We start from the raw sequence: 57,093 nt of genomic DNA on the forward strand, positions 1-57,093 counted from the left end.
AAAGTTTTCTGGCGAATTCAATTATACCTTATCTTCATGCTGTTTGTTTTTCATACCACAAAGATCAACACGCCCTAGATAACCTGAACGCTGGTTAAATTATATTGCGTAAAAGTTACTTTTAACCAGCGCGTATTTACACAGTAATGTGCGCTGGTTTATTTATTAAACCAGCAACCAAGTTGCGGTGCCTAAAAAGGCAAATATACCTACTATATCGGTTACTGTAGTGAGTATTACACTGCCAGCAAGTGCAGGGTCTATTTTCATACGTTTAAGTATTATAGGAATACACGCACCCGCCACACCCGCAACAACTAAGTTCATAAACATTGCAAACGCCAGTACCGCGCCAAGCATTAAGTCCCATTGCCATAGGGCTATAACACTGGCAATTAAAACAGCCCATAAAATACCGTTTAATGCACCAATGGCTAGCTCTTTTATCATTACAAAACGTTGGTTAGTTTGGTTAATATGACCCACTGCTATACCACGAATAACCAAGGTTAATGACTGGCTACCGGCCACCCCACCCATTGAGGGGACAATGCCGTTAAGCACGGCTAAAATAGGCAGTATTGCTAAAGTGCCTTCAAAAAAGCTGGCAACAAAAGCGGCTGCCAGAGCCGTTAATAAGTTAACACCTAGCCAAACAGAGCGTTTTTTTGAGCTTTTTAAAACCGGTGCGAAGGTATCTTCTTCATCATCAAGACCCGCTAAACCTAATAAGTGATGCTCTGCGTCTTCACGAATTACATCAACAATGTCATCGATAGTAACACGGCCAAGTAGCTGGGCGTTGTCGTCAACTACTGGGGCTGATATCCAGTTATGACGTTCAAATAACTGCGCCACTTCGCTTTCATCCATCGAAATAGGAATAGACTCACAGTCTTCATCCATCAGGTCGTGAACAATTTTTTCGGGCGAATTGGTTAGTAAGGTACTTAACGATAAAGCGCCTAAAAAACAGTTATGCTTATCGACAACGTAAAGGTCGTCGGTACCCTCAGGGAGTTCGCCGCGCAGACGAATGTAACGCAGTACCACATCTAGGGTTACATCAGGGCGAATGGTTACTGTATCTGTGTTCATCAGCGCGCCAGCAGAGCGTTCCTGATAGGAGAGTGCTTGCGTAGCACGTTCTCTATCTTGAATGTCCATGGCGCTAACCACGTCTTTATAAACCGTGTCAGGCAGGCTTCGCAGTACTTCACCTAAGTCATCGTGGCCCATGTCTTCAGTGGCAGCAGCAATGTGCTTAGGTTCCATTTGGGCAATAATGCCTAAACGTACATCTTCAGAGAGTTCTTCAAGGACATCACCTTGTACATCTGGATCAACTAATTGCCAGAGCAGGCGACGAACTTTATGTGGTGATGATTCTAGTAAAAGTGCGGTATCACAAGGAGCTGTTTTTGCCAGCATGCGCCTAACTTGAACAAACTGACCACTATTGAGTGACTTGGTCACTTGTTGTAATTGTTGTAGTGGATAGTCTTGTTCGAAAGTTTCGGGCATTGGCGTCCTTAATTTATTTTTATAACGTTAGGGAAGAAGTTAGTCATTAACTTCGTTCAGTTTATCTTACTTTTTTAGCCAAACTAGCTTAAGGTTTCACTAACCCTATATTTTAGCTCGTTTACTTGGTTTAAATAAAGTGCCTACTATTCTTGTTCGTTAAAGCGCTGCGCTATTAATTGGCCAACGGCATGTAAAGCATGCTCTGCATCGGGTCCTTCGCACACTACTTTTACTTCTTTACCTTGGCTGCTTTCTAGTAACATTAAAGCCAGTACGCTATCGCCAGCGGCTTCTTTTTCATCTTGAAATAAGGTAATAGATGCGTCAAATTGTACCGCTAATTGTGCTAATACGGTAGCAGCTCTAGCATGCAGGCCTAGCTTGTTTTTTATTAAAAATGTATTTTCTAAGCGCATAAGATACTCTACTTAAGCTGAACAGATGATTATTTAAATTGAATTATTTTTCTTGCTCGCGATGGCGAATTTTTACATTAGGGTGAGACATAGCAAAGCTTTCACCAATTGTTTGCGCTAAATAAACTGAGCGGTGCTGACCACCAGTACAGCCAATAGCAATGGTTAAATAACTGCGATTATTACGCTCTAGGTGTGGTAACCACGTTTGTACAAAGGTTTGAATTTGCCAAGTGAATTTTTGCACAATACTATGACTAGCTAAATAATCTTTTACAGGTTGATCTAATCCAGTTAAAGGCTTGAGCTCCGGTTCCCAGTGTGGGTTTGGTAAAAAACGCGCATCAAAAACATAATCAGCACCTTTGGGAATACCATGCTTAAAGCCAAACGACTCAAAGGTAATGATAAGCTGTTTGTCTTTTTTACCGAGTATGGTTTCACGCATAGATTCAGCAAGTTGATGCACACTTAAATCGGTTGTATCAATGACATGATCAGCCCGCGTTACGAGTACATCGAGTAATTCTTTTTCTTTTTTTATTGCTAAATCTAGCGGTAGCGAATCAATCGAAAGCGGGTGCAAACGACGTGTTTCTGAATAACGGCGGATTAATGTTTGATCGTCGCTATCTAAATAAAATAACGTTGGTTTAGCAAAGTCGGGTAAGTACTCAAGAATATCGTTAAACTGCTGCTGGTCTTTAGGCAGGTTACGCACGTCTATACTAACGGCTATTTTATCGTAGTTATCAGAGACACTGCGCACTAATGAAGGCAGCAAATTTACCGGAATATTATCTACACAATAGTAACCTAAATCTTCTACAACACGTAAAGCAACTGACTTACCAGAACCTGATCGGCCACTTATAATAATTAATTCCATTTACCACCCCTTTATTAGTAACTAGGATTGATCCAAAATAACTTGGTATAACGCTTCATCAGACTTTGCCGCACGCAATTGCTTACAAAACTCTTTATCGTTTAGTTTATCAGCTATTGTGGCTAGTGTTTTCAAGTGCTGCTGGTTATCGCCATCGGGCACTATAAGCGCAACAAAAATATCAACTGGACGATTATCAATTGCATCAAAATTAATAGCGGTTTCGCTTATTAAAATTAAGGCAAGAGGCTCTTGTGCCCCGCTCATACGGCCATGTGGAATTGCTATTCCTCGGCCAATACCGGTACTACCTAGCTTTTCTCTTGCCAATAAAGCAGTGAGAATATCTTGCTGAGGTAAATACGGCATTTTTTTATGCGCGAGTTCACTGATGAATTCTAAAATTCTTTTTTTACTATTAAAAAGGACCACAGCTTTGCTGCAGTCCTGGCATATAAGTGAGCTTAATTTCATAGTGTTAGTGTCGAGCAAACTTCTCTTTGTGTTTAATTACTTGACGATCGAGTTTGTCAATCAACGAGTCAATGGCAGCGTACATATCTTGGTGTTCGGTCGATGCAAATAGCTCAGCGCCACTTACAAAAATTGTTGCTTCAACTTTTTGACTTAATTTTTCTACATCGAGAATAACATGCACATTAGTTATGTGATCTGAGTGTCTTTGCAGCTTTGCAAATTTATTATTTACATAGTCTCTTAATGAGTCTGTAATGTCTACATGACGACCAGTTAAGTTTAGTTGCATCAGCATTTTCCTCTTTGTTGTACGTCTTAAATCAAGCTTTTACGTTGATTCGACGGGGGAATAGCCAGAGATTCGCGATATTTTGCAATTGTCCGTCTAGCTACTTTAATTCCTTGCTCAGCCAATATATCTGCAATCTTGCTATCACTCAATGGTTTGGCTAAGTTTTCTGCAGCTATCAACTTTTTAATCAGGGCACGTATGGCAGTTGATGAACATTCGCCACCATTTTCGGTGCTTACATGGCTTGAAAAAAAGTACTTAAGCTCAAAAATGCCACGTGGAGTGTGCATATATTTTTGCGTAGTGACCCGTGAAATAGTCGACTCGTGCATTTCAACTATTTCGGCAACATCGTTTAATACCATAGGTTTCATGGCTTCTGGGCCATGTTCAAAAAACGCTTGTTGCTGCTTAACAATACAATTAGTTACTTTCAGGAGTGTTTCGTTTCTACTTTCTAGGCTTTTAATAAACCATTTAGCTTCTTGTAAGTGCGAGCGAATAAATTGGCTGTCACCGCTGGATTTTACTGTACGAGACATAGCCGCATATTGGCTGTTAACACGTATTTTTGGCATGCTATCTGGGTTTAGCTCTACCACCCAGCGGCCTTTTATTTTTTTAACAGACACGTCAGGTATAACGTATTCAGACTCTTCTCTGACAATAGTATCCGCAGGCTTAGGGTTAAGCGTATGAATAAGTGTCATTATTTCTTTAAGCTCTTCTTCTTTGAGCTTAGTTTTTTTCATTAACGTACGATAGTCGCGAGCAGCGAGTAAATCGATATGATCAGTTAACACCATTTTTGTTTCGTTAATATAAGGGGTGTCTTTATCAAATTGATTTAATTGAATGCATAAGCATTCTTGCAAGCTGCGAGCTGCAATACCAACAGGATCAAATAATTGAATGCGCTTTAGCACTGCTTCTATTTCATCTAGTTCTACTTCGTGTTCGTCGTCAGTTTCTTGGTTAAAGCTTGCTAAAAGGTCTTCGCAACTGAGGGTTAAAATACCAGAGTCATCTACGGCTTCAACGATAGCTATGGCAATAGCTTCGTCGGTAGGGCTAAAAGGGGTGAGCTGTAATTGCCACATTAAGTATTCATGCAGGGTTTCGGTTGATGCACCTTGATAAATAGATTCATCTTCAGGCATTGGCCCTGATGAAGAGGCAGGCGCTGCGCTCATATATTCATCCCATGATACATCCATGGCCATGTCGTCGCTTATGGTGTCTTTATTTAGTGCTTCACCGCTATCTTGCTCATACTCGCTTGGGGTGTCGTCAGCAGAGGCGCTAACAGTAATGTCATCTGCTTTTTGCTCGTTTTTACCTGCTGATTCTTCCGTGTAATCTTGTTCATCAACTTCAAGTAATGGGTTGCTATCAAGTGCTTCTTGTATTTCTTGCTGGAGATCCAAGGTACTAAGCTGCAATAAGCGAATAGCCTGTTGCAGTTGCGGAGTCATTGTAAGTTGCTGGCCCATGCGCAGCTGTAATGATTGCCTCATTTATCTCTAACAATCCTTATAAATTGATATGATTAATCTTAGCAGATGCTTATAGTAATAACATAAATATTACAGTTTGAACTGCTCGCCTAAATAAACATCACGTACTGTTTTATCGTTTAATACAAATTCAGGAGTACCAGATGCAATTAGCTCCCCATGAGAAACAATGTAGGCTTTTTCACAAACATCAAGGGTTTCCCTTACATTGTGGTCGGTAATTAGTACGCCAATACCACGATTTTTAAGGTGTTCTATAATTTTTTTAATATCGAGTACTGAAATAGGATCCACGCCAGCAAAGGGCTCATCAAGCAATATAAATTTAGGATCTGCAGCTAAAGCACGTGCTATTTCTACGCGGCGACGTTCACCACCAGATAGCGCCATACCTAAGCTGTCGCGAATATGTTGCAGGCTAAATTCGTCCAATAAACTATTTAGGGTTTCTTCCCTGGCTTGTTTATTTAGTTGCTTACGCGTTTCTAAAATAGCCATTAAATTTTGATACACAGTGAGCTTTCTAAAAATAGAAGATTCTTGTGGTAAATAACCAATGCCTAAACGAGCACGGCTGTGCATAGGAAGTAAGGTAATATCGTTATCATCAATTAATATTTTACCTTTGTCGCTAGGTACTAAGCCTACAATCATGTAAAAGGTAGTGGTTTTACCTGCGCCATTTGGGCCAAGTAAACCAACAATGCTGCCAGCTTTTACTTCAAGTCCTACATTTTTAACAACTTCACGGCCTTTATAGCTTTTTGCTAATAGCTCTGCTTTTAATGTACTCATGGCTGACCTTTATTGAGTTTTTGTTCTTTTTTTACGTCTACAGGCACTAAAATAGTGTGTACCCGATCAGTTGAGTTTTCATCTTTTTCAGCACTTATAAGCTGTTGCTCTATATCATAGGTGATGCTTTTAGCCGTAATTTTTTGCCCAGCTTGAGAAATGTTTGCATCTCCTACCAGGGTTAAAAAACGTTTCGCTACATCGTAACGTACTTCGTTAGCGCTGGCGCTCATGACAGTACCATCTGCTTGCTTTTCTTCAAAATATGCAGGGCTGCCCGTGGCAATTAATAGTTGTTTATTATCGCCAAGTTCGTCGCGCTTATGTACTTCTAAACGATCGGCGGTGATACGACGATTACCGTGAATTATCTCGACGTTTTTCTCAAAAATACCAACGTTTTCTTTTAGTTGGCCTTCTTGGCGGTCAGCACTAATAGAAATTTGATTAGCTAATGGGGAAGTACTTTGCTCTGCCGCATTACTATTAAATACAAGTATAAGCGATGGAATAATAAGTATTTTTGCAAGGTTATTGGTCATAATATAGTGTTCGCGTATGGTTAATTAGTTTTATCACCTCGGTTGTTAAATTGGCTTCAAGGCCTTTACCGGTGATCTTTAAATTCGGTCCAGTTATAATAACGGGCTGTTCGCTACGCATAGTGAGTAGCATTATATCTACTTGAATATTGTCGGCGGTAATTTTGTCTATCATTGCGCCATCAATTAAGTTTTGGGCAGTTACATTACCCTCTAAAATTAATTGTCTTTCATCGTAAAGTGTTGCTTCATCAGCATTGATACGCCACGTTTTTTGTCTGTCGTCGTACAATATGAAAGTAGGTTTTTCGAATAAGGTAAATCCTAGCTGCTCGTAAAGCTCCGTTTTAACCGCAGTTACTTTATGGCTAATTTCACCGTTTTCGTCAAAAGCTGTTTGTTTTAGCTCAATGGCGGTGTAATCGGGTTTAGCTATTACTTCTGAGTCGGCTTTAGCAACCGTATTTACCTGAGTAAAATAAGGGTACCAAAGCCAAACCATACAGGTGATGAATAAAACGCTTAAGACTATGCGCGCTATATTCATGAACTGGTGCCTTGGCTAGTTAATGGTTTATTGTTTTCAAGCATAAGTAAGTCGGTTAGCTCTCTTACTGCACCAAAACCACCCGGCATTTGCGTAGTGTAATGTGCTAAGCGTTTAATTAGTGGGTGCGCGTCGTTTACTGCGACTGCAAAGCCAACTAACTCCATAACAGGCATATCAGGGCCATCATCACCAATATAAGCAATTTGCTCATCGCTCAAATTAAGCTTGTTTTTAAGTTCTTGGTAGGCAATAAGCTTGTTTTCTTGACCTTGATAAATATGCTGCACGGTTAAGCTGGTCATACGTTGTTGTACTATTTGCGAGTGCCTGCCGGTAATAACCGCTACTTCAAAGCCGCTGTTAATAAGTGCTTTAATACCAAAGCCATCTTTTGTATTAAATGCTTTTAGCTCTTCACCTTGGTTGCCAAGATAAATTCGGCCATCAGAAAATACGCCATCAATGTCGCATATAAGTAGTTTTACTTTTTTTGCGCGCGCTTTAGCGTCATCACTTAGCGCTTGATAGAGTTCTTCAAATTGCATTTATAATACTCCTGCTTTAAGTAGGTCTTGCATATTGAGTGCCCCAATAGGCTGATTATGCTCATTAATAATAATTAAGCCATTAATGCGTTTATGTTCCATGATATTAAGCGCTTGCGCAGCAAGCATATCTTGGGTTGCCGTGGTACACGATTTAGTCATTACTGCATCTATTGACGTGGTATGAATATCAACGCGTTGCTCTAAAATACGGCGTAAATCACCATCGGTAAATAACCCAGCGAGTTGCTGATTATCGTCAACTATGGCGGTCATACCTAAGCCTTTAGCTGTCATTTCAATCAGCGCATCTTTAATAGTTTGCGAAGTAGTTATAATAGGCGTATTTACACCGCTGTGCATAACATCTTTTAAGGTGAGCAGTAATCGCTTCCCTAAACTGCCACCGGGATGCGATAGTGCAAAGTCATCGGCAGTAAATCCGCGTGCTTCTAACAGTGCTACCGCCATTGCATCGCCCATAGCGAGTGTTGCCGTGGTACTGGCTGTTGGTGCTAAGCCTAATGAGCAGGCTTCTTTTTCTACTTTAATGCATACATGCACGTTAGCAAGTGTGGCCATGGTTGATTGTGTATTTCCTGTCATGGAAATAATTTTTGCACCAAGGCGTTTTAACACTGGAATAATATTAAGTACTTCACTGGTTTCGCCTGAGTTAGAAATAAGCATAACGACATCGTTTTTAGTGATCATGCCCAAATCGCCGTGGCTGGCTTCGCCTGGGTGCACAAAAAAAGCAGGGCTACCAGTGCTTGCTAAAGTTGCCGCAATTTTATGGCCAATATGCCCAGACTTACCCATACCAATAATTATAATACGGCCGCTGCAGTCATACATAAGCTGACATGCCTGATGAAAATTATCATCTACATATTGTTTTATATCAAAAAGTGCTTGGCGCTCGATATCAAGAACACGTAGCCCTTGCTCGATAAAACTTAGCTTGGTCATAGACAACTCTTACCCTATTTGACTAAAGATGTAACCTTGGTAAATCAAAAATGCGCTTAGCAGTAAACCACCTTCTACTCTATTGATACGCTGAGCGCCTCTAAAGTTCAATGACATAACAATAAGTGCCAAGGTTGCTGCAATCATAATCAGTACATCACGATTAGCAATAGAAGGGTCGATTATCGATGGATTGATAATACCGGCAAGTGGTAACACGGCTAAAATATTAAAAATATTTGAGCCCACAATATTACCCAGTGCTAGGTCATCTTCATTTTTAAGCACACCTGCAACAGACGCTGCCAGTTCTGGTAAACTGGTGCCAATAGCAATAATAGTTAAGCCAATTACCAAGTCACTTAAGCCAAAGAATTTTGCAATATCGACAGCTGAGCCAACTAAAAAGTGAGAACTAACAGGAAGTAATATCAAGCCCACAATGAGCCAAAAAACTGCCTTTTTAGTGGAAACGTTATCGGGTACTTCATCGCAGGCTTCGTTTACAAATGGATCGTTATTATTTTTAGCTCTTAGGGAGATAATAATAAGTCCAAAAATAAATACAACAAAACCAATAAGTAGGGCAATTGCTTCTGGGTATGAAAAATAGTTATCTGAAAAAATATACCAAGTAGCTAACGAAATAATTAATACCAAAGGTATTTCACGTTTTAAGGTGCTTGATGAAACAGACAACGGGCGCAATAAAGCGGTAATACCCAGTACTAATAAAATATTGGTTATGTTTGAGCCAACGGCATTGCCTATGGCAGTATCGGTTTTACCGGCTAAAGCGGCAGAAGCCGAAACCATCATTTCAGGCGCTGATGAACCCATTGCAACAACGGTTAACCCTACAATTAAAGTAGGCACACCAAAGTTTTTCGCCAGTGCTGCGGCGCCATAAACGAACTTGTCAGCGCTCCAAACTAGGCCAGCAAGACCAAAAATTAAAATAACAAATGAGGTAACCATTGTATTGAACCAGTTATTGAAAATACATATTGCGCGAATAGTAACAAAAGCCAATCTGAAAGTATAAATAAAACAGTGGCGAAGAGAGCGGTTAATCACTTATTTTATAAATATTTAGGGTATGCTATGCAAAGGTTTAAGCCAAGGTTAAGGTGGTTTGAGCGAGCCTTATAACTGTTTTGGCAATTACATTACAAAATCTTACGAATTGTTTTTTCCATCTTGGTCGAAAAAGCCTTAAAATAGGAATACGAGTGAATATTGTTATGGAGAGCGACTTGTCGCAATCAATAGTAGAAGTCAAGGATGTTTGCTTTTCAAGGGGCGATAGAATCATATATAAAAATATGAGTTTTAGTGTTCCTAAAGGTAAAATCACTGCCATTATGGGGCCAAGCGGCATTGGTAAAACTACCATGTTGCGTTTAATTGGCGGTCAGCTAAAGCCTGACTCTGGTGATATTTTATTTGAAGGCAGTAGCATTCCAAAAATGTCACGTAAAGCCCTATATGAAGCGCGTACCAAAATGAGTATGCTTTTTCAAAGTGGTGCATTATTTACTGACATGTCGGTATTCGATAATATAGCTTTTCCGATTCGAGAGCACACTAAGCTAAGTGAAGACCTTATTCGTTTAGTGGTATTAATGAAGTTACAAGCTGTGGGTTTACGAGGCGCTAAAGATTTAATGCCGTCGGAGTTGTCAGGTGGTATGGCTCGCCGTGCAGCTTTAGCCCGCTCTATAGCACTTGACCCTGAATTAATTATGTATGACGAACCATTTGCAGGCCAAGACCCTATTTCTATGGGAGTACTGGTAAAGCTTATAAAATCACTTAATGAAGTGCTTGGTTTATCGTCTTTAATTGTGACCCATGATGTGAACGAAGTCATGAGCATTGCCGATCACGTTATAATAATTGCCGATCAAGGTGTTATTGGCAGTGGATCGCCAGAACAAATGCGTCAACACGAATCTCCTTTGGTACAGCAGTTTTTAAAAGGCTTATCGGATGGTCCTGTGCCATTTCATTTCCCGGCACAAACATATGCAGATGAGTTGCTTGGAGAGAATAAATGATGTTGAATTTTCTGCAAAAAATAGGGCATAAAACACTAGGTCGTTTTGCAGCGCTAGGGCGCTCAGCGAACATGTTATTTGGTGCACTTGTGCACATACCTAACTTTAAAAAAGGCACCCCCTTACTCATTCGCCAGCTTTATATGGTGGGCTCACAATCGTTGCTCATTATTGTGGTGTCGGGGTTGTTTATTGGCATGGTATTAGCGCTGCAAGGCTATACAGTGCTGGTTGGTTATGGTGCAGAGGATAGCTTAGGCCCTTTAGTTGCGCTGAGTTTGCTCAGAGAATTAGGTCCTGTGGTTACTGCATTGCTATTTGCTGGGCGGGCGGGCAGTGCGCTCACCGCTGAAATTGGCTTAATGAAAGCAACCGAGCAATTGTCATCACTCGAAATGATGGCCATTGATCCATTGAAACGTATAATTGCACCGCGTTTTTGGGCTGGTTTAATAAGTATGCCGTTGTTAGCATTAATATTTTCGGCAGTGGCTATTATTGGTGCCCATTTAGTCGGCGTTGATTGGCTAGGCGTTGATACCGGAAGCTTTTGGTCAATTATGCAATCACAAGTTTCGTTTCAGCAAGACATACTCAATGGCATAATTAAAAGCGTTGTATTTGCTATTGTAGTGACCTGGATCGCCCTTTATAAAGGATATGATTGTGTACCAACTTCTGAGGGGATCAGTAAAGCAACCACAGAAACCGTGGTGCACTCATCTTTAGCAGTGTTAGGGTTTGACTTTCTTTTGACAGCGGTAATGTTTACCAACTAGTAGGGTATAGATAATGAATTCACGGAAATTAGAGATTTTAGTTGGTTTTTTTGTCGCATTAGGCATTTTAGCATTTGCTATGCTTGCGCTTAAAGTGGCCAACACTGGTATTAGTGGCTCAGGTGACACATACACACTTAATGCTAAATTTGAAAACATAGGCTCATTAAAGCCCCGTGCACCCATTAAAGTGGGCGGTGTGGTTATTGGCCGGGTAGAATCTATTTATGTTCATCCGCAAGAATTTTTACCAGTTGTTAATATGACCATTGATGCACAGTATTTATGTCGTTTTTCAGACACTAGCTCAATCTCTATTTTAACGTCAGGCATTTTAGGTGAGCAGTACTTAGGGATTAACCCTGTTATTGCACCAGAATCTGCAGAGCAGCGTTGTTTAGGTTTAACTGTGGTACATAACGAACAAGATCAAGCAATTGATGATTTATTTGGCGTAGAAAGTAAAGCGCTAGGTGACGGTGGATCTATTACCGATACTAAGTCTGCCTTAGTGCTAGAAGAGTTAATTGGGCAGTTTTTATTCAACCAAGGTAGTGAGTAATTATTATGTTGAAAAAGTTTTTAGTTATTGCAGCGCTTAGTACCCTAACGTTTGCACAGGTAGTTAAAGCTGCCGATGTTAAGCTAACAGATCCTAACAAAATGGTACGTCAAGTGGCAGATAATACCTTTGAGCGGATCACAAAAGATCAGCCATTAATTATTAAAAATAATGAGCATTTACGTGTCATTGTTGAAGAAGAATTAATGCCCTACATTGACTACAAATATGCGGCACTGCGAGTGTTAGGCAGCGAAGTATCAAAAGTGCGTGCAATAACCGATGAAGCTGAAAAAGCGCGCGCAATTAAAGATATTCAGCGCTTTATTGTGGTATTTAGAGAGTACCTAGTAGCAACGTATGCAGGTGTTTTTACCCAATACACCAACCAACAAGTCGAGTTTGGCGCACCACAACCTTTTAAAGGTAAAGATGTGGTGGTAGTAAAAACCAAGATCATTGAAGCGGGTAAACCCGATATTAAAATTGACTTTAAAGTACGTGAAGATAGAAGTGGTGAATGGCGTGCTTACGATATGATTGCAGAAGGTATTAGCTTACTAGATGCAAAGCAAAGTGAGCTACAAGGCATGTTACGCCAACAAGGTATTGACCACGTAAGTAACCTTTTAGAGCAAAAGAGCCAACTGCCAGTACAGTTTAGAGGCAGCGACACCAATGACTAAGTTGGTGATAAGCCAAGTTGATGAGCAACATTTTCGAGTCAGTGGTGAGCTTACTCGAAGTTCAATTGGCGATGAAAAAGGCCTGGGCAGTCAGGCAATAACCAAGCATAAAATCTGCTACTTTGACCTTAGTGACGTATCTAGGGTTGACACAGCAGGCTTAGCTTGGTTAATTCACACTTTTGCGCAGTACAAGCAACAAGGCATTCGCCTTGAGTTGCAAAATCCACCTGAACAATTGCAAAATTTAATGCAATTGGGTCAAGTTACAACCCTATTTGAGTGAGAGTTATGGAAACTAGCCAAGTCGAAATATTATTACGCGATGAACTTCAATTAGCAGAAGTACATGTTAAAGCCAATGGTAGCCATTATGAAGTAATAGCTGTTGGCGAATGCTTTGACGGTTTAAGCCGAGTGAAAAAGCAACAGCTAGTTTATGGACCATTAATGAATACTATTTCAGATGGCACCATTCACGCAGTATCAATTCGCGCTTTTACTCCTGTAGAGTGGAAACGCGAACAAAAATTTATTTTACCGCAATAAAAAAGGCCCCTACATGGATCAATTTGTAATTCAAGGTGGCACTTCGCTTGCGGGTGAAGTTACTATCTCTGGCGCTAAAAATGCGGCACTTCCTATTTTATTTGCCGCATTATTAGCCGATGGTAAAAGTACGTTTACTAATGTACCGCGCTTGCGTGACATAGTTACCACCGAAGCGTTATTAAAAACCTTAGGTGCGAGTGTTAATTGGCAAGGCGACACGCTTGTGATTGACGGCGCAACAGTGGATAAAACACTTGCTCCGTATGACCTAGTTAAGCAAATGCGTGCATCGGTACTGACACTCGGGCCTTTAGTGGCGCGTTTTGGTGAAGCACAAGTGTCACTCCCTGGTGGCTGCGCTATTGGGGCTCGACCTGTGGATATTCATATTCAAGGTTTAGAGCGCATGGGCGCACAAATCAACGTAGAAAACGGCTATATTAATGCCAAAGTAAATGGTCGCTTAAAAGGCGCTGAAATCTTTATGGAGATGGTTAGCGTTGGCGCTACTGAAAACCTATTGATGGCCGCGACCTTAGCCGATGGCAAAACTGTGCTTGAAAATGCAGCTTGTGAGCCAGAAATAACAGACTTGGCTAATTGCTTAATTGCTATGGGCGCTAAAATTACGGGTGCGGGTACAAACCGTATTGAAATTGAAGGCGTTGAGCGTTTAGCGGGTTGTGAGCACCGTATTTTACCAGATCGTATTGAAACAGGTACTTTTTTAGTTGCTGCTGCTATGGCCGGTGGCGAAGTGCTGTGTAAGATGACCGATTTTCATTCACTTGAGCCGGTAATTGAAAAGCTACGTGCAACCAATGCATTGTTAGAAGTACATGACAACAGCATTTATTTAGATATGCGCGGCAGAGAATTAAAAGCCGTTAATATTAAAACAGCTCCGCATCCTGGTTTTCCTACCGATATGCAGGCGCAGTTTACCGCATTAAATGTAGTGGCTAATGGTAGTGCCACCATTACCGAAACTATTTTTGAAAACCGCTTTATGCATGTACCTGAGCTACAACGTATGGGCGCAAATATTCGCTTAGAAGGCAACACAGCTATTTGTGGTGATACAAAAACTCTTAGCGGTGCCCAAGTTATGGCAACCGACCTACGTGCATCAGCCAGTTTAATTTTAACCGGTATAGTGGCGCAAGGTGAAACGATAGTTGATCGTATTTATCATGTTGATAGAGGTTATGAGCGCATTGAAGATAAGCTCAGCGCGTTAGGTGCTAATATTAAACGTAGAAGTAGTTAAATAACTATTTAGTTAGTTAAGGTATTTTTAAAGGCCGGATAAGCTAATTTGCTATCCGGCCTTTTTATTAAAGCTTAGTTTCAAGCTCTGCAACCGTCACCATTATTTTTTCTATTTTACCATTGCGGTACAGCTCAAATTCTATTTCTTTACCGGGTTCGGTATTGCCTATTTTTTCTAACACTTTTTGTGGGTTTGCTACCGAAAGTCCTGCTATTTCAATTACAATATCTTGCTCTTCAATACCGGCCTGCCAAGCTGGGCCTAGTGGGTCTAAGTTAGTAATACGCATACCTGCCACGGGCGTTAGGCTGTCGTTTACTTCTTTGCCTGTGCTATCTACAGCTGTCCCCTCAAAGCCTAAGTAGCCACGAACCACTCGGCCATGGCGAATTAGTTTTGCCATAACCTCTTTTACTAAAGAGTAAGGAACCGCAAAAAATATTCCCTGTATGTTTAAGTTTTCGCGAGTTTTAAATTGCGCAGAAGTAATACCGACTAAATCACCATTGGAATTAACTAATGCACCGCCCGAATTGCCTACATTAATGGCTGCGTCCATTTGCAATAAATTATTATAAGGACTGTCGGTGATTTTTTGTTTGCCGGTGGCGCTAATAATGCCTTGGGTAATGGTTTGCCCTAAATTTAAAGGGTTACCAATGGCCAGTACAATGTCGCCAACACTTGATGAGTAGTCATCGTTAACAGGAATAACAGGTAAGTGATCGGCATTAATTTTTAAGAGCGCAAGGTCAGTAATAGTATCAAAACCAATAAGCTGTACATCAAAAAAGCGTCGGCCATCGGTTAATATAACCAGTATTTGGTCGGCATTATTAATCACATGATAATTGGTAAGAATATAGCCATCTTGCGACATGATCACGCCCGAACCTAGTTCTTGTACGGTGTTTTGTCGTTTATAGCGTGGTTCTTTAGAAATACTTTCTGAAAAAACGGTGACTACCGAAGGAGCCGCACGCTTAACCGCATCTGAAAAGCTTAAATGGTTGCTACTCATAGCACTGGGCAGTGGCACATTAGGCAGCAATGCAGTGCGCATATTAGGACTAAAAAAAACCACTAAAAAAGCAATACCTAGGCCTGCAAATAGAGGAGGGAGTATAAATTTTAAGATTTTTAGCACAAGATTCTTATTGTTAGTGAGCAATCTCTTTATGATGGCCAAAAAAAATAACAGCGGCAAGTGCCGCTGTTACTTTTATTGCATTTTAACGGTTATAAATTATTGAATGAGTACAAATATAGACTCACGACCGCGTTTTACCCCTAATACAATGTTGCCTTTGATGTTTTCAATGATCTGGTTCATATCATTTATGCTTTCTACGCGCTGGCGATTTACTTGCACAATAATATCACCTTCTTCAAGACCAACACGCGCTGCAGGAGAGCGCGGATCTACCGTACTAACTTCAATACCCTTAGCGTTATTTTTCTTAACGTTTTCTAATGTGGCACCTTGAAATGCAGGGTGTAATTCTTCGCCAGTTGCGGTAATACCAGATGCGCCATCTAGGGTTACTTTAACGGTTTTTATCTTACCATCGCGGTAAATACCTAATTTAACGTCTCGGCCTTCGCCTAAGGTTGCTATTTTACTGCGTAATTCATGAAAGCCGCTAATATCACTACCATTAATGCTAATAATAACATCGCCTGCTTGTATGCCCGCTTTGCTGGCTGCAGTGTTATCCATTACTTGCATAACATACGCGCCCTGTTTTACGTCAAGCTGCTGTGCTTTGGCAAGCCCAGCATCGAGAGGGCGACCTGATATTCCTAGCGAGCCACGGCGAACTTCACCGTGTTCAATAATTTGATCAACTAAGTTTTTCATCATATTAGAAGGAATAGCAAAGCCAATACCTACGTTACCGCCAGATGCGCCTAAAATTGCGGTGTTAATTCCAATTAGCTCGCCATTTAAATTAACTAATGCACCACCAGAGTTACCTTGGTTAATAGCGGCATCGGTTTGAATGAAATCTTCGTAACCTTCAATATTTAAGCCACTGCGACCAAGTGCGCTTACTATGCCAGATGTAACCGTATGGCTTAAACCAAATGGGTTACCAATGGCAACAGCAAAGTCGCCCACCCGTAAATTATCAGAGTTAGCTAGCTTTACTGCGGTTAAATCATCTGCATCTATTTGTAATAAGGCGATATCAGACTCTTTATCAGTGCCAATTTTGGTTGCCTCAAACTCTCGGCCGTCTTCAAGGGTGACTATCATTTTTTCGGCGTCTTGGATCACATGGTTGTTAGTGACCACATAACCTTTCTTAGCATCAATAATAACCCCTGAGCCTAACCCGCTAAATTGACGTTTTTGACTGCGAGGTTGTGGGTTACCAAAAAAGAACTCCAGCGGATCGGCGCGGCGACGTATTTCTTTTGAGCCCGAAACCTGGATACTGACAACACCAGGGGTTATTTGCTCTAACATAGGCGCAAGTGTTGGTAATTGTTGGCCATTTACTGCAATCGGCATTTTTGCGTAAGACGTAACCGGGCTCAATAATAGGCTAGTAGACAAAATAGCTGCGCTGATAAGTGATAATTTCATTTTCATAGTCAGGGTTTACTCCACTTAGGATAAGCGAAAACAAAAAGGGCTACTTTAAAAGCAGCCCTTTTCGGTTTATTTAGGGCCTGTTGACCTTTGCAGGATTGTAATTTGTTCTATCTAGAGGGGGTTTAATCGCGGCGCGAGATTTGTAACCTAGTGGGCTAAGTAAAAACCGAGCAACAATGAGTAAATTCCCCCTAGGACGAACCCAAGGGCAGCGCATGTTTGTTATTTATGCTGCGTTATCGCCTGTTTATGTGAAATAACCACATGGCACAGGCTCTGCCTTGCCTAAAAATCAAACATACTGCTGCAAATTCAACCTCGAAAGAAAAACAGGCCCTTTAAAACAACAAAGCTGTTATATCTAAAGACTATGGGGTTGAAAAAAAGTTCATCAAGATGCTGTTGAAGATTTTGCTTCGCCAGCAAACAAACCAGACTCACCCGATACGTAATCAGCCGGCTGTGCATCGGCGTTAGAGCGATCTGAGCGGCGCTCTTTAAGTGAAGCTTGTAACTGCTCAGTCATCTCTTTAGAGAAAAAAGGTTCAGCAGGTGCTTTATTTCTGTCCTCTAGTAAAAACTGATTAGTTTCTTCAACATGGCTAAGTAACTGATCGTAATTGTCTTTCATTTTAGTTACTAACTTACCAGTATTTGCTAAGTGATCAGCTACATCTTGTCGATATTGCTCTAGCGTATTTTTTGCTTGTTCAACCTGCTCTTCTAATTCATCATGCTTGAACTGTTTTTTAGTGACAAATGCACCGATGAAAAATGCGGCTATAGCAACAATAATAACTAAACCGACCCATGTAAATGTACCCATAAATATCACCTCTTTGGGAAAATAACTAACGAATATCTTAAATCAAACTAAGTCTAATATACCCTGACTAATGATGCGTGTTAATATGCTTTGTAAATTAAACTGCGTTTTAACTGTAAATAGATATGACTCCTTGGCAAACATACCAGCAAGACCTCAAGCGTGATGACTTTGTATACGACGCAGCACAAGAAAATGCTGTACGTCATTTACAGCGCTTATATGATGATTTAACTCAAGCAAAACCGCAACCTACCGGTTTTTTTGCAAAGCTATTTAATAAAACAGAGCCTGCACCTATAAAAGGTTTGTATTTTTGGGGCGGAGTAGGGCGTGGTAAAACGTATTTAGTTGATACCTTTTATGAAGCACTACCGGGGCAGCGTAAAATGCGCGTGCATTTTCACCGCTTTATGCACCGAGTACATGACGAGCTTAAAAAATTAAATAAAAAAGAAAACCCACTAGAAATAGTAGCTGATATTTTTAAAGCCGAAACCGATATAATTTGTTTTGATGAATTTTACGTTCAAGACATTACCGATGCTATGTTACTCGGTGGCTTAATGGAAGCACTGTTTGCTCGTGGCATAGTGTTAGTTGCTACGTCGAATATTATTCCCGATGAGTTGTATCGAAATGGCTTACAGCGCGCGCGCTTTTTGCCCGCGATTGCGCTTGTTAATGCAAATACAGAAATAGTAAATGTCGATTCGGGCATAGATTACAGATTAAGAACTTTAGAGCAGGCAGAGATATTTCACAGCCCACTCGATGAGCAAGCCGATAAAAATCTATTTGAATACTTTGATAAGTTATCACACGAACAGGGTAAATCTAATACCGCCATTGAAATTGAAGGGCGCATGATTAAAACCCGTAAAGTATCTGATTGTGTTGTAATGTTTGAGTTTAGCGAATTATGTGAAACCGCGCGTAGCCAAGTAGATTACATGGAAATTAGCCGTTTATATAACACAGTTATTTTGTCTAACGTAAAACAATTTGGGCAAGTGAATGACGACGCAGCAAGACGCTTTATTGCATTAGTAGATGAATTTTACGAACGCCACGTGACTTTAATAATTTCGGCAGAAAAACCCATTACAGAGCTCTATACTCAAGGTAATTTAAGCTTTGAGTTTAAACGCTGCATAAGTCGCTTACAAGAAATGCAGTCGCTAGAGTATTTAGCGAAAGAGCATTTAGCATAAAAGTTAGCGCCTTAGGGCTAATTTATTCTTTTGAGGAAGGGGCTCAATGCTAGAACCCAATACACAGCGAAGGTCTTTTTAATATAAAGTGCCTAGCAGTTAAAAAATTTGTGGAAAAAACAACCCGCCGGTAGTAATGCAATAAAAGTGCTGATATACTCCCGCTCCTGCCACGTTGCGTTCTATGCCTTCATATAGTCTAGCCACTTGTGAGCGGCGCAAAAGTCTAAAACTCGAAGGGGTTATAGCAAACTTAGAGCAGTAGTTAATATTAACTACTTGTGGTTTTAATTGAAAAACATTGGATTTTTATAAATGAAAACGTTTGTTGCTAAACCAGAAACAGTAAAACGTGACTGGTACGTAGTTGACGCTGAAGGTAAAACTTTAGGTCGCATCGCTACTGAAATCGCTCTCCGCCTACGCGGTAAGCATAAAGTTGAATATACACCGCACGTAGATACTGGTGATTATATCATCGTTATCAACGCTGAAAAAGTTACTGTAACTGGTAACAAATTCAAAAACAAAGTGTACTATTCACACTCTGGTTTTCCAGGTGGTCTTAAGTCTACTACTTTTGATAAACTTCAAGCTGCAAAGCCTGAAATGATCATCGAAAAAGCTGTTAAAGGCATGTTGCCACGTGGTCCTTTAGGCCGCGCTATGTACCGTAAACTTAAAGTTTACACAGGTACTGAGCATAACCATGCTGCACAACAGCCTCAGGTTCTAGACATTTAAGGAGCACCATCATGGCAAATCAATACTACGGTACAGGTCGTCGTAAAAGTTCTAGTGCTCGCGTGTTCTTACGCCCAGGTACTGGTAACATCGTAATCAACAAGCGCTCTTTAGAAGAGTACTTTGGTCGCGAAACAGCACGTATGGTTGTTCATCAAGCTCTAGAGCTTGTTGATATGACTGAAAAGTTTGATCTTCACATCACCGTTTCTGGTGGTGGTACAACTGGTCAAGCTGGTGCAATCCGTCACGGTATTACTCGTGCACTTATGGAGTTTGACGAGTCACTACGTCCACAACTTCGTAAAGCAGGTTTCGTAACTCGTGATGCACGTAAAGTTGAACGTAAGAAAGTGGGTCTTAAGAAAGCGCGTAAGCGTCCACAGTTCTCAAAACGTTAATATTTACGTTATCAAGAATTCAAAAACCCAGCTTATGCTGGGTTTTTTGTTTTTCGCGACATAATAAATGGTAACTTTGACGATAGGTAATTGATAAACTCAGCGTGTTTAATGAGCAAAAGTAAAAAAACACTCAGTGAATACTAAAAAAGTTAAATAATTATCGTAATTAGTTTAAATCCATCAGTTAATTGGTGAATTTTTTTGCTACAATTGGCTGGCAAATAATGTGAGCAGGTTTAGCCCTAGCAAATGCAGTTGTTACTGCTTGTTTTGGTGAGGTTGACCTGAGTCAGTATATTATTTTTACAGAAGCGATATGATAGTCATTCGGCTTCATACTCGAGCTAACTTAATCTATTTTTTGAGCAAGTCAGGATTATTCGAGCATGGGGCTGTGAGTAACCTTGTTTTAAACAAGGATTTAAATATGATCGTTTCTATTTTATAATTCAAAAAAATTAACCTGCTGTAACTGATGTTCTCAATATAGCAAGTGTTGAGAATCATAGTGGAGATAAGTGGATGAGCAATGCGCCTGTAGACAATGGCCGACGTCGCTTTTTAACCATAGCTACCTCTGTTGTTGGTGGTGTTGGTGCGGCTGGGGCTGCTGTTCCTTTTATTGCGTCTTGGAATCCAAGTGAGCGAGCTAAATCTGCGGGTGCGCCTGTAGAAGTAGACATAAGCAAACTTGAGCCAGGACAATTAATACGTGTCGAGTGGCGTGGTAAACCTGTATGGGTTGTATCACGGACCCCAAAAATGCTTGAGCAAATGAAAGGACATGAAGATCAACTTCGTGACCCGCATTCGCAAGAGCCACAACAATTAGAATCATCAACAAATGATTACCGTTCATTGCGTCCAGAAATATTTTTGGCTGTAGGTATTTGTACTCATTTAGGATGTTCACCTAGCTTTTTACAAGGTGGCTTTGGTGAAAAAGTGGAAGGGACTGACGACGGTTTTTACTGTCCATGTCATGGTTCTAAGTTTGATATGGCTGGCCGTGTATTCCAATCGGTACCTGCACCATTAAACCTAGAAATACCACCATACACTTTTCTTGATGAAACCACTATATTAGTGGGCGAAGAACAAGGAGTGGCCTAATGTTTGGTAAGATTATTGGTTGGCTAGACGACCGTATACCATTGACACGTGTCTGGAACATGCATATTGCACAGTACCCAGCACCTAAAAACTTTAACTTTTGGTACTTCTTTGGCTCACTAGCTATGTTAGTACTAGTTAACCAAATTCTTACAGGAATTTGGTTAACTATGAACTATGTACCTTCTGCTGAGGGGGCGTTTGCATCAGTTGAATACATCATGCGTGATGTTGATTATGGCTGGTTATTACGTTATTTACACTCAACCGGTGCATCAGCGTTTTTCATCGTTGTATATTTACATATGTTCCGTGGCATGATCTACGGCTCTTATCAAAAACCACGGGAATTACTGTGGGTATTTGGTATGTTTATTTTCTTAGCGCTAATGGCCGAAGCATTCATGGGGTACTTATTACCATGGGGGCAAATGTCATTTTGGGGTGCACAGGTAATCATTTCACTATTTGGAGCAATTCCGGTTATAGGTGATGATTTAACACTTTGGATCCGTGGTGATTACGTAATATCGGGTGCAACGCTTAACCGCTTCTTTGCATTGCATGTTATTGCTTTACCATTAGTTATCGTGATTTTAGTATTTTTACACATAGTTGCACTACATGAAGTAGGGTCAAATAACCCTGAAGGCGTAGATAACAAGCGTAAAAAAGGTACGGTAGCTGAAGAAGATAAACCTAAGTTTAAGTTCCATGAATATTATACTGATAAAAAAGATATTCTTGATGCGATCCCGTTCCACCCTTATTACACAGTAAAAGATATTGTGGGTGTGGTTGGTTTCTTAATATTGTTCTGTTGGGTGGTGTTCTTTATGCCAGCCATGGGTGGTTTCTTTTTAGAAGCGCCAAACTTTGAAGCGGCTAACCCGCTGAAAACACCAGAGCATATTTTTCCAGTTTGGTACTTTACGCCATTTTATGCAATCTTACGTGCGATCCCTGATAAGTTAATGGGTGTTGCAGCAATGGGTGCATCTATTGTAGTGCTTGCGTTATTACCTTGGATAGATCGTGGTTCAGTTCGCTCAGTTCGTTACCGTTGTGGTTTCCACAAATGGAACATTGCAGGCTTTGTTGTTACTTTTGTTCTTTTAGGTTGGGTTGGTGCAACACCACAAACTGACATGAAAACAATTGTTTCGCAGATATGTACTGTGACTTACTTTATGTTCTTCGTACTGTTATTTGTATACAGTAAGAATGAAAAAACTAAGCCATTGCCTGAGAGGTTACTGAAATGATGAAAAAGCTACTTATTGGTTTATTTGCTTTATCAATTAATGTGTTGCCGGCAATGGCTGCAGGTCCTTCAGTGGCATTATTAGATGCTGGTAATGACCTAACAGATCAGCCTTCGTTGCAACGCGGTGCTAAATTGTTCATGAACTATTGTGTTGCTTGTCATCAAATGCAATACCAGCGTTATGAACGTACTTTTCGTGATATCGGTATTCCAACGGAAATTGGCGCAGAACAGTTAATTTTTGACGGTTCAAAAGTAGGTAGCCATATTACCAATGCGATGGCGAAAGAAGATGCTGAAAAGTGGTTTGGTGCTGCGCCACCAGATTTAACTAACGTTGCACGTGTTCGTGGTTCTGATTGGATATATACGTATTTAAAATCGTTCTACAAAGATGAGTCACGTCCATTTGGCGTAAACAATACATTGTTTCCATCTGTAGGTATGCCGCATGTTCTGCAAGAACTACAAGGCTTACCAACAGCTATTACAGAAGAAGTAGAAGTGAATGGTCATACTGTGACCAGAATTATTGCTACTGAAACTGATGGCTCAGGTGAATTAAGTGTAGATGAATACGACCAAGCTGCTCGCGATTTAACCAACTTCCTTGAGTACGTGGGTGAACCTTCACGTCTTGAGTCAGAAGCAATAGGTATTAAGGTAATTGGATTTTTATTCATCCTATTTATCTTGGCATTTATGCTTAAGAAAGAATACTGGAGAGATGTTCATTAAGTTTGAACATGTTTAAAGGTAATTTTGCAATAGGGGCTTAAGCCCCTATTGCTGTTTTAGTTATTTAATGGAGGTAGGCATGGCCGTAGCTGCCAATAAGCGCCCTGTAATGACCCTTTTTTCTGGTGCTAACTGTATGTATAGCCACCAAGTACGCATTGTACTTGCTGAAAAAGGTGTAAGTGTAGATATTCATTTGGCTGAAAAAGATAACCTGCCAGAGGCACTTCACGAAATTAACCCTTACGGTACAGTGCCAACACTGATTGACCGTGAGCTTGGTTTATATCAGGCAAATATCATCATGGAATACCTTGATGAACGTTTCCCTCATCCTCCACTAATGCCTGTTTACCCGGTAATGCGTGGCCGTAGCCGTTTAATGATGCACCGTATTGATACTGATTGGTACAGCCTAGCTGACAAAATCACTAACAACGCACCAGATGCTGCTCAAGCTCGTAAAGAGCTAACAGAAGCATTGCTTGCGGTTGCAGCAATCTTTAGCGAAGCACCTTACTTTATGAGTGAAGAGTTTAGCTTAGTAGATTGTTACCTTGCTCCACTATTATGGCGTTTACCTGAATTTGGTATTGAGCTTAACGGTGCAGGTTCTAAAGAGCTTAAAGAGTATATGATCCGCTTATTTGAGCGTGAATCATTCCAAGCTTCTTTAACTGAAACTGAGCGTGAGATCCGTTTATAATGACGCCTAATCGTCCTTATTTATTACGCGCTTTTTTTGATTGGATTGTTGATAACGAATGCACGCCACATTTAGTGGTTGACGCTGATTACCCTGCAGTACAAGTGCCAACACAGTTTGTGCAAGACGGACAAATTGTATTAAACATAAGTCCTTCAGCGGTAACGCAGTTTTCGTTAGATAATGAGCAGCTTAGCTTTAGCGCGCGGTTTGGTGGTCAGCCAATGCAAGTGTATGTGCCTTTAAGGGCTGTACTTGCAATATACGCGCGTGAAAATGGCGAGGGTACGGTCTTTACAGCAGATGAGTTTTTAGAGGACGAAGACGATTTTGCTCCAGATTTTGAAAGTGTTGATTCATCAGCAAATTATGTTGACGAAACACCACCAGAAAAGCCTGAAAAGAAAAAAGGTTCGCATTTACGTGTTATAAAATAATATATTTTATAATCTGTTAATGATAAAAGAAAAACCGCTAATAAGCGGTTTTTTTATGTCTGTATAAAAGTAAAAGGTTTTAGGTATTAGGTATTAGGTAGAGATTAAGCCAAGCACAAAGTTTAGCTTAAGGCTTTATGCCTTAAAGTTTGCGGGAGTGGGCTGCGAGAAGTGGGTTAAGGTTGATTGTTGTAACGGCGGGTTTTCCCACCGGTATAAAAAACCTTGCAGTGTTAACTACAAGGCTTTTATATTCATCGAACCAGCTATCTTTACAAATATTCAAATACTTTAATTACGCGCTCAACACCCGATACATTACGCGCAATATTTACTGCTTGCTCTGCTTCTGCGTCAGAAACTAAACCCATCAAAAATACTTCGGCATTTTCAGTCACTACTTTAATATTATTACTACTAATATTTTTAGCGGTTAATAGCTGTGCTTTTACTTTTGAGGTTAACCAAGAGTCATGAGTTTGGGTAGTCACCCCAATATTTGAACCAATACGAATTTGGTTATGTATTTTTCGAATGCCAGCAACACTCTCAATGGCTCTATTAGCTTCGTTTTTCATTTCTTCATTGGCAACTTGGCCAACTAATAAAACAATGCCATTAACGCTTACAGCGCTAATATGAGCAAATTTATGCAAGCGATCTACTTCACTAATTGCAATGCTAGCTTTTATTTCAATATTGCTGTCATCGATCTGAGAGCCAATTGTGCGACGATCGTTTGCAGCTGTTATTGCACTAGCAGTACCAGCAACCACTGCGGCTGCACACCCTTGCAGTAATACAACCGTGCCTAAAATAATAAGGGAGCGTTTAAACATAATTTTCATCCTGCGGGAAAAGCGTTAAATCAACCAGTTCACTTAAACAATGTAAGTTAACTAAATGCGACTCAATAATACGGCTTGGGCGTTTAGAAGGCGTTCTAATCTCAACATCATTAGGGCCAAGTAAACCAACTAGCTCACCGCCGTCATCACCAACCATAACTATGACCTTCATATCCTTAGTTAGTGCCGCCTCTACCGCTGAAATAATTTGTTTTTCATTACCATTAATAGCCAGTGCCAGCAGTAAGTCACCTTGTTGAGCAAAGGCACGTACTTGACGAGCAAACGTGTCGTAATCGTCAACCTGAGTACTTTGCCCTAAGTTAATACTCTCTTGCGATAAAGCAATAGCTGGCAGGCAAGGGCGCTCGGTTTCATAATGATTAACTAAAACACCTGCCATGTGTTGAGCAAGCATATGGCAGTTAGCTGTACCGCAACAAATAAGCTTATTGCCGTTGATCAGGCTTTGAGCAATGGTAAAAGCGGCTGACTCTAATGCACTGGGTAATACCTCACCCGCTGCTATTTGTACCTGAATGCTTTCTGTAAAAATTTCTTTAATTGTGTCTTGCATAGAATACCAACAATTTATACCTAGTTCTTTGTTTTTAAAATACGTTTTTGAGCCAGTTAATATGCATAGACGGCTCTCCAGTGATTGCTACATAATCGATTCTTAACGGCTGATTTGTTAGGTTTTTAGCGGCTAAGTAATGATAAATACTGCGTTTTAAGCGTGCTTGTTTTTGTATACTTAATGCGTAATTAGCGCCGCCGCGAGCGTGGTTTTTACGAAACTTAACTTCCACAAAAACCAAAGTGTTACCGTCTTTCATAATTACATCAAGTTCGCCAAAGGGGCAGTAATAGTTACGCTCAATTGCTGTTAACCCTTGAGAAACTAAATACTTTTGTGCCTGGAGCTCATAATACTGGCCTTTTTCACGACTGTTTTGCCACAGCTGTTTAAACCAAGACATGTCGCCCCCTTAGTTATTCGGTAATGTATAAGTCACTGGCTGATTGCATAAATAATGGTACAGGGCGTTGTGTTTTTAGTTGCACAGCCTTAATCCGACGATTGGTATATTGTGCCCAGTCTAATGTGCGTTCAATATGCCCGCTGGTATTAACCGAGAGCTTACCACTTAAACCGCTAAACTGATTCCCAGGGGAAAGACTTAGTTGTTTAATGTCATGTAATATAGTTACTGCATCGTAGGCCATAGCAAATAAACGCTGACTTATATCGGCGTGCTCTGGCCACAATGTTTCGTATTGCTGGCGAAGATTATGCTGTTTAATTTGCGACTTTAACATCCAAGGAAGTTCGGTAAAGTATAAGCCATCTAAGTCGCCTTTATCGGTACGATCAATTTGGCTACTATGGCTTTTAGAACTAGCATAAAGCGGGATCCTATCAGCAAATGTACTTACATTAACGTCTAAATACGGCTTTATTAAACGGGTTTCTATTGCATCGCCTAAGATATAAATAGCGTCTATATCGCTGCGCGAGCGTGTTTCGTTTTCGACTTCTTGCTTAAATAAAGTTTTAACGGTTTTGATCCGCTCTTTACTTTTATCAACCTCAAGTAAGCTGGTAATCGTATCAGGCATGTCTTGATTACTGTTATAAAAGCCAATTTGTGGTTTGGTTTCGCTATAGCGTTGCCACTGCAGGTTAAAGTAATCAACCAAACGCTGCCCGTTTGCATTATTAGGCGCAAGTAACATAGGCTTTTGGTAGCCCTGAGCTAAAAAGTGCTCTAATGCTTGTTGTATTTCATGCTCGGGGTTAAGGGCAAAAAAGTAGTGCTGTAACGAAAGCCGCTCACCATCAAAGGTATTTAAATGCATAGTAGGTATGTCTATAAGCACTTGCGCATTTGCAAGTTTATCTATATTCGCTTTTAACAGTGGACCAACAACAAAGTCGGGTTTTATTTGCGCTATTTTAGCCGTAATTTCATCAACATCACTGTTTTCATCAATAAAAATGGTTTCATTAATGCTTTGCTGATCAAGTGCTGCGAGCACGCCGGCTTTAAGTGCATCACCTAAGCGTTCATTAGCACCAGATTGCGGCAGTAGTACAACTAAACGCTCTATTATTACAGGCGTTAAGTCATTCACTAACTCATCTTGTTTAGGTAAAACTACTTTAGCAGGGTGCCCGGGGTAGCGTCTCAACCAATTATTAATAGCTTGGTCAAGTTCAACGGCACTGCCAGCATAAACTTGATGGTACAAAGCAAGGTTAACCCAACCTTGTTGAATAACCGACCCTCTGTTAAAGCGTTCAAGTGTATAAGAGGAAAGCTTTTTTAAGTTATCCCATAAGTTTTGGTTTAGCTGTGCAATATCAATATTGTTTTTAGTAGCAGACTCAGACGCTGCAAAAAAGTAAGGGGCTGCGCGTTTCGCAAAGTCTTGCGATGCATACACACTGGCGGTTAAAAATTGATGCCAGGCAAAATGTTCAGGCTGTTTAAGTTGACCATCTAAAGACTGCAAAATAACTAACGCTTGAGCGTTTTTATTTTGCTGCTTTTGCGCAAACGCAATATAAAGACGATTTTGAATCTGATCAACACTTGGGGTTAATTCTAACTCACCGCATACCTTTTCTAATAACGACCAACTTTGCTCATTCACTGCAGCATCGCGGGCACTATAAAGTAGCTGTATTTTATCGGCACCTTGGCGGTTTTGCGCCAATTGATAGATAGATAACGCACTATTAGCTTGGTTTTTTAGTGCATTGGCACTGTTACTGAAGTTATCACTGTTTTTAGTTGGTTTTTCGGTTGTGCTACACGCCGATAACCCTGACAATATAATTAATAGACTAACTAGTTTAAGTCGCACAATGATTTCCCAATACGTTAACGCGATTTGCTTATATTACTGACTGACGCAGGAGACCTCAATGTTAAATGAGGAGAATTCACAGAAAATTGGCACTCTTTACATTGTAGCCACCCCAATTGGCAATTATGACGACTTAAGTCAGCGTGCAATCGCGACATTATCGCAAGTTGACTTAATCGCTGCTGAAGACACACGCCATACTGGCAAGCTACTTAGCCACTTTGGTATCAAGGCTAAAACCTTTGCTTTACACGATCATAACGAAAAGCAAAAAGCACAACAAATTATCGATCAGCTCAATCAAGGCTTAAATATAGCCTTAGTATCAGACGCAGGCACACCTTTGATCAGCGATCCTGGCTATGCGGTGGTTAATTTATGCCGCGAGCAAGGCGCACATGTTACACCCATTCCTGGAGCATGCGCTGCAATAACCGCTGTATGCTGTTCTGGCTTACCAACTGATCGCTTTCAATTTGTTGGTTTTACACCAGCAAAAAGTAAAGCACGCCAAGAATTTTTTATTGATGCAGTTAATTCTGGCATTACTAGCATAATGTATGAAAGTACCCATCGTATTATGGCAAGCCTTGATGACTTAGCCGAGGCACTTGGCGATGATCAGCAAGTGGTGTTTGCTAAAGAGCTGACTAAAACCTTTGAAACATTTTTTAATGGCAGTGTGAGTGAGTTAAAAGCATTTTTAACTAACGATCCTACCAAGCAGCGCGGCGAAATAGTACTCATGTTGCCGGGTAAACCTAAGCTAATAGACGACGTACCGCCTGAAGCACGTAAAATGCTAGCGCTGCTTGAAAGCGAAATGCCAATGAAAAAAGCCTGCGGTATTGTAGCCGATTACTTTGGTATGAAAAAAAATGCGCTGTATAAAACAATAATTGACGAAAAAGGGTAAATCTTTACTGCGCTTGGCATTATCCTCAGGTATAATCCGCGCCGAGTTAGCCAAGATAATCGCTGCCTGTGACGAAAATGATCAGGGGGAGGAAAGTCCGGGCTCCATAGGGCAGAGTGCCAGTTAACGGCTGGGGGGCGCGAGCCCACGACAAGTGCAGCAGAGAGAAGACCGCCAATCTTCGGATTGGTAAGGGTGAAAGGGTGCGGTAAGAGCGCACCGGGCCGCTAGTAATAGTCGGTTGCAAGGTAAACTCCACTCGGAGCAAGACCAAATAGGGTTCCTTATGGCGTGGCCCACGTTGGAACCGGGTAGGTTGCTTGAGCCATAGAGCGATTTATGGCCTAGACGAATGATTATCACTTTCTTCGGAAAGGACAGAACCCGGCTTATAGGCTGACTCAAACTCAAGCGTAAGCATCTGATTTATTAGGTGCTTACGCTTGAACCACTAATCTCATGGCACAAAATTTTAAAAGTGTGCCAAATAGTGTGCCAAATAAACTCAATACGTTACTTACACATAGGTAACTTAATGAGACATATCAAACTTCCCGAACACCTCATACTACGAAAAGATCGTTACTATTTTCGTTATGTTTTCCCTCGTAAATTTATCGGCTCCGATATACGCATTTCACTTAAAACTAAACACCTTCATCATGCTTTAAACTTTCTTGATTTAATCAAACCCGAATTAGATAAATTAAAAATACTTGCGAGTGATCGACACAATATAGATACTGAAACTTTAATTACTCAAGCAAAACGTATCTTAATTCATATGAAGCAAAAACTTACCCATGAGCTAAGCAAAAAAATAATAGCAAAAGAAGAACAACGTTATGCTTCAACTGCTCACTCTGTTCACGGCATCAAAGCTAAGCCGTTAAACAATCACTCACCTACACATTTAAGAACCGCAGCAAACATTATGCTTTCTATTGCAGATGGTGAAACGGGTGAGTTATTGGTTGAAGCTTTAAAAAACAATGATTATGAAGTGCTCAATATTTATGTTTTGGTCAGCAAGTACATGGCACTTAAAAATAGTGGTTTAAGTAATGCCGATATTGTAGCTAACAAACAAATTGAAAAAAGTGTTCGTCAGCTTGCACGTCAATTAGATACGTTTTTACTCGCTGGTATGTTTAATAGTTCTGAAGTTGAAACAGATGAAGACTTATTTGATGACTTAGATGAAGACGACAACTTTTACGCTGATAACATTGATGCAATAGAAACCCTAAACAAACACGATGTAGAGTTCGAGCATAGCTCTTTAGAGTATTCAGCATTTAAAAGTATGCTAGAAACATCAAGAAATTTGCAGGCCAAATACTTAGCTTCTTGCTTAACTAAAGACTCAGAGCAAAAACATTTATTAGATTCAATGTTTAATAAAAGCTCACACACCATAGCTGAAAGTCAGCCAAGAGAAGAAAAACAACAAACTCAAGGCCCACTGTTTTCAAAAGTGTATGCTGAGTTTTTAGATTTCAAAGTAAAGGCAGGTCTAAACGATAGGATTTTAAAAGAATATGCTCGTCACTACGAAGCATGGTGTTTACTGAGTGAAGATAAACCAATTGAAAGTTACAAAGCGAGTGACATAGGTCGCTTTATTGACCGTTGTTATCAGCTACCTAAAAAGAATCGTGCACCATACAGTAAAATGAGCCTGCAAGAGTGCCTAGACTTCGATGTGCCAGAAGAAGACTTAGTTACACCTAAAACAGTTCAAGGCTATTACAAGTGGTTACAGGGGATATTTTCCTATGCTAAGAGAGATACTGTTGAATATATTCAGCATTCACCATGTACTATAAAACGAGACTTTAAGCAGCGTATACGTGGTGTTTTTAATAGCGATGAACTTAATAAGTTTGAAGCATTCGCAATGCAGACAAAACATGCGTGGCAAAAGTGGTCACTTTTATTAGCCATGTACACAGGCGCAAGACGTACAGAGATATATCAGTTAAGAAAGCCTGATATTCGTATTGAAGATGGTATTAACTACATATTAGTAACTGATGAGCATGAATCCCAACACCTTAAAACTAATAACGCTAAACGTAAAATTCCTATCCATAAACGCTTAATCGAGCTTGGTTTTTTAGAGTATGTAGAACAAGCAGAGGAACGTATTTTATATGAAATAACTTCAGCTGAGAGTATCACTAGTTGGTTTGGTCGTTTGGTTGTAGAGCTTGAAATACCAAGTGTGAATGAATTAGATGAACTACGTAGTTATCACAGCTTCAGACATACTTTCATAAGTAATATACGTAATAATCATTCGTTTGATCTTTCACTGATTCAGCAAATAGTTGGTCATGAACTTTCAAAAGGTGGGATAACTGATACGTACACACATGGTGGAGCTAATTTGAAAAGGTTAGCTGAAGTAGTGAATTCAGCTGAATATAATTAAAGCAATCATTGTTGCATTAGTTTATGATTTCTATTGATATTTTTTTTAAAAATATGCTTAATCGGTCAAGTGTAATATATCTTGCACCAGTACCTTTATAAAGCTCAAAGAAATCTTCCCAATGCTTTAATAGCCTTTCTTTAACTATAGCTAAAGTTCTTGAGTCAGCACTAATTGCTATTAAACAATCAGATAATTGATAGCAGGTATCTTTTTGAGTGATAGGTATATTTTGAACTTTAGGTAAACCGACTCTAGGTATCAATAATGAGATGTCACTAATAGCCCCTGTTTTTTTCTTTATAGTGAATTTTTGTTCATCCGTTTGGTAAAGGTTTTTAAGATCTGTTGAATGTAAAAATCTTATAGCGTTATCTTGTTCGGGTGACACAGTTTTTAGCTTATATACAGGTAAATTGCCCCGAGTAAGTGAGATTTTAAGTTTTGAATAGCTTAGGCCTGAAGTAGGCAATGAAGTTACTCTCTCTCTGTGTGGTTTTATTGAAATTACAAGGCTGTGAACCCTTGCTCCTTTAAAAGTCTTTTTTTCTAAAGAAGATATGATATTCAATGAAAAGTATTGCTGTAAAGCCTTTCTGGCAAAGGTATCAGTATGAGAGTGCATTACCGACTCTGGTATAATTACAATAGCACCTTGTTTTGGTTTGAATTTTTCAATGCAACGTAATAAATAAGACATTGCAATACTACATTTAAATGTAGCACCTTTAAAATCACAACTAACAGATTTTCTATTAAAATGGCTGAAAGGAGGATTTAATAGCAACAGATCTGAATTGGGTATTTGTGATTCGAGTAATGCTTTACTTATACTCGAATCACATAAAATATCGGCATGAAATAACTGCCAACTTTTAAATTTTTCTCTTAAGAATTCAATTGCTTCTAGATCAATATCAAACCCAATAAGTTCCACGTTTTTATAAAGTTTGTGGGCAGCTAAAAGTAGATTTCCTTTTCCGCATGTAGGGTCTAAAACAGAGCTTACATCTGAAAAGCCCGCTAACTTAATAAAACTTTCCGCAGTTTGTGTAGGGGTATAATACCTATCAAGTAAATCCACTCATCTTTCCCAAAGATTATAAATATGTATGTTTGCACGCCCCTCAGTCCTACCTTTTTTAACGGAAGGGTTATCATAAATAATCTCAGTTGTCTCACCGTGGTCTACATTAAACATGATAGCGCCTAGAGCATGAGGTTTAGTTCCAACTGGAGCTATATATAAGTAATGCTCAGGGTAGTCTTGCTTTATTTTAAGAAGCAAGTTGTAAAGTTCGAAAGGACAGCTAGCCCTTGCATGCAAGACCTTTCCATTATACCCATATTCATTCAGAAAGGTACTATTTGAAGTAACTGTATATGAAGGGTAGTTTAATTTAAAACCAGGAATTCCTATCACTGAAAAAACTTTAGGTTCGGGATCAATTGACATAATCAGTCTTTGCGGCCTACTTCCTTCAAACCCTAACAGGGCAACAGCAATGCATTTGTTCTCATCATCTGGACCATTTAAATTACTGAATCCTGGAAGTGGTAGCATCCCTTCAAAACTATTTGTTAAATCAAATGTAGTTTCAGAGGATGGATTTGGATGTGGCTTATACGAGTCTGGCTCTATATATAATGCTCGTGTCTGGATACCTCTTTCTAATAAATTTTTGATAATTGGAGCCCAAACGTTGTGTCGAAAACTTGTTATATCAATTAAGTATTTAGAATCATTTAATACATTTGCAAGTTCTCTATCATTCCTTAAGGATAATTCTTTGGGTGCGCCACCTTTTACACTAAATATTACTTGATCATGGCTTTTCGGAGTAATAATAATTGCCTGCTCTTTATGAGAGCCCTTAATTTCGTTCCATGCATCAAGGTCACCTCTATTTTCAAAAGAGTCTGACGAAATTATAGCTACTTCGCCGTCATGCAAAGATGAGAGTTCAAAGTCGCTAACTCTAGTTGTATGTACATTTGGCTTTATAATAGTATGATGCATTAAGCTTCTCCCTCATAGAATGATGAGAAAAAAGCTAACTGTTCAGGAAGTTCATCAATTAAACTTTGTTGTATCTGTTTATTTTTTTTATCACTTGTGCTTTTGGGTTGTGCGTTTATAAGTTGGGAAATTGCCTTTTTAGGTGAATCTTCAAGAACTTCCAATAGAAGCTTTGCATCAAAATTAGTACGTCTTTTCTTTCTGTGTGATATTTCAAAAAAGCCAGTAAAGATTCTATGAAGTCTGTACTCACTTTCTCTCATTTCATCAGGAGTAGTTGCTTTTGTAGATGGCTCTGCTTCAAATGCTAAGTGACCAATCCCTTCTTCTAAAAGCTTTATTATCTTTGCTTTATCTTCATTATTGCCATCTAAAACAAATGAGTTTATTTCTGGTGCTTTATGTTCAGGATTTCGAGCAAATTCAAAGAAAACTTTACCTATCGCTAAAACTAGCCTTTTTAAGGCAACTCCATTATCTGTAAGACCTTCAAGTTGAGAAAGTCTACGTTTGGCAACATCTGTGGTTGCCTTTGTTTGACTTTGAGGCGATATATAAAACTCTTTAGACTCTTTGTAATGGTTATCCGTATATTCATGCTTAATAGAGTTATCAATGAGCTCTATGAAATATCTAATATTGCCAGCAGCCAAGCTAAGTAAAGTTCTTTTACCACAGTAAAACTTTTTAATTCTTTGACCTTTGTTACCTTTGGATATCCAAAATAGACTCGCGTATCCATGGTTTTCAATTCTTGTTTCCCATTTCTTTTGATTTGAAAGCCAGTCTTTAAAGTGGTCGTTGATACTTGAAGACTGATTTTTTCTAGCCCAATAACCTAAAAAAGAAATTTCGAAAGGTGTTTTATCTTTGATGAACTCGAAAGCTTTACTATCTGGTTCTTTTAAGCTATTTAAAACTTCGGCACTTTTCTTTTCTGCACCTAATAGAACAGCCTCTTCTTCTATAGGGAGGTCTGGCAAAAACTTTTGTAAGTTGGTTGTTATATTTAAGCCTTTGCTTTTTAGTAAGCTAAGTCTTTTTTCTGCAACAGCGGTTGCAAAGAAGTCAAACCCCTCATCTACAATTTCGATCTCTAAGCAATCATCAGGAACTCTTATTGGGTCATTGTCATCAATAGTGCTTCTTGTTTTTAAACCTTTTTTTCGTACGCCAATTTTAAATGATAAAGGTCTCTCTGAGTGCTTTAGGTAGGTATTAACAATAGCTTGTTGCTCTTTACTTAAGTTCTCGTACTCATCTACGCAACAAAAAATAACTCTTTGACCTATTAAATTTTCATCAAGTAAGCTTTCAACAAAAACTCTTAATGGAGACTCAGGAATTGATGTTCTAACCTTAGATTCCTCATCGCCATTATTTACGTATACTTGTAATTCAGAAATCGCAATCTTTATTCCAGAAAGAAGAGCTCTAAGGCTTGTAATCTTTTTATTTGGAAGGGCCAAGTCTGTAGCTATTAGACTTAAAGCTTCTAAGGACAGAGTTTTACCTGTTTTATTTTGTAGCCATTCTGTAAGCAATACGAGTTCTTTGCAAACCAACAAATTAAAATAATGCCCGAAAAGTTTATCCCATTGTTCCCTAGAAAAGTGGCTACCTTGGAATGCCTTTACTCTATTTTTATTCATTCGGACCAGAACACCTAAATATTCTTGGTCTCCAAAATTAAGACCTTGTTTTTCAAGTCTTTCTAAAGTTGCATCATAACTCAATGAGTGTAAAGATGTGGTTTTTCCTGTACCTCGACCACCAATGAGGATTGCTGGTCTAATGCTTTCTAGTTTTTCAATATATGCCGGAGCTACAAATAGATCTTCAAAGTCTTGCATCCACTCAGCTCTATTTTCATTAAAAATGGTCGTGAGTATATTTTCATTTTTATTCATTATTAACTCCTTTCAATTAAAGGGATCCACCCATCATTACCTGGAGACCAGAAAATAGGTAATGTGGCGTCAGGAACTGAATGCTCAAAACTAAAAAGTAAGCCTTTTAGTGTAAATCCGTACATTTTTGAGTTTAGGTTTTGCATATACTGCTCTCGGGGAGTTAACCTAGGTGCATACTTCATTAAGAAAGCACTTATTTGGTTTTGCGTTATGTCGCCAAAATTAATATTTTGTACTTTATAATTATCAGTTATTACGTGGGCCATTAAGAGCTTTACTTGAGGTGCGACTGACTCGATGTGCTTTTTACCTATTTCAGTGGACAAAATTGTTAAATAAATGGCATTAAAGTTTATATGACTGTTAAGCTTTTTAAATGAATCCCCATCTATTTCTCTAATCCAAGTTTTTTCAAACTGCTGTCCAGAGCCAACGAAGTCATCGAGAAATATAATGGTTTTGCCTTGCTTGGCAAATGCTAGAGCAGTGGGTTGATCGACTATTTGCGCTTCCGGAATATTAAAAAGTTGCCTAACTTTTCTACAAATGAGATGCCCAGAGTCAGTCGGATTTGGTTCTTCTCCTGTTACTGGTGTGAAAATTACATCGTCTAACATATTGCATAAACTTTTATCTTGGTCTGCGCCAATTGAGTTGTATGCTGCCTTTAACAAGGCATCAGTATGCTTATTAGAGTAATATATAAAGCGGTCTAATAATTTTGCTGCTATGTATTTGTCTACTTCATCAAAATTGTTGAGCCAACCACGAACTCTTAATTTTTCATGATCGTCCCATAAGCCACTTTTTACTAAGACTTCACACTTAGAGACTACTTCATTTATGTAAATATCAGAACGCAATTTAAAATCCTTATATTTTTAGCGCGATATTTTCAAATATACCATATTCATCTAACGTTAATACATATTAACGTTAGTTGGGCTGATTTATAGATAGTGTGTACAAGCGAGGTGTTATATTAGCTTTTCCTGATTCTTCAACTGTAAAAATCCTTTCAACTGATACTAAGTGTCTTAGCTAACTCAGCAATATCGTCGTTAACATCGTGAATGTTGACATGCTTATTGAGCTTTTTACATAGTCGTTTGATTCGTTTATTACTAAGCTGTTTTGTTAATGCATTGCTAATCTGCTTTACCAGGGATCTTGAATCTTCATCCCTCAATATCTTAATTATTTCCTCTATTTCAGCTTCATTTTTAGATTGTTCTGATGACTTCTCAAGTTCATTTTTGTTGGTAGAGTCTTCGTCTTTAAAGTTAATGCTATTGAGGAGCTCTTTAACGGAACTGAAACTCAATTCAGCTTTAAGCTTTTCTGGGTCTTTCGTTCCAAATTTTTCAACCAACGAATGTTTAAACTTTTTTAGTTCTTTGTCGTTTAATTGATACAAAGGTTTTAATGAATGTGGAGTAAACATACCTATCTCAGACTCGCTAAAAATCTGAGCTGTTATTCTTGCAGCATGATTACAATTATTTAATGTATCGTAACTAACACCTATCACATCTCTCTTAGCTTGTGCCCAATCCTTTAACGACTTGTAACCAAGCTTTATATAAAGCTGGTCTTTAACAAATCGATAGATGGGCTTTTGTAGGATAGTTGAGCTTTTGATTATTTTTGACTCTAGCTCTTTTGCGTACTTCTTACTTGGTTTATTTTTTAGTTTCATAGTAATACCTCATAAATATATTAAAATTGACAGTTATCCGTGATGGACGAGTTTCAATAATGTTGATTTTAGTGTTTACTTTCATTTATTACCTGAAACTCCGAACGCTAATTAATACAAGGGAATTCTTAATTATGAAAGTAAAACAAGAGGTTGCAGATAAAAGGGATGTCAGGGAAATATTGATAAATAATGCAAATATAAGGCTTTCCCTAATGGGGGTAAAAAGCTTACTCGCTTATCAGATTTTTTTATTTTTCATTTTTATACAAACTAAAGATAGTCTTTCTACAAAAGGTCGGATACACCTTGTATTTGATTCCTTAGATCAACTTTCAGAAGAGTTAGCTGAATATTCTTTCTTTGCTAACAAAAATAATAGGTCATCAATTAAAACCGCTCTTAACGCTCTAGAAAAAGCGGGCTTAATTATGTCCACGTCAAATAAGCTAACTAAAGAAGAGATGAAGTTTTATGAGTTACAAAGGCGTAGCGTATTAGTTTTATATTTAGATATCGAGAACCTACTCGATTGGCGTCCAACGGTACAGCTTAAGGATGAGCTAGAATATGCATGTGGCGAAGAAAGATTTATGGAGTGGAAAAATAAAAAATTCTTAGGGAGTAATCAAAATCGGACTTTAATTTTTGATAACTATTTATTGCCTATAATAAAGTTTCTAAACTTTTACATCAGCGATAAAAAGATAACGTTATTAGCTTATCAAATAGCTCTGTATTTTATTTTTCAGCTCAAGGAAGAGGATTTTGGTAACTTAAAGGGAGGTGGAAAAATTAAGTTTATATTTGATACATATTGTGGATTCTTACAGGACATTTTACCGTTTATCAGTATATTTGATATATCCGAAGATACGGTTTCAGATAATTTAAATACTTTGCACAATTTGGGTCTCATGAGAGTGGCATCTGTTGATCCAGAAGAAGATGATGATTGCATCGATTATAGAAATTCAAGGTCTTGTTTAACAATAGAGTTATTTTTTGATGAAGATCATCAGTTGACACTTTCAACTGAGTTTGAACACTGATATTTTGTGGAATTTGATATTTTCAACTATCAATGAATATCTGCCTAGAAAAAGTGGTTGTAAGCTTGAGGTGTTACTTATTGATACCTGCTTGATATTGAAACTACGATTTTAACTAGTAATAAACAGTCAAAAAGAGCTCTGGTTTTAAGTAGTTAGTCATGTATACCGACTATACGTTTATGTATAAGAGGTATCTATTATGTCTAATTACACACCTACAGAGTGCTACTTAAATAACTTAGCGCCTACAGGACGAAAGACTGTTATTTCACTGATAAAAAGTGTTAAAAACACTTTGTTATTGACTGAGAAACTAGTCACATTACCACTTCACAAGTTAAGCTTTGAACAGCTCTCTACGCTTAAACAAAGCTTAAAACTAAACAATAAGTCAGCTCGAACCATTCACCTTACTTTTCAAGTTATTAAAGCCATAGCTAAAACTGCTTTTTTGATGAATTTAATTGAGCAGCACGAACTAGAAAAGTTTAATGTACTTAAGCTCCCTCATATTGAGCCGAGCTTAAAAGGTAAGTCACTTACAGCCACCCAGCTAAAAAGCATATTAAAACAGCCCTACACACCACCTTCAATTATTAACGTACGTGATATTGCGTTATTGGCTTTAATGGCAGGTGCGGGATTAAGAAGATCTGAAGTTTCGGCCTTAAAGCTTGGTGATTTCTCGATGGCTGAACAGTTAATCGTTATCCATAAGGGAAAAGGAAATCGTACTAGAACACAGTACTTACCAGTGTGGGTATTAGAGTATTTAAGCTCATGGTTAACGGTACGTGGTAACAATGATGGACCATTATTTTGTGTGGTTTTGAATGATAAAGCTATTCAAGGTCGTCGTGTTTCTCCTGAAACTATATATAGGGTTGTTACGGCCAGAACTAATCATGTTTTGGGGGAAAAGTTTACTCCCCATGATATGAGGCGAACCTATATTTCATCACTCTTGGCTAATGGTGTGGATATTTCTACTGTGAGTAAGTTGGCAGGGCATAAAAGCATAATTACCACACAGCTATACGATAAACGTGGCGCGGACAGTTTAAAGCGCGCTGTTAATACTTTATCTGTGAATGGGTGAGGTTATTATGGATAAGTTGCTAATTAGCCAATTTAATAGCCATTATGGTATCAAGTTAATAGAGTCAGGCTTGTTTGATGATGATACATTTGAGCAATATAGCCCTAGGGAAGTACAGCAGCTATCTGGTTCAAAAAGATCAAATTTACCTATTAATTTGGATGATCTATACGACTCATTTGTTGAGATAACCAAAGACTTTGATCAAAAATTACTTTCAAAAAATAGCCGTTACTTTAGCAAAAGTATTGGATTGCCAAGCAATGCTAACTTCCTAATTGAGTTTATTGTTGCTGGTACTCTTAAACCATCAATTTTTAAGTTTATAGAGCAGTTTATTACTAAATCTGCGTATTCATATTCAGATGCATTCAGTGTGTTATTTGGGCTTGGGGAGATTGAGCTGGAAGAGTGTTTAGAAGCACTTGAATCGATTGGGTTATATAAAAACCGAATTTTTGACTATGAGCTACCATTATTCCCTACATCACTTGCCCATTATTTATTTACTAGCCAACAATACAAGACTAAAGATGCATTAGGGTTATTTTTAAAAAATGAAGAGCCAGCTAGTTACAAGTTAAGCTCTTTTGACCATAGGGATATATTACACCTAAAACACTTATTAAGTGGTTGGAAGGGATCAAATAATAAAGGCTTAAATATATTGATATATGGAGCTGTTGGTACGGGGAAATCTGAATTAGCTAAATCTTTATGTAGTAATGCTGGCCTAGTTTTAATGAAAGTTAAATCTAGCTCTGAAGTTGATGCACAAGTTGAAAGACAGTTAGGTACAAAGACTTCAACCAGCTACCGTACTCATAATTTATCTATGGCGCGTAGGTTAATGGGGGACCGCCATGATGGAGTATTACTTATAGATGAATGCGAAGACATATTCGATGTAAATATGTTTGGCTCTAGTGAACCAAAAGAGTTTTTGCATAGCTTAATTGAAGAACCTAATGGTGCGGCCATATGGATAACGAACCATGTTGAAGATATCCCTGAAAGTTGTGTACGGCGTTTTGATTTTGTACTTGAAATGCCCCAGTTAACGAAGGAAAAGCGTTTAGAACATGCCCTAGGGTACTTTAATGAGCTAAAGGTAAGCCAAAGCTTTATTGAAAAGGTGGTTTCGAACAAACACCTAAGCTTGGCGAATATAAGTAAAGCGAGCCATGGGGCTAGTTTATGTGGTTATGAGAGCGAAGCTGCACAAGAATTTATAGATTCATATGTTGAAGGGGTAATGGCTGCATCGGGTATTGACTTAAACCAAATGCATTACAAACCAGAGCTTAAGTTTGACCATACCAATATTAACTTAAAGGGCTCGTTTTCTAACCTTAATGATATAACCAACGCCCTGAATAACCATCATGGCGCAAGAACGTTATTATTTGGCCATGCGGGTACTGGCAAAACAGCATTTGTTAACCATGTATGCCAAGAAGCTGGTTTTGAGCTAATTAGTGTTCAGGCTTCAGATATATTGAGTAAATGGGTGGGGGAGAGTGAACAAAATATAAAGAACTTATTTATACGGGCTACAGAAGAAGGTGCGGCTATATTTATCGATGAAGCCGACAGCTTATTTTCAAGCCGTGAGGGTGCCACAAACAGCTGGGAGGTTCAGTCAGTAAACCAACTATTATGTAACCTTGAAATGTTTGAACTTCCTTTCTTTGCCGCCACCAACTTTAAAAAGCGTTTAGATAAAGCTTTACTACGCCGTTGTGACTTCAAGCTTGAACTAGATTACTTAATACCCGAACAAGTATCACGAATGATATTAAAGTTAACAGGCAAAAAAAACTTAGGTAAAAGTGAGACCGCTAAATTGGTTGGATTAGATCGTATAACTCCAGGTGATTTTACTGTGATAGCACGAAAAATGCGTTTTTTGAATAAAGCGCCGACACCGATTGAAGTATTAGAGTTTTTGTTTGAAGAGCAGAAATTGAAAGGCGATTGTAAACGGCGCATAGGTTTTTAATTTCGTGCTTGTAGAGGGTAGTACCTTATAAGTTTTAAAACTTAGTTGTTTAAAAGCCTACAAACATCCTGAAAAAAATGTCATTTATATAGTTCGTATATGGTGATAATTAATATCTGTAAATAGAAAGACTTAATAAATACAAAGGTCTCTCTATGAGTGATATTTCATCTAACCCCTATAACATAGTAGTTAACGGACATGAAAAGTATGTATTCAATTTTAAGCATATTGCTAAGAGTATTAAAGGTGAAGATAAGCTGATTTATATTTTTAGTTTTAGTACTGGTGAGGAAAATTGGATAAATGAATGCGAATATATAGAAAAAAGCAAAGAGGAAATTAAAGATATTGATCTAATAGCTTTATCAAACTCAAAGCATAAAAAGTTAAGCAAGCACAAAAATTTTAAGCATCCAAGTATAACTTTGATCATCAACAATCAAGTCGCAAGGAAGAATAAAAGGTTATTTAAAGTAGACTATGAGGTTGGTAAAAAATCCTTTTTAGATAAGTTTAGTTTTTCAATTAATATTAACGAAAGCTTAGGAGAAAAATTTATAAAAGAACTTTTAAAAAGTAAACTCTATACAACAAAAAGAGTTGGTGACACTCGTTTATACAAGTGCCGTGTCAGTAATAAAAATGAATTTGCAAGTTTTGACTACCTACCAAGTAAAAGTAATAAATCCTATATAAGGTGTACGTTTAACCCTTCAAAAACTGATTTAAACCTCATTAGAAGTACCTTTTTATTACTAAAGTCTGTTTGCGGTAAAGACTATGAAAAGATCATTCGAACTTCAAGTTTACTTAGGGTTGACTGTGCACTTGATATAAAAGGAGTGAAGGCAAAAAATTGTCATTTAAATTTAAGTGGCTCTCGACACACAACAATATATTTAAATGATGAAGGTATTGTTGAAACGAAGGTTTATGGTAAATCAGGAAAAAGGTTTCAAGTTTACGACAAACTTTGTGAGCAGGGGATAAAAAGTAAGAAACCGGTTACAAGGTACGAGGTTCAATTAAAGAAATTTAACAAAAAAATTGATTTAGAATCAGCTTTTGATGCTTTCAATGCGATACCTAACGTAAGAAGGTACAGTTGTAAGAAACTAAAATTGAAACTAAAGAAGCTTGATTATTATGTATTGAAACAGCTTGGTGTAACAGCTTTGAGATCTTCATTGCAAACAGATAATGAGAAAAGAAACTTGAGGCGTATTTTGGAATTTGCTGAAAAGGGGGAATTTGGTGAAAGACTAATTGGCTCAACACGAAAGGAGTTGAGAGCTATACAGGATCTTCTTTTTAATCCCTAGTTTTTATTTGCGAAAAACTTGTACTCAACAGCTCTTATCTGATCTTACAATTTAAAACTAACGTTTAAAGTTTCGAAGAAGTTTACGAGCATTAAAAATTTGGTTGAGGTAGTAGATAGTTTTTTAATTGAAAACAAGTAAAATATAATCTTCTACCTGATAATGCTAAATATTAATCATCCTTTTTATTGGCTGGTTGAAGATCAATAGGGAGGTGATCTGTTTCATCCCAGAAAGAAAGGATACGTTTTTCTTTTAGAAACTTTTGAGAGTTATCTACAATATTTTGTAGACCCTTATCATCAGAACTATCAGCAAGCATTTTCATTGTTTCGAAGATAGTTTTTCTCATTTTGCTATGTTCATGGCGACGAGCCATGGCCTGCTGAATTGTGTTAAAACCAAATCTATAAGTTGATTCATCCTGTTTAATTTTTTGTAAACCTACTTTGTACTCCTCTGTTACATCTTCCCATGCTTCATCAACATCTGCTTGTTCGTCAAAATGTGCAGGTGCCACTTTACTCGGCTCTTTTCCCCCTAGGATAGTTATCCCGGCTTTTGAATAAACCTTAGCAATAAGTTCAGAGCAAAATGAGGCGTCAGGTTTTCCTTTACCCATATAAGCTTTGTTATAGTCTTGCCTAAGATAATGAACAGATGCTTTCATTATCTCTTCTCGCTCTTGTTCATTTAGACTTTTTAACCTAATTACTCTCCAACCGTCTTCGCATGTTTTTAGTTCATCTGGAAGAAAAACCAAGTGTACACCACCATCATCGGTTGAATGTACAAAAGTTCCATCAGCTATGCTTAATTCAACATGGCTTGATACATTATTCTTATAAATTACTTTTTGGCCTTTCGATAAAGTCTTTGAAAATTTGGTAGTACCTTTTACCAATAAAACGTCGCCTGTTAGCATTATTTTCTCCTTAATAGCATCATTGAAATATATAAGGTTTTTTTCTAAATTTCAATAGCTTAATTTATTTGTTATATTTGATTTAGGTTAAACTCTAAAGTGTACTTAATTTTATTCATTATCAGAAAACAGAAATCAAAGAGTAAATTTCTAAAGCTATTATATTCGATGGAAAGTAGAGGGGACTATGCAGTCTAAAAGAACTAATGATATACAGAGTAAGCCGAGAGCTTTTAATTGGTTAAAAGAAAACCCAGGTAAGTCGATTCTTTTTCTTGAGGTTGTTAATAGATTAAATATTGCATATTTGCATGACAATAGTGGCTATGTTGATTTCACCCCTGCCGAATATAGGTACAACGATAAAAACGCTGGTGAATACACGATTATTACAGCTAGAAGTGATGGTAGTGTGAGGGTTAAACTATTGTTAGCTAATGGAACGTGGTTGCGGCCAGAAATCTTTATTAGAAGTTCACTTGATATCCCAAAATTAATTGAACATATGGAATCGTTAAAATACGCTAGCTTTACTTTTTCTCAGCAGGCTAGGGATGAGCAATTTAAAGAACGAGTGAAGAAAAGTGTTGAAGAAGGATCGACTAAACGTAAAAAACGTTTGGCCAAATCCTCTAAAATTCCTCGAAAATATTACGCTACAGTGGCTTTGTTTGAGCGTAACCCAGATGTTGTCGCAGAGGTTCTTGAAAGAGCTGGTGATATCTGTGAATTATGTGGAGAAACTGCACCATTCAAAAGAAAAAGCGATGGTAGCCCATATTTAGAAGTACACCACAAGATATTCTTATCTAATGGCGGGGAAGATTCTGTAGAAAATGCAATTGCTTTATGCCCTAATTGCCATAGAGAGCAACACTTTGGGTAGGTTATTAATTTTCTTCTAATTAGAGTGGTACTTTGAGCTTTAATAACATTGGAATTGTGCCAAAAGCTGTGCCAAAGTACTACAATATAGACGAGTAATTAATTTTAACGTATTGATTTATAAGTAAGTGTTTAAGGCTCCCTGTTAACTTATACGGCTAACTCACTCATTCAATAAAAAGCCCGCAGTGCAAACTGCGGGCTTTTTTGTGTCTAAAATAAAAGTAGGCTCGATATAACCTGATACGACCTTATAAAACTAGCTCCCTGATTTTTAACTAGATAATATTTTTACCTTGCTCGGGATCGCGGGATTGATCTGCTTGCTCGCGTATTTCATCGGTGTCGCTACTTACGTCATCTAAGTTCTTAGTTTGAGTCTGTGTTTCTGATACTTTTTTAGTTGGCGCTATAGGCTCACTTTTTTCTGGGGTTACAGCTTCAAGGTTAGGATCGCTAAGTATAATGCGTTCTCTGGCATCGTCTGGCATGCTGATGTTATGACTAGTAAATTCGTTTACTAATTCTCGCATTAGCTGTGAGGCCACTTTAGCGGTACTGAACTGCTCGCTATTAACCCAAAAAAATAACGTAAAGTTAATTGTTGATGAGCCTAGGTTTTTAATTAATACCTGCGCAGGTGGATCGGTTAATACTGCGTTTTGTTGGTTTGCAATTGTGAGGGCTAGGGTTTGTGCGCTGCGTATATCGTTATCATACCCTATGCCTATTTCTACTTTGCCGCGCATTTTAGGGTTGGCAGTGAGGTTTTTAATAATATTTTTGTACACAGTGGCATTAGGTATTTGAATATGGTTACCGTCGTAGTCAACTAAAGTGGTTGCGCGAGCGGTTACTTTTTTAACTATGCCGAGGCGGCCTTCTACCTCAATTACATCATCTATTTTAAAAGGGCGTTGTATGCTTAATAATAAACTAGCTATAAAATTTTCGGCAATATCTCTAAATGCAAAACCGAGAATAAGCCCTATCAAACCTGTGCCACTCATTATAGCTACGGCAAACTGTGTCAGCCCAGCTAAACGTAAAAATAAGTAAATACCCAATAGTAGGATTAAAATACTTATACTTCGTCTTATAACCAGATGAATAAGTGCACTATCGGTTAAATATTCAATAGGTTTAATTAATAGGCGTGATAACGGCCTGGCAAGGATGTAACTTATTACAACTATAATAATCCCTAAAAATAGGGTGGGTAAGGTTTGCACTACTACATGTAGGAATTGCATGCTTTGCTCTTGCAAAAACGCCCACGACAATACATCGGCTTTAATGCTTGGAGTAGCAGGGGCTGCATTAACTGCAGTTATAATGTTATTTAAAGCACTGAGCATGGGGGTTATCCGTGTTAAATCATCTTTATAAACAATAATAGCAAGTTTAATACCAAGCGCATTGGTGTTGGCAAACATTTTGCTCTCTTACTGCTATATAACAAAGGAGTTAAAATGAGCGATGTAAAACGTGGTCAAGATGCACAGCAACCAGTAAATATTCCGTTGCTTGGTTGGTGGGATATTACTAAGCGTATTTTTACTCAAATGAGTCGTGATAATTTATCGTTAGTGGCCGCTGGCGTGGCATTTTATGCGTTACTGGCTATTTTTCCAGCGCTTGCTGCACTTGTATCTATTTATGCCTATTTTGCATCACCTACAGATATAGGGGCGCATTTAAGTCAGGTAATTGAGCTGCTACCAGAGAGTACCGGAGAGTTAATTTTGTCACAAATAGCCAGTATCGCCCAAAGCTCAAGTACTAGCTTGAGTTTGAGCGCAATTGGCACATTAATATTAACTATTTGGAGTAGTTCAAAGGGCAGCCAAGCATTAATTACAGCCTGTAATATAAGTTATCAGGAATATGAAAAACGCTCATTTTTTAAAGCACAACTTGTACGCTTTCTGTTTTCGATTGGCGCTATTGTGGTGGCTATTTTTGCGCTGTTAATTATTGGTATTTTACCGGTAGTACTTAATTTAGTGGGATTAAAAGAAAATATAGATTTACTCATCACGTTTATTTCATGGCCATTATTAGCATTTACTTTTAACTTTGCCTTAGTGCTTTTATACCGTTACGCGCCGCATCGTAAACCTGCTAAATGGCGTTGGATCACCTTAGGATCTGTTATTGCGACAATTTTATGGATAGTCGCTTCAATTGGTTTTTCATTTTATGTATCGAAATTTGCCAGTTATAACGAAACTTATGGCTCGTTAGGTGGGGTGGTTATTATGCTGATGTGGCTATACATTAGTGCTTATATTGTAATTTTAGGGGCGACAATTAATGCTGCCTCAGAGCAACAAACTGCAATAGATAGTACAATAGGCCCAGATAAAAAAAGAGGTGAGCGCGGAGCCTATGTTGCCGATCATCTTGATGTGAAAGAGCTTAATAGGTAAGTAACTTTACAAGTACTCATAATAGAGTACTTGGGTAATGTTTGGTGCCTAACGCTGTGGTTATTTTAGTGCAATGATTTGGCTTGTGGTTAGTAAGCTCATAAACTGCTCTTTAGGTAAGGGTTTTGAAAATAAATAGCCTTGCCCATAGTCGCAACCAGCTTCAAGTAACAGTTGCATTTGCTGCTTGGTTTCTATTCCTTCAGCAATTACTTTTAACCCTAACTGATGCGCCATAACGATAATGGTTTCGCACAATACCAGCTCCTGGCTACCTTTATTAATGTTATCAACAAAGCGTTTATCTATTTTAAGGTAGTCGGTATCCATTTCTTGTAAGTAAGCGAGAGAAGAGTAACCGGTGCCAAAATCATCAAGGGCTAATTGCATTCCCGACTGAACCAGTGCCTTTAAACGGCTTTGTGTTAAAGCCTCAGGGTTGACCATTAAGCCTTCTGTTATTTCAGCAACAATTGATGATGCAGGCAGGTTTGCTGCATTAAGCATAGCTCCCCACTCATCTATCCCGCTATCTGGGGTAGATAGCTGTATTGGCGATACATTAACGCTCAGCTGAAAATCATTGGTTATGTGTGCTTTTATATCATTGAGTGTTTGTAATGCTTGGGAGAAAACAAATTGCCCAAGTATATTTATTTGTCGGGTTTCCTCAGCTAACGGAATATAGTCAGCAGGGCTTATTAAGCCTTTTTCAGGGTGACGCCAACGAATTAATCCTTCAGCTTTGTGTACGTGCAAGTCTTTTAGGCAGACGATAGGTTGATAAAACAATTCAAACTGCTCAAGCTCTATTGCTGTTCGTAATTCTTTAAGTAGCAGCATGCGCATTTGCGCTTTTTCGCGCATGTCATGGGAGAAAAATTCAAAGCCATTACGGCCATTAACTTTTGCTTTATACATTGCTTGATCGGCTGCTTTGAGTAACTGCTCAGTATTTTCGCCATCATTAGGGGCTGAGGCAATACCTATACTGGCACTAATAAACAACTCTTCGTTTTCAATATAAATAGCCGATGACAAGCTAAGTAAAATATTTTCAGCTATTTGCTTTATATGCTGTTCTTTAATTTTACTAAATACGATTACAAATTCGTCGCCGCCAATGCGGGCAACAAACTCGGCATTTTTTGCTGACTCTAAAATACGCTGCGACACAAATTTAAGTAAAGCATCACCATAATGGTGCCCTAAAGTGTCGTTAACGTCTTTAAAGTGATCTATGTCGAGCAACATAATAACCAGTTGCTCGGCATTATTTTCTACACGCGTAAAACATTCATTTAAACGTTTTTTTAACTCTAATCGATTCGGTAAGTCAGTAAGGTGATCAAAGTGAGCTTGTTTCCAAATAAGCGCATCGGCTTGTTTTTTTTCTGTTAAGTCTGTAAATATGGCTATACGACGAACCGGCATGTTATTGTCATCATACACAGTATCTATAGTTAACCATTCCACGTAAAGCTCACCATTTTTACGGCGATTAATAATTTCTCCCTGCCAACGCCCCGTGCTTGTTAGTTCTGCCCACAGAGCCTGATAAAATGTCTTATCGTGCTTGCCAGAGGACAAAACACTGATCGTTTTATTAATTACTTCTTCTTTAGAAAAAAGCGTGGTTTTACTAAAAGCAGGGTTAACATCGAATATAATGCCATTTTCATCGGTTATAGCCATTCCTTCACTACTGTTATCGTACACAAGCGACGCTAAGTGTAGGGCTTCTTCATTTTGTTTGCGCTGGGTTATATCGCGTAGCACTACTACAAACTCATGGTTAGTTTGCATTGGGTTTATTCTGGCTTCAAAGCTTTTAATATCAGTTTGGCTTTGCAAGGTAAACTCTAAGTTACTTGAGCTTTTTGAAGTTGAAGTAGGGAGGTTATTGAGAATTAACTGTGCATTACGCTCAGTAACAAAACTAGCTAAAGTTAAGTTGTTTACCGATTGCGTAACATCAGGAATATTAAATGATCCCCCAATATTAGAAACATCACCTTTGTTGTTAATCTTTAAGTAACTATCTGGCAGCGCACTTAATAAACTGGTTAACTCATCGTGTTTATTTTTAAGGTTAGCCTCAGTAGCTAAGCGAGTTTCAGCCATTATTTGATATAAAACCTTGAGTTCGGGGCTGTTAGGAGTGTCATTTTGCTCAGATGGCATAACGCCATTTGCTAAGCTGTCGGTTGCTTTAGTTAGGTTATTAATAGGTGTAAAAATACTTACTTTAAGTAGTTTGTAGGCAATAAATGTTAGCAGTAATAAAAAGATTATAAATACAGTTAAAGAGATTATAAAGTTATGATTTATTTGTGCTAAAACATCGGTGACGGGTAAACCAATATAAATATCTAAGTTGTTATTATGTGGATCGTTATAAATAGTTGAGCGAGAAAAAATACGGATAACACCTTGCTCATCTGTAATAAAATGAGAATCAGCCTGCATCGACTCCACATAACTTTGGGCAATGCTATTACCTATTAAAGTAGTGTTTTTGGGGTAGTGAGCTAAAATTTTAGTGTTAGAATCAACAATGGCAACTAACGATCCATCAGGTAAGTTAATTTCATTTATTGCTGCATTCCACCAATCTAAGGCAATCACAATTATAACAGCGCCTTTGGTAACCCCAGCGGTATTTTTTAACGACAGCGCAAAATTCACCGTTGTTGTTTGTAAACTTCGATCTAGCTGAAAATAGCCTACAGATAGCATGTCGCTATTTAATGCATTTTTAAAATAATCTCTATCTGCAATATTTATATTTTTTACTTGCCCCGATGTGGCGCAACTAATATTCCCCTGCAAGTCAATCATGCCAATATTAGCAACATTATTGTAGAGTGACTTAAATAGCTCAAAATAGTCAGGGCAGGTGGTTAGCAGCTCATCATGCTTGCTTTCTTGTTGTGCGATATAGCGCGCTAAACGCTCAATATCATCAAGCATATTTTTTTGTTGTAATGAAAAACGGTTGGCAATATTGGTTGCTTGTAGCTCACTTTGCTTAATTGAATAGTTACGTTCTAGTAATAACGTAAAAATGATCACAGCGACCCCAGGAATGCTAAATAAAATAAGCAAACGGTAAAGCTGATTTTTAAGTGAAGTGGTAAAAATAATAATGCCTTAATAGAGATTTACGCCAAAAATAATTGTAGCTAACTTTTTGTTTAATAACCATATAAATAATAAGGATTAAAGCATTGCTTATTAAATCAAAAATCAGCTGTAATAACTACTTTAACAGCAAGTCATTTAATAACGGTTATAGCAAACTGTAATTTTTTAGGATAAAAACTAAAATTCGTTTAAAAAGAATAAATGGTACGAATTAAACATATATACGTAAATTTTCAGTGTGCTTAAATAGTGTTATCTACTTTATTGGAGCAATAAAATGAAAGTAATTAAACAACTAAGTGCGCACGCAACCCAAGATGGTGATGGCGTTAATATTAGTAGAATTCCCGGTTTTGATGGCAAGCACCTAGATCCCTTTTTAATGATTGACGAACTAAAGTCAGATAATAAAAACGATTACATTGGCGGTTTTCCTGCGCATCCTCATCGTGGTATGGAAACCTTTACCTATATTATTAAAGGTGGCTTTGAACACCGTGACCAAATGGGTAATAAAAAGGCCATAAAAGCAGGCGATGTACAATGGATGAGTACAGGTAAAGGGGTAATGCACAGTGAAATGCCATTGGCAGATGCCAATGAAGGGTTACATGGTTTTCAGATATGGATCAATATGCCCAGTGCAGAAAAAATGCGCGCACCAATTTACCAAGATACAACAGCGCACCCTGCGCCAGTTGCCACAAATGATAATGGAGTAACACTTAAAGCATTGGCAGGCACATGGCAGTTTGCCGATCAGGCTTTAACATCAAGCCTACAAACGCTCGCTGCAAATGCCGCTTTAGCTGATGTAACTTTACCTGCAGGACAGCGTTTTGAGTTGCCACCACTTAGCCAGCAAAAAGTGATGCTATATATTCATACCGGTTCGTTAACTACGCAAGCAGGTAACGTTATTGCAGCAAAACAGCTGTTAATACTAGAACCAGGTAGTGACATTGACTTATATACAGAGCAAGGAGCAGGTGTGCTTATTTTAGCTGGTGATGAGCTTCAACAACCAATCGCTCACATGGGGCCATTTGTAATGACCACTGAAGCTGAAATTCAGCAAGCTATTCGTGATTATCAAAACGGTGAGTTTGGTAATATTTAGAATCGCCGATTTATGATCAATGATCAATTAAGCCGCTTAACAAAGGCTAAAGCTATCAATTAGTGCTGCGCTATTATTTATTGCGCGGCACTGGTTTTATCCATTAAGCTAATAATCTTGCTAGCCAGGCATATTTTTTGATTAAACCAGATTTAGTACTACTAGCCTGCACAACAGCACCGGCTAAAAATGCGCTTGAAATACCAACTTTGGTAACCGCAAAGCGTTTTAATCTGTACTTAAACGCCATGTGATGTTGGCGTTTTAATTCACTTTGTAAATCCATTTGTTTACTAAGATTATTCACCGCTTTGTTTGGCGACTGAATTAAATAGTTAACCAGCATTGTTATCTCCTTGAAGGTTAAATAACCTGAACTTTGGATAATAAATCTATCTCAAACAGCTACTTTAAGCGCTAACTGCGTTGAATTTACTTGCAATAGGCCAGCTATTGACGCGTCAATTCGTCTTGTTTTCACTGAAAGTTTCTGGCTAGAGAAAATAAATTTAAACATAGCTATGATTCAATACGTTAGTAAATCTTTTAACCAGAGTTCAGGTTAAATAACTGTTTTAAGCTACGTAATGTTTTACTAAAGCCAATTTTGTTACTTAAATAAATAGCACTTTTCCAAAGCCAAATTAAGCCTATAATTTGTAGTAAAGTTGCGGTTGCTATACTTAGCCATACAGAGGCAAATAACTCATAAACTCCAAAGCCAATTGCGCCCAATAAAACAATCCACAACAAAATCAAACCGCTGGCAAAACAACCCAAAAGTATAGTAATGAGTGCAAGTGATCTGAGCGACAAATGCCACTCAGCTTTTGCTAATTGTTTGGTAAGTTTGCCTTGCGTTTTGTAGTCATCCTTAATTTGCTCAGAATAGGCTAAAAGCTTAGCAATATGATCTTGCCAATCTTCCTTTTGGCTCGCGTCTTGGGCCGTTTGATTTTGAGCGTCACCATCCTTGGTCGCTGTTGTTTGTGGATTATTCATCATTGTTTACTTACGACGAAACAATGCAGTTACTAGCATACCTGCGGCAAATGCAATTCCAGCTGTTGCTAATGGGTTCTCTGCTGCAAGGGTGCGTGTTTTAGATGTATATTCACCTAGTTTTTCACGGGCAATGAGTTGCTTTTCACTCAGTGTTTCAGCAGAGCTAGTTGCCCCTTTTCTTACGCTGCTCTCTGCTACGGCTGCTTTACTAGAAAGTGCATCTACTGCGTCGTGTGCAGCCGATGTTGCTTTTTCTGTAAAGGGTGCTTCGTTAACTTCAGGTTTAGTCGCTGTAGTTGTTGATGTTTTAGTATTTGTTGCAGTAGCCATAATCAATCCTTAATAAAAATAAAGTTAAAAAATTTATTGGTAAATTTATAGTTGCAATGATCAAACCAACTTTAAAATAAATCTAAACCCATGATTTGTATTGGTATATTAGTTTTTAGGTTGGCTGGCTTTAACTTGAGTAGTAACAATTGCCCTATAATTGAGTAAATTTTACAAATGGCTAAATCACGCCTTAAAATTTGTAATTGTTCACTGGTTATTCAGTAAGCAAAAAGTGTAAACGAAAGGTTACTTAAAATGATAAGAAAAAATCTCACCACGAATTCCATTTTTTCCCACTTAATTCAATCGCTTTACGCTAAGCCTTATTTTTTCTAGCTTTGAGACGCGTTAAAGGAAGCCTGATTACTTGACAAAAAGCCTTGTCAAGCCCTAAACTGGAGCACTGTGGTAAAAAGTGGTTTATAGTGGATCAAAATGGATCGGGTTAATCAAAAGTGTTGATTAAAACAATTTTAAAGTAGGCTTTTTATGTTTCGTGGCGCAAGTTCGCTGAGTTTGGATGATAAAGGACGTTTTGCGGTACCCACTAAGTACCGAGACGATCTATTGTCTGAAGATCAGGGAACGGTTATTTGTACCGTCGCATTAAATGAGCCGTGTTTATGGTTATATCCATTGGCACAATGGCAAGAAATAGAAAGCCGCCTAGCAAAAATATCTAATATGAACCCACGAGCCCGTCGTATGCAGCGCATGTTGCTGGGTAATGCTACTGAATATCAACTTGATAAAAATGGCCGGATTTTGCTAGCGCCTTCGTTGCGCGCCCATGCAGATCTTGGCAAAAAAATCATGCTAGTTGGTTTAATGAATAAATTTGAAATATGGGATGAAGCGCGTTGGCATCAGCAAATGCGCCAAGATACAGAGCTTGAAAGGCTTGGTGATTTTGAACCACACCCAGATTTAGATAATTTCACACTCTAACGGCACAATAAAAGGCAAACAATAGCTAATGACAGCACAATTTGAACACGTATCCGTGCTTATGGACGAAACCATAGATGCACTTGCAATTAAGCCAGACGGTATATACATGGATGGCACTTTTGGACGTGGCGGTCATTCAGGTCAAATATTAGCGCGCCTTGGTAGTGAAGGTCGCCTACAGGCCATAGATCAAGATCCACAAGCAATTAAATCGGCTGAAAAATTTGCAGATGATCCACGCTTTGCAATTGCTCATACACGCTTTTCAAACCTATACGATGTGGCTGAGCAAAACGATCTGATTGGCAAAGTTGATGGCATTTTACTTGATATTGGCGTGTCGTCGCCACAGCTTGACGATGCACTGCGTGGCTTTAGCTTTATGAAAGATGGCCCGCTGGATATGCGCATGGATCCAACCACAGGGCGCAGTGCTGCACAGTGGCTGGCCGAAGCTGAACTTGACGATATTACCCATGTTATTAAAAAGCTAGGTGAAGAAAAGTTTGGTAAGCGCATTGCGCACAAAGTGCTGGAAGTTCGCGAACATACGCCAATTACCACCACTAAGCAGCTTGCCGACTTGGTAGATGAAGCGGTACCGGTTAAAGATAAATTTAAACACCCAGCTACACGAACTTTTCAGGCTATTCGCATTTATATAAATAGTGAATTAGAAGAAATTCAAACAGCATTACAATCTGCGATTAAAGTTCTTAAGCCAGGTGGTCGCTTAGTTGTTATTTCGTTCCACTCTTTAGAGGATCGTATTGTAAAACAATTTATTAGAAAGCAAAGCCGTGGCGAGACGCTACCTCGAGGTTTACCTTTAACTGACGCACAAATAAATCAAAATTTGACATTAAAAGCTGTGGGTAAAGCCATTAAGCCAAGCGCTGCAGAAGTAGAGCGTAACCCACGTTCACGTAGCTCTGTACTTAGGATTGCGCAGAGGCTGGGATGAGTAAAAAAGCGAGCTATCGTCAACCTAATTTATTTTTTGAAATAATTAAAGGCCTAGGTGCTAATAAGCTTACCTCGGCCTTATTGGTTGTGATACTCGCTTCTAGTTTAACTTTGGTGCAAATAACGCACCTTGCGCGAGGGCAACTTATCGAGCAAGACTCGTTACTGCAACAACGCGACGAATTAGATTTAGAGTGGCGTTACTTATTAGTAGAAGAAGAGTTTTACTCTCAGCATGCACGCATTGAAGAAGTTGCTATATCGCAGTTAAAAATGAAACGGCCAACCAGCCAAGATGAGCAGGTGATAATACTACAATGAGAACTCGCGGCAAAAAACCGGTTAATAATTTAATCACATGGCGCTTTACTTTAGTTTGCGCAGTGGTGTTTTTAGTGTTTGTAACACTGGTAGCCCGTGCTGCTTATTTGCAAATATTAGAACCAGATAAAGCCCGCTCAGAAAGCGATAAGCGTACGGTGCGAGTTGAAAAACTGCATGTACAACGAGGCATGATATTTGACCGCAATGGTAAAGAATTAGCGGTAAGTGTACCTGTAGTGAGTGTGTATGCAGACCCCAAAGCACTGCACAAATCATTGGTATCTAAAGTACTAAGGCAAGCACGTAAAAATGGTGAAGATCACCAAGCATTAGCAGAAAATGCTGCTGAGCTAGATAAGCGTACTGCACTTTATTATAAAAACGATTTGCGCTGGCGTGAGCTTGCCGATGTTTTACGTTTAGAACCTAAAAAAATAAACTCACGCTTGCTAAACGATCCTACGCGCCGCTTTGTATATTTAAAGCGTCAAGTAACCCCCGCAGTGGCAAATTACATTGGTGATTTACGCCTACCAGGCATTCATTTACTCGACGAGTCAAAACGCTATTATCCCGCAGGCGAAGTAACTGCGCATATTATTGGCTTCACAAATATTGATGGTAAGGGTATTGAAGGCATAGAAAAGCTTTACGAAAATGCCCTTACAGGTGAAGAAGGCCGTCGTACAATTCGTAAAGACGCCCAAGGCCGTGAAGTTGCAGTACTTGACGAGCGAGAGCGTGTAGAGCCCGAAAGCATTCACTTAAGTATTGATCAGCGCATTCAAGGTATTGCTTACAAAGCGCTAAAATCGGCAGTGCTTACTTATAAAGCCACATCTGGCTCTGCCATGGTGGTAGATGTTAAAACCGGCGAAGTATTGGCTATGGTAAATAGCCCATCGTTTAATCCTAATAATTTAAATGACGCTGCCCCGCATAAGCGCCGTAACCGTGCTATTACAGATTTGTTTGAACCAGGTTCAACCGTTAAGCCTCTAGCCATTTTAGCTGGGCTAGACTACGGCGCAATTAAGGCCGATGACACCATTGACACCTACCCAGGTTGGATGCGATTAGGCGGCAGCTTAGTACAAGATACCCGTAACCACGGTGAGATGACGCTGCGCGAAATTTTAAAATATTCCTCAAATATGGGCGTTGCTAAAGTAACTCAGTTGGTACCCAAAGATTATTTAGTGGGATTATTTCAAAAGGTAGGATTTGGATCGGATTCTGGCACCGGTATGGTGGGTGAAAGCAGTGGGTTGTTTTATCCAAATCGCCGTTGGTCTGACTTCGAAATTGCTACATTATCATTTGGTTATGCTATTGCGGTAAGTACCGCGCAAATGGCACGTTTTTACACCATGTTAGGCGCAGGCGGAATTAATCGGCCATTAACCATTTTAAAGCAAGATGACATCCCTGAGGGGGAGCGTGTTTTTAAACAAAAAGACGTAGAAGCGGTTGTACACATGATGGAAAGTGTATTTGAAAAAGACGGTACAGCGCGCAGAATTAACGTAGATGGTTATCGCGCTGCTGGTAAAACAGGTACTTCTAAAAAAGCAGCTGTTGGTGGCTACGGTGACGAATATGTAGGCTACTTTGCCGGTATTGCACCTGCAAGTAATCCTAGATTAGCAGTGGTAGTGATGATTAACGAACCCGGCGGCGATGTGTACTATGGAGGTGCCACTGCTGGCCCTGCATTTGCAGAAATCGTCTCTAACGCATTAAGAATATTAAACGTAGCGCCCGATAAGGAAGAGGTAGCGTACGTAAAAGGTAAAGAGAACGATGCGTGATTTAAAAGCAATTTTAAAATATATAGAGATAGATGCCCCCTCGCAGCAGGTAGGGCACCTACGCCTTGATAGCCGGGAAGTAACGCCCGGTGATGTATTTGTGGCAATTAAAGGTCATCAATTAGATGGCGGACAATTTATTGCGAAGGCAATTGAAAATGGCGCGGTTGCAATTATTGCCGACAGATTATGCGAATTTGAAACTAGTTTTGAGCCACTTTACTTAGTGTCAGAGCTGACTAAAAAGCTCCCTGAGCTGGCGAGTCGCTTTTACCATCAGCCAAGCCACATGCTTGATTTAATTGGTGTGACAGGTACAAACGGTAAATCGACCACCACGGCTATGATCGCTCATTTAGCGCAGTTTTGTAACAGCCAGTCGGCCATTATTGGCACCTTAGGCTATGGTCATCCAGATAATCTAACACCACTAATAAATACCACGCCATCGTCGGTTGATTTACAACGAATTTTAAATGATTTAAAGCAGCAAAATACCAAGCTGGTGGCGATGGAAG

At 38.8% G+C, this 57,093-nt stretch carries 59 protein-coding genes and 1 other RNA gene (1 of these 60 only partly in view); 30 read left to right on the plus strand and 30 right to left on the minus strand.

Annotated features, from left to right (window positions below):
• Positions 1-165 precede the first annotated feature (165 nt).
• From mgtE to AAEZ18_RS05465, 12 genes are all read right to left on the minus strand, one after another.
• Positions 166-1,524: a magnesium transporter gene (gene mgtE, locus AAEZ18_RS05410; RefSeq protein WP_011329204.1), complete on the minus strand. Its 1,359-nt coding sequence runs from the start codon at positions 1,522-1,524 to the stop codon at positions 166-168.
• Between the two features lie 146 nt (positions 1,525-1,670).
• Complete coding sequence (locus AAEZ18_RS05415) at positions 1,671-1,943, minus strand: HPr family phosphocarrier protein (RefSeq protein ID WP_011329203.1); 273 nt, start codon at positions 1,941-1,943, stop codon at positions 1,671-1,673.
• 43 nt (positions 1,944-1,986) lie between these two features.
• Complete coding sequence (gene rapZ / locus AAEZ18_RS05420) at positions 1,987-2,832, minus strand: RNase adapter RapZ (RefSeq protein WP_011329202.1); 846 nt, start codon at positions 2,830-2,832, stop codon at positions 1,987-1,989.
• Positions 2,833-2,853: 21 nt separating this feature from the next.
• Positions 2,854-3,306 carry a PTS IIA-like nitrogen regulatory protein PtsN gene (ptsN, locus tag AAEZ18_RS05425; RefSeq protein WP_041454569.1) on the minus strand — a complete coding sequence of 151 codons (453 nt, stop codon included), beginning with the start codon at positions 3,304-3,306 and terminating at the stop codon, positions 2,854-2,856.
• A gap of 4 nt (positions 3,307-3,310) precedes the next feature.
• On the minus strand, positions 3,311-3,598 hold the full coding sequence (hpf, locus tag AAEZ18_RS05430) for a ribosome hibernation-promoting factor, HPF/YfiA family (RefSeq protein ID WP_350594666.1): 288 nt from the start codon (positions 3,596-3,598) through the stop codon (positions 3,311-3,313).
• Between the two features lie 26 nt (positions 3,599-3,624).
• Positions 3,625-5,118: an RNA polymerase factor sigma-54 gene (locus tag AAEZ18_RS05435; protein ID WP_041454568.1), complete on the minus strand. Its 1,494-nt coding sequence runs from the start codon at positions 5,116-5,118 to the stop codon at positions 3,625-3,627.
• A gap of 69 nt (positions 5,119-5,187) precedes the next feature.
• A complete protein-coding gene (gene lptB / locus AAEZ18_RS05440; protein WP_011329198.1) occupies positions 5,188-5,913 on the minus strand; it encodes an LPS export ABC transporter ATP-binding protein in 726 nt (241 codons plus the stop codon).
• Positions 5,910-6,455, minus strand: a complete 546-nt coding sequence (gene lptA / locus AAEZ18_RS05445) for a lipopolysaccharide transport periplasmic protein LptA (RefSeq protein ID WP_011329197.1) — start codon at positions 6,453-6,455, stop codon at positions 5,910-5,912. Before lptA ends, lptB begins: the two co-directional genes overlap by 4 nt.
• Positions 6,445-7,002 (minus strand): LPS export ABC transporter periplasmic protein LptC, encoded by a 558-nt coding sequence (gene lptC / locus AAEZ18_RS05450; protein WP_089368740.1) that lies wholly within the window; start codon positions 7,000-7,002, stop codon positions 6,445-6,447. Before lptC ends, lptA begins: the two co-directional genes overlap by 11 nt.
• Positions 6,999-7,550 (minus strand): 3-deoxy-manno-octulosonate-8-phosphatase KdsC, encoded by a 552-nt coding sequence (kdsC, locus tag AAEZ18_RS05455; RefSeq protein ID WP_011329195.1) that lies wholly within the window; start codon positions 7,548-7,550, stop codon positions 6,999-7,001. The genes lptC and kdsC overlap by 4 nt, the downstream gene beginning before the upstream one ends.
• Complete coding sequence (locus AAEZ18_RS05460) at positions 7,551-8,522, minus strand: KpsF/GutQ family sugar-phosphate isomerase (protein ID WP_011329194.1); 972 nt, start codon at positions 8,520-8,522, stop codon at positions 7,551-7,553.
• Between the two features lie 9 nt (positions 8,523-8,531).
• The gene (locus AAEZ18_RS05465) at positions 8,532-9,500 is read right to left on the minus strand and encodes a calcium/sodium antiporter (RefSeq protein WP_350594662.1); all 969 of its coding nucleotides are present in this window, start codon (positions 9,498-9,500) and stop codon (positions 8,532-8,534) included.
• A 266-nt stretch (positions 9,501-9,766) separates the two neighbouring features.
• On the opposite strand from AAEZ18_RS05465, the gene AAEZ18_RS05470 reads away from it, so the two are divergent.
• Genes AAEZ18_RS05470 through murA form a run of 7 tightly spaced genes read left to right on the plus strand, consistent with a single transcriptional unit; the run spans position 9,767 to position 14,431 of the window.
• Positions 9,767-10,582, plus strand: a complete 816-nt coding sequence (locus AAEZ18_RS05470) for an ATP-binding cassette domain-containing protein (protein WP_182683953.1) — start codon at positions 9,767-9,769, stop codon at positions 10,580-10,582.
• A complete protein-coding gene (gene mlaE / locus AAEZ18_RS05475; RefSeq protein ID WP_041454775.1) occupies positions 10,582-11,361 on the plus strand; it encodes a lipid asymmetry maintenance ABC transporter permease subunit MlaE in 780 nt (259 codons plus the stop codon). Before AAEZ18_RS05470 ends, mlaE begins: the two co-directional genes overlap by 1 nt.
• Before the next feature lie 13 nt (positions 11,362-11,374).
• On the plus strand, positions 11,375-11,923 hold the full coding sequence (gene mlaD / locus AAEZ18_RS05480; RefSeq protein ID WP_011329190.1) for an outer membrane lipid asymmetry maintenance protein MlaD: 549 nt from the start codon (positions 11,375-11,377) through the stop codon (positions 11,921-11,923).
• A 5-nt stretch (positions 11,924-11,928) separates the two neighbouring features.
• Entirely contained in the window at positions 11,929-12,609 is a 681-nt protein-coding gene (locus tag AAEZ18_RS05485; RefSeq protein WP_011329189.1) for an MlaC/ttg2D family ABC transporter substrate-binding protein, read from the plus strand.
• The gene (locus tag AAEZ18_RS05490; RefSeq protein WP_011329188.1) at positions 12,602-12,895 is read left to right on the plus strand and encodes an STAS domain-containing protein; all 294 of its coding nucleotides are present in this window, start codon (positions 12,602-12,604) and stop codon (positions 12,893-12,895) included. The genes AAEZ18_RS05485 and AAEZ18_RS05490 overlap by 8 nt, the downstream gene beginning before the upstream one ends.
• Before the next feature lie 5 nt (positions 12,896-12,900).
• Entirely contained in the window at positions 12,901-13,158 is a 258-nt protein-coding gene (locus AAEZ18_RS05495) for a BolA family protein (RefSeq protein WP_011329187.1), read from the plus strand.
• Between the two features lie 13 nt (positions 13,159-13,171).
• Entirely contained in the window at positions 13,172-14,431 is a 1,260-nt protein-coding gene (gene murA, locus AAEZ18_RS05500; protein ID WP_011329186.1) for a UDP-N-acetylglucosamine 1-carboxyvinyltransferase, read from the plus strand.
• A gap of 67 nt (positions 14,432-14,498) precedes the next feature.
• Here murA and AAEZ18_RS05505 read toward each other — a convergent pair whose 3' ends face one another.
• The 3 genes from AAEZ18_RS05505 to AAEZ18_RS05515 form a co-directional block, all read right to left on the minus strand.
• A complete protein-coding gene (locus AAEZ18_RS05505; RefSeq protein WP_011329185.1) occupies positions 14,499-15,581 on the minus strand; it encodes a trypsin-like peptidase domain-containing protein in 1,083 nt (360 codons plus the stop codon).
• A gap of 99 nt (positions 15,582-15,680) precedes the next feature.
• On the minus strand, positions 15,681-17,033 hold the full coding sequence (locus tag AAEZ18_RS05510; RefSeq protein WP_086995406.1) for a Do family serine endopeptidase: 1,353 nt from the start codon (positions 17,031-17,033) through the stop codon (positions 15,681-15,683).
• A 394-nt stretch (positions 17,034-17,427) separates the two neighbouring features.
• On the minus strand, positions 17,428-17,862 hold the full coding sequence (locus tag AAEZ18_RS05515) for a Z-ring associated ZapG family protein (RefSeq protein WP_350549924.1): 435 nt from the start codon (positions 17,860-17,862) through the stop codon (positions 17,428-17,430).
• Between the two features lie 125 nt (positions 17,863-17,987).
• On the opposite strand from AAEZ18_RS05515, the gene zapE reads away from it, so the two are divergent.
• The 8 genes from zapE to AAEZ18_RS05555 all read left to right on the plus strand — a co-directional run bounded on the left by zapE (position 17,988) and on the right by AAEZ18_RS05555 (position 24,485).
• Positions 17,988-19,076, plus strand: coding sequence for a cell division protein ZapE (zapE, locus tag AAEZ18_RS05520; protein WP_011329182.1), 1,089 nt, complete (start codon positions 17,988-17,990; stop codon positions 19,074-19,076).
• Positions 19,077-19,391: 315 nt separating this feature from the next.
• Positions 19,392-19,820, plus strand: coding sequence for a 50S ribosomal protein L13 (gene rplM / locus AAEZ18_RS05525; RefSeq protein ID WP_011329180.1), 429 nt, complete (start codon positions 19,392-19,394; stop codon positions 19,818-19,820).
• An 8-nt stretch (positions 19,821-19,828) separates the two neighbouring features.
• On the plus strand, positions 19,829-20,221 hold the full coding sequence (rpsI, locus tag AAEZ18_RS05530) for a 30S ribosomal protein S9 (protein WP_086995409.1): 393 nt from the start codon (positions 19,829-19,831) through the stop codon (positions 20,219-20,221).
• Between the two features lie 525 nt (positions 20,222-20,746).
• The gene (gene petA, locus AAEZ18_RS05535; protein ID WP_011329178.1) at positions 20,747-21,337 is read left to right on the plus strand and encodes a ubiquinol-cytochrome c reductase iron-sulfur subunit; all 591 of its coding nucleotides are present in this window, start codon (positions 20,747-20,749) and stop codon (positions 21,335-21,337) included.
• Positions 21,337-22,602 (plus strand): cytochrome b, encoded by a 1,266-nt coding sequence (locus AAEZ18_RS05540; protein WP_011329177.1) that lies wholly within the window; start codon positions 21,337-21,339, stop codon positions 22,600-22,602. The genes petA and AAEZ18_RS05540 overlap by 1 nt, the downstream gene beginning before the upstream one ends.
• Positions 22,599-23,342 carry a cytochrome c1 gene (locus tag AAEZ18_RS05545; protein ID WP_011329176.1) on the plus strand — a complete coding sequence of 248 codons (744 nt, stop codon included), beginning with the start codon at positions 22,599-22,601 and terminating at the stop codon, positions 23,340-23,342. The genes AAEZ18_RS05540 and AAEZ18_RS05545 overlap by 4 nt, the downstream gene beginning before the upstream one ends.
• A gap of 79 nt (positions 23,343-23,421) precedes the next feature.
• Positions 23,422-24,048, plus strand: a complete 627-nt coding sequence (sspA, locus tag AAEZ18_RS05550; protein WP_011329175.1) for a stringent starvation protein SspA — start codon at positions 23,422-23,424, stop codon at positions 24,046-24,048.
• Positions 24,048-24,485 carry a ClpXP protease specificity-enhancing factor gene (locus tag AAEZ18_RS05555; protein WP_011329174.1) on the plus strand — a complete coding sequence of 146 codons (438 nt, stop codon included), beginning with the start codon at positions 24,048-24,050 and terminating at the stop codon, positions 24,483-24,485. The genes sspA and AAEZ18_RS05555 overlap by 1 nt, the downstream gene beginning before the upstream one ends.
• Positions 24,486-24,757: 272 nt before the next feature.
• Here AAEZ18_RS05555 and dolP read toward each other — a convergent pair whose 3' ends face one another.
• The 4 genes from dolP to AAEZ18_RS05575 are packed head-to-tail and all read right to left on the minus strand — an operon-like array spanning position 24,758 to position 28,207.
• Complete coding sequence (gene dolP / locus AAEZ18_RS05560; RefSeq protein WP_011329173.1) at positions 24,758-25,324, minus strand: division/outer membrane stress-associated lipid-binding lipoprotein; 567 nt, start codon at positions 25,322-25,324, stop codon at positions 24,758-24,760.
• Positions 25,317-25,910 (minus strand): SIS domain-containing protein, encoded by a 594-nt coding sequence (locus tag AAEZ18_RS05565; RefSeq protein WP_011329172.1) that lies wholly within the window; start codon positions 25,908-25,910, stop codon positions 25,317-25,319. The genes dolP and AAEZ18_RS05565 overlap by 8 nt, the downstream gene beginning before the upstream one ends.
• A gap of 34 nt (positions 25,911-25,944) precedes the next feature.
• Positions 25,945-26,316, minus strand: a complete 372-nt coding sequence (locus tag AAEZ18_RS05570; RefSeq protein WP_011329171.1) for a YraN family protein — start codon at positions 26,314-26,316, stop codon at positions 25,945-25,947.
• Between the two features lie 13 nt (positions 26,317-26,329).
• Entirely contained in the window at positions 26,330-28,207 is a 1,878-nt protein-coding gene (locus AAEZ18_RS05575) for a penicillin-binding protein activator (RefSeq protein WP_350594660.1), read from the minus strand.
• A gap of 61 nt (positions 28,208-28,268) precedes the next feature.
• Between AAEZ18_RS05575 and rsmI the strand changes: the two genes are divergently transcribed.
• The 3 genes from rsmI to AAEZ18_RS05590 all read left to right on the plus strand — a co-directional run bounded on the left by rsmI (position 28,269) and on the right by AAEZ18_RS05590 (position 31,563).
• Positions 28,269-29,126 (plus strand): 16S rRNA (cytidine(1402)-2'-O)-methyltransferase, encoded by an 858-nt coding sequence (gene rsmI / locus AAEZ18_RS05580; RefSeq protein WP_086995415.1) that lies wholly within the window; start codon positions 28,269-28,271, stop codon positions 29,124-29,126.
• Between the two features lie 42 nt (positions 29,127-29,168).
• Positions 29,169-29,534, plus strand: an RNA gene (gene rnpB / locus AAEZ18_RS05585) — RNase P RNA component class A.
• Positions 29,535-29,661: 127 nt separating this feature from the next.
• The gene (locus AAEZ18_RS05590) at positions 29,662-31,563 is read left to right on the plus strand and encodes a DUF3258 domain-containing protein (protein WP_350594658.1); all 1,902 of its coding nucleotides are present in this window, start codon (positions 29,662-29,664) and stop codon (positions 31,561-31,563) included.
• Between the two features lie 16 nt (positions 31,564-31,579).
• On the opposite strand, the gene AAEZ18_RS05595 is transcribed toward AAEZ18_RS05590, so the two are convergent.
• From AAEZ18_RS05595 to AAEZ18_RS05615, 5 genes are all read right to left on the minus strand, one after another.
• Positions 31,580-32,647: an N-6 DNA methylase gene (locus AAEZ18_RS05595; RefSeq protein WP_350594657.1), complete on the minus strand. Its 1,068-nt coding sequence runs from the start codon at positions 32,645-32,647 to the stop codon at positions 31,580-31,582.
• Positions 32,648-33,583, minus strand: a complete 936-nt coding sequence (locus AAEZ18_RS05600) for a hypothetical protein (RefSeq protein ID WP_350594655.1) — start codon at positions 33,581-33,583, stop codon at positions 32,648-32,650. It abuts the gene before it with no gap.
• Positions 33,583-35,493: an ORC-CDC6 family AAA ATPase gene (locus AAEZ18_RS05605; RefSeq protein ID WP_350594652.1), complete on the minus strand. Its 1,911-nt coding sequence runs from the start codon at positions 35,491-35,493 to the stop codon at positions 33,583-33,585. Before AAEZ18_RS05605 ends, AAEZ18_RS05600 begins: the two co-directional genes overlap by 1 nt.
• A gap of 2 nt (positions 35,494-35,495) precedes the next feature.
• Positions 35,496-36,359: a phosphoribosyltransferase-like protein gene (locus AAEZ18_RS05610; RefSeq protein ID WP_350594650.1), complete on the minus strand. Its 864-nt coding sequence runs from the start codon at positions 36,357-36,359 to the stop codon at positions 35,496-35,498.
• Between the two features lie 155 nt (positions 36,360-36,514).
• A complete protein-coding gene (locus tag AAEZ18_RS05615) occupies positions 36,515-37,195 on the minus strand; it encodes a hypothetical protein (RefSeq protein WP_350594648.1) in 681 nt (226 codons plus the stop codon).
• 134 nt (positions 37,196-37,329) lie between these two features.
• Between AAEZ18_RS05615 and AAEZ18_RS05620 the strand changes: the two genes are divergently transcribed.
• From AAEZ18_RS05620 to AAEZ18_RS05635, 4 genes are all read left to right on the plus strand, one after another.
• Entirely contained in the window at positions 37,330-38,247 is a 918-nt protein-coding gene (locus AAEZ18_RS05620) for a hypothetical protein (protein ID WP_350594647.1), read from the plus strand.
• Between the two features lie 202 nt (positions 38,248-38,449).
• Entirely contained in the window at positions 38,450-39,349 is a 900-nt protein-coding gene (locus tag AAEZ18_RS05625; protein ID WP_350594644.1) for a tyrosine-type recombinase/integrase, read from the plus strand.
• A gap of 7 nt (positions 39,350-39,356) precedes the next feature.
• Entirely contained in the window at positions 39,357-41,351 is a 1,995-nt protein-coding gene (locus AAEZ18_RS05630) for an AAA family ATPase (protein ID WP_350594642.1), read from the plus strand.
• Positions 41,352-41,506: 155 nt separating this feature from the next.
• Positions 41,507-42,676 (plus strand): hypothetical protein, encoded by a 1,170-nt coding sequence (locus tag AAEZ18_RS05635; RefSeq protein ID WP_350594640.1) that lies wholly within the window; start codon positions 41,507-41,509, stop codon positions 42,674-42,676.
• Positions 42,677-42,848: 172 nt separating this feature from the next.
• On the opposite strand, the gene AAEZ18_RS05640 is transcribed toward AAEZ18_RS05635, so the two are convergent.
• The gene (locus AAEZ18_RS05640) at positions 42,849-43,601 is read right to left on the minus strand and encodes a YiiX/YebB-like N1pC/P60 family cysteine hydrolase (protein ID WP_350594638.1); all 753 of its coding nucleotides are present in this window, start codon (positions 43,599-43,601) and stop codon (positions 42,849-42,851) included.
• 187 nt (positions 43,602-43,788) lie between these two features.
• Between AAEZ18_RS05640 and AAEZ18_RS05645 the strand changes: the two genes are divergently transcribed.
• Positions 43,789-44,487 carry an HNH endonuclease gene (locus AAEZ18_RS05645; protein ID WP_350594635.1) on the plus strand — a complete coding sequence of 233 codons (699 nt, stop codon included), beginning with the start codon at positions 43,789-43,791 and terminating at the stop codon, positions 44,485-44,487.
• Between the two features lie 277 nt (positions 44,488-44,764).
• Here AAEZ18_RS05645 and AAEZ18_RS05650 read toward each other — a convergent pair whose 3' ends face one another.
• The gene (locus AAEZ18_RS05650; RefSeq protein WP_350594665.1) at positions 44,765-45,844 is read right to left on the minus strand and encodes a mechanosensitive ion channel family protein; all 1,080 of its coding nucleotides are present in this window, start codon (positions 45,842-45,844) and stop codon (positions 44,765-44,767) included.
• 114 nt (positions 45,845-45,958) lie between these two features.
• Here AAEZ18_RS05650 and AAEZ18_RS05655 point away from each other — a divergent pair, with 114 nt between their 5' ends.
• Positions 45,959-46,918, plus strand: a complete 960-nt coding sequence (locus AAEZ18_RS05655) for a YihY/virulence factor BrkB family protein (RefSeq protein WP_011329167.1) — start codon at positions 45,959-45,961, stop codon at positions 46,916-46,918.
• 60 nt (positions 46,919-46,978) lie between these two features.
• Here AAEZ18_RS05655 and AAEZ18_RS05660 read toward each other — a convergent pair whose 3' ends face one another.
• Positions 46,979-49,993, minus strand: a complete 3,015-nt coding sequence (locus tag AAEZ18_RS05660) for a bifunctional diguanylate cyclase/phosphodiesterase (protein ID WP_350594633.1) — start codon at positions 49,991-49,993, stop codon at positions 46,979-46,981.
• 349 nt (positions 49,994-50,342) lie between these two features.
• Here AAEZ18_RS05660 and AAEZ18_RS05665 point away from each other — a divergent pair, with 349 nt between their 5' ends.
• Positions 50,343-51,185: a pirin family protein gene (locus AAEZ18_RS05665; RefSeq protein WP_086993251.1), complete on the plus strand. Its 843-nt coding sequence runs from the start codon at positions 50,343-50,345 to the stop codon at positions 51,183-51,185.
• A gap of 103 nt (positions 51,186-51,288) precedes the next feature.
• On the opposite strand, the gene AAEZ18_RS05670 is transcribed toward AAEZ18_RS05665, so the two are convergent.
• The 3 genes from AAEZ18_RS05670 to AAEZ18_RS05680 all read right to left on the minus strand — a co-directional run bounded on the left by AAEZ18_RS05670 (position 51,289) and on the right by AAEZ18_RS05680 (position 52,520).
• Positions 51,289-51,531 carry a hypothetical protein gene (locus tag AAEZ18_RS05670; RefSeq protein ID WP_011329164.1) on the minus strand — a complete coding sequence of 81 codons (243 nt, stop codon included), beginning with the start codon at positions 51,529-51,531 and terminating at the stop codon, positions 51,289-51,291.
• Positions 51,532-51,731: 200 nt separating this feature from the next.
• The gene (locus AAEZ18_RS05675) at positions 51,732-52,187 is read right to left on the minus strand and encodes a threonine/serine exporter family protein (protein ID WP_350550032.1); all 456 of its coding nucleotides are present in this window, start codon (positions 52,185-52,187) and stop codon (positions 51,732-51,734) included.
• 6 nt (positions 52,188-52,193) lie between these two features.
• The gene (locus AAEZ18_RS05680; RefSeq protein ID WP_011329162.1) at positions 52,194-52,520 is read right to left on the minus strand and encodes a hypothetical protein; all 327 of its coding nucleotides are present in this window, start codon (positions 52,518-52,520) and stop codon (positions 52,194-52,196) included.
• Positions 52,521-53,012: 492 nt separating this feature from the next.
• Here AAEZ18_RS05680 and mraZ point away from each other — a divergent pair, with 492 nt between their 5' ends.
• The 5 genes in view from mraZ to murE are tightly spaced (at most 28 nt apart) and all read left to right on the plus strand, a layout consistent with a single transcriptional unit that may run on beyond the window.
• Positions 53,013-53,471, plus strand: coding sequence for a division/cell wall cluster transcriptional repressor MraZ (gene mraZ, locus AAEZ18_RS05685; protein ID WP_011329161.1), 459 nt, complete (start codon positions 53,013-53,015; stop codon positions 53,469-53,471).
• Between the two features lie 28 nt (positions 53,472-53,499).
• Positions 53,500-54,438, plus strand: coding sequence for a 16S rRNA (cytosine(1402)-N(4))-methyltransferase RsmH (rsmH, locus tag AAEZ18_RS05690; protein ID WP_089368734.1), 939 nt, complete (start codon positions 53,500-53,502; stop codon positions 54,436-54,438).
• Positions 54,435-54,761 (plus strand): cell division protein FtsL, encoded by a 327-nt coding sequence (ftsL, locus tag AAEZ18_RS05695; RefSeq protein WP_011329159.1) that lies wholly within the window; start codon positions 54,435-54,437, stop codon positions 54,759-54,761. The genes rsmH and ftsL overlap by 4 nt, the downstream gene beginning before the upstream one ends.
• On the plus strand, positions 54,758-56,575 hold the full coding sequence (locus AAEZ18_RS05700; protein WP_182676487.1) for a penicillin-binding transpeptidase domain-containing protein: 1,818 nt from the start codon (positions 54,758-54,760) through the stop codon (positions 56,573-56,575). Before ftsL ends, AAEZ18_RS05700 begins: the two co-directional genes overlap by 4 nt.
• A protein-coding gene (murE, locus tag AAEZ18_RS05705; protein ID WP_350549913.1) for a UDP-N-acetylmuramoyl-L-alanyl-D-glutamate--2,6-diaminopimelate ligase crosses the window boundary here: on the plus strand, positions 56,568-57,093 show its beginning. 953 nt of this gene lie beyond the right edge of the window; only the first 526 of its 1,479 coding nucleotides appear in the window; it begins with the start codon at positions 56,568-56,570; its stop codon lies beyond the right edge, outside the window. The genes AAEZ18_RS05700 and murE overlap by 8 nt, the downstream gene beginning before the upstream one ends.

The sequence above is a fragment of the Pseudoalteromonas sp. 19-MNA-CIBAN-0066 genome, from assembly GCF_040308705.1.
GTDB classification, from domain to species: domain Bacteria; phylum Pseudomonadota; class Gammaproteobacteria; order Enterobacterales; family Alteromonadaceae; genus Pseudoalteromonas; species Pseudoalteromonas nigrifaciens.

Excerpts from the sequence above, each read along its gene's own strand:
- lptB (WP_011329198.1), bottom strand. The coding sequence starts at position 5,913 with ATGAGTACATTAAAAGCAGAGCTATTAGCAAAAAGCTATAAAGGCCGT.
- AAEZ18_RS05540 (WP_011329177.1), top strand. The coding sequence starts at position 21,337 with ATGTTTGGTAAGATTATTGGTTGGCTAGACGACCGTATACCATTGACA.
- AAEZ18_RS05665 (WP_086993251.1), top strand. The coding sequence starts at position 50,343 with ATGAAAGTAATTAAACAACTAAGTGCGCACGCAACCCAAGATGGTGAT.
- rsmH (WP_089368734.1), top strand. The coding sequence starts at position 53,500 with ATGACAGCACAATTTGAACACGTATCCGTGCTTATGGACGAAACCATA.
- AAEZ18_RS05460 (WP_011329194.1), bottom strand. The coding sequence starts at position 8,522 with ATGACCAAGCTAAGTTTTATCGAGCAAGGGCTACGTGTTCTTGATATC.
- AAEZ18_RS05670 (WP_011329164.1), bottom strand. The coding sequence starts at position 51,531 with ATGCTGGTTAACTATTTAATTCAGTCGCCAAACAAAGCGGTGAATAAT.
- AAEZ18_RS05625 (WP_350594644.1), top strand. The coding sequence starts at position 38,450 with ATGTCTAATTACACACCTACAGAGTGCTACTTAAATAACTTAGCGCCT.
- AAEZ18_RS05545 (WP_011329176.1), top strand. The coding sequence starts at position 22,599 with ATGATGAAAAAGCTACTTATTGGTTTATTTGCTTTATCAATTAATGTG.
- AAEZ18_RS05630 (WP_350594642.1), top strand. The coding sequence starts at position 39,357 with ATGGATAAGTTGCTAATTAGCCAATTTAATAGCCATTATGGTATCAAG.
- ftsL (WP_011329159.1), top strand. The coding sequence starts at position 54,435 with ATGAGTAAAAAAGCGAGCTATCGTCAACCTAATTTATTTTTTGAAATA.
- AAEZ18_RS05465 (WP_350594662.1), bottom strand. The coding sequence starts at position 9,500 with ATGGTTACCTCATTTGTTATTTTAATTTTTGGTCTTGCTGGCCTAGTT.
- ptsN (WP_041454569.1), bottom strand. The coding sequence starts at position 3,306 with ATGAAATTAAGCTCACTTATATGCCAGGACTGCAGCAAAGCTGTGGTC.
- sspA (WP_011329175.1), top strand. The coding sequence starts at position 23,422 with ATGGCCGTAGCTGCCAATAAGCGCCCTGTAATGACCCTTTTTTCTGGT.
- AAEZ18_RS05655 (WP_011329167.1), top strand. The coding sequence starts at position 45,959 with ATGAGCGATGTAAAACGTGGTCAAGATGCACAGCAACCAGTAAATATT.
- AAEZ18_RS05640 (WP_350594638.1), bottom strand. The coding sequence starts at position 43,601 with ATGCTAACAGGCGACGTTTTATTGGTAAAAGGTACTACCAAATTTTCA.
- mraZ (WP_011329161.1), top strand. The coding sequence starts at position 53,013 with ATGTTTCGTGGCGCAAGTTCGCTGAGTTTGGATGATAAAGGACGTTTT.
- kdsC (WP_011329195.1), bottom strand. The coding sequence starts at position 7,550 with ATGCAATTTGAAGAACTCTATCAAGCGCTAAGTGATGACGCTAAAGCG.
- mgtE (WP_011329204.1), bottom strand. The coding sequence starts at position 1,524 with ATGCCCGAAACTTTCGAACAAGACTATCCACTACAACAATTACAACAA.
- AAEZ18_RS05600 (WP_350594655.1), bottom strand. The coding sequence starts at position 33,583 with ATGCATCATACTATTATAAAGCCAAATGTACATACAACTAGAGTTAGC.
- rapZ (WP_011329202.1), bottom strand. The coding sequence starts at position 2,832 with ATGGAATTAATTATTATAAGTGGCCGATCAGGTTCTGGTAAGTCAGTT.
- AAEZ18_RS05590 (WP_350594658.1), top strand. The coding sequence starts at position 29,662 with ATGAGACATATCAAACTTCCCGAACACCTCATACTACGAAAAGATCGT.
- rplM (WP_011329180.1), top strand. The coding sequence starts at position 19,392 with ATGAAAACGTTTGTTGCTAAACCAGAAACAGTAAAACGTGACTGGTAC.
- AAEZ18_RS05675 (WP_350550032.1), bottom strand. The coding sequence starts at position 52,187 with ATGAATAATCCACAAACAACAGCGACCAAGGATGGTGACGCTCAAAAT.
- mlaD (WP_011329190.1), top strand. The coding sequence starts at position 11,375 with ATGAATTCACGGAAATTAGAGATTTTAGTTGGTTTTTTTGTCGCATTA.
- AAEZ18_RS05635 (WP_350594640.1), top strand. The coding sequence starts at position 41,507 with ATGAGTGATATTTCATCTAACCCCTATAACATAGTAGTTAACGGACAT.
- zapE (WP_011329182.1), top strand. The coding sequence starts at position 17,988 with ATGACTCCTTGGCAAACATACCAGCAAGACCTCAAGCGTGATGACTTT.
- AAEZ18_RS05415 (WP_011329203.1), bottom strand. The coding sequence starts at position 1,943 with ATGCGCTTAGAAAATACATTTTTAATAAAAAACAAGCTAGGCCTGCAT.
- murA (WP_011329186.1), top strand. The coding sequence starts at position 13,172 with ATGGATCAATTTGTAATTCAAGGTGGCACTTCGCTTGCGGGTGAAGTT.
- hpf (WP_350594666.1), bottom strand. The coding sequence starts at position 3,598 with ATGCAACTAAACTTAACTGGTCGTCATGTAGACATTACAGACTCATTA.
- AAEZ18_RS05515 (WP_350549924.1), bottom strand. The coding sequence starts at position 17,862 with ATGGGTACATTTACATGGGTCGGTTTAGTTATTATTGTTGCTATAGCC.
- lptA (WP_011329197.1), bottom strand. The coding sequence starts at position 6,455 with ATGACCAATAACCTTGCAAAAATACTTATTATTCCATCGCTTATACTT.
- AAEZ18_RS05620 (WP_350594647.1), top strand. The coding sequence starts at position 37,330 with ATGAAAGTAAAACAAGAGGTTGCAGATAAAAGGGATGTCAGGGAAATA.
- AAEZ18_RS05470 (WP_182683953.1), top strand. The coding sequence starts at position 9,767 with ATGGAGAGCGACTTGTCGCAATCAATAGTAGAAGTCAAGGATGTTTGC.
- AAEZ18_RS05485 (WP_011329189.1), top strand. The coding sequence starts at position 11,929 with ATGTTGAAAAAGTTTTTAGTTATTGCAGCGCTTAGTACCCTAACGTTT.
- petA (WP_011329178.1), top strand. The coding sequence starts at position 20,747 with ATGAGCAATGCGCCTGTAGACAATGGCCGACGTCGCTTTTTAACCATA.
- AAEZ18_RS05565 (WP_011329172.1), bottom strand. The coding sequence starts at position 25,910 with ATGCAAGACACAATTAAAGAAATTTTTACAGAAAGCATTCAGGTACAA.
- AAEZ18_RS05435 (WP_041454568.1), bottom strand. The coding sequence starts at position 5,118 with ATGAGGCAATCATTACAGCTGCGCATGGGCCAGCAACTTACAATGACT.
- lptC (WP_089368740.1), bottom strand. The coding sequence starts at position 7,002 with ATGAATATAGCGCGCATAGTCTTAAGCGTTTTATTCATCACCTGTATG.
- AAEZ18_RS05570 (WP_011329171.1), bottom strand. The coding sequence starts at position 26,316 with ATGTCTTGGTTTAAACAGCTGTGGCAAAACAGTCGTGAAAAAGGCCAG.
- AAEZ18_RS05700 (WP_182676487.1), top strand. The coding sequence starts at position 54,758 with ATGAGAACTCGCGGCAAAAAACCGGTTAATAATTTAATCACATGGCGC.
- AAEZ18_RS05615 (WP_350594648.1), bottom strand. The coding sequence starts at position 37,195 with ATGAAACTAAAAAATAAACCAAGTAAGAAGTACGCAAAAGAGCTAGAG.
- rsmI (WP_086995415.1), top strand. The coding sequence starts at position 28,269 with ATGTTAAATGAGGAGAATTCACAGAAAATTGGCACTCTTTACATTGTA.
- AAEZ18_RS05555 (WP_011329174.1), top strand. The coding sequence starts at position 24,048 with ATGACGCCTAATCGTCCTTATTTATTACGCGCTTTTTTTGATTGGATT.
- AAEZ18_RS05645 (WP_350594635.1), top strand. The coding sequence starts at position 43,789 with ATGCAGTCTAAAAGAACTAATGATATACAGAGTAAGCCGAGAGCTTTT.
- dolP (WP_011329173.1), bottom strand. The coding sequence starts at position 25,324 with ATGTTTAAACGCTCCCTTATTATTTTAGGCACGGTTGTATTACTGCAA.
- AAEZ18_RS05495 (WP_011329187.1), top strand. The coding sequence starts at position 12,901 with ATGGAAACTAGCCAAGTCGAAATATTATTACGCGATGAACTTCAATTA.
- AAEZ18_RS05650 (WP_350594665.1), bottom strand. The coding sequence starts at position 45,844 with ATGCTCAGTGCTTTAAATAACATTATAACTGCAGTTAATGCAGCCCCT.
- AAEZ18_RS05490 (WP_011329188.1), top strand. The coding sequence starts at position 12,602 with ATGACTAAGTTGGTGATAAGCCAAGTTGATGAGCAACATTTTCGAGTC.
- AAEZ18_RS05510 (WP_086995406.1), bottom strand. The coding sequence starts at position 17,033 with ATGAAAATGAAATTATCACTTATCAGCGCAGCTATTTTGTCTACTAGC.
- AAEZ18_RS05680 (WP_011329162.1), bottom strand. The coding sequence starts at position 52,520 with ATGGCTACTGCAACAAATACTAAAACATCAACAACTACAGCGACTAAA.
- AAEZ18_RS05605 (WP_350594652.1), bottom strand. The coding sequence starts at position 35,493 with ATGAATAAAAATGAAAATATACTCACGACCATTTTTAATGAAAATAGA.
- mlaE (WP_041454775.1), top strand. The coding sequence starts at position 10,582 with ATGTTGAATTTTCTGCAAAAAATAGGGCATAAAACACTAGGTCGTTTT.